A 57,671-nucleotide genomic window follows, 5' to 3' on the forward strand; every position below is an offset into this window, starting at 1 on the left:
CTTCTTGTCGGTCGTGCGGTCGGTCGCGGCGTCGGCCGGCCGGTCGGCCCCGGGGGCGTCCGGTCCGTCGTCCGGGACGGGCGCGTGGCCGGACGGGTTCTCCGCCGCGGCGGAGAACCCGTCCGACGAATGGTCGCTCATGCCCTCGGGCCGGTGGGTGGGCGGGGGGCCGCCGTGGCCGTCGGTCGGGTCGGTGGGCGAGGGCTCGCTTTCGTCATCGGGTCGGTCGGCGGCCGGGAGGCCGGTGGAGACGGACCCGCTCGGTGTCGCGTCCGGTGTACCCGGACGCGGGTCCTGCCGCGCTCCCGGGGTCCGCCCCGCCTCCGTCGCCTCCGCCGCGTCCGCCGCCTTCTCCGCGCTGTCGCCCGGCTCAGGCTCCCCGGCCTCCGCCCGGCCCCCGCGGTCCGGCTCCCGTGGTTCGTCCTCCGACGGGGGCCTGCGCAGGAGGGCTATGGACCCGGAGACGGTGGTGGCCCTGAGGCGGCCGTTGCCCGCGCCCAGGCGGCCGGTGATCTTGTGGGCGCCCCAGGGACCGCTGACGCGGAGGTCTTCGAAGGCGTTGGAGATGGTGCCGCTGGCGGTGTTGGCCTCGACCTCGGCGTCGGTACGGTGGGGGAGACGGATGGCGATCTCACCGGAGACACTGGTGAGGCCGACGTCGGTGGGGCCGCCCGTGGGATCGAGGTCGAGGATGATGGAGCCGCTCACCGAGTCGGCCTTCACGCTGGGGCAGGACCCCTCCATGACGGTCAGGTCGCCGGAGACGGAGCTGAGCCGGAGGGCGCCGCTGAGGAACTGCGCCTCCACGTTCCCCGACACCGTCGTGGCGCGCACCGGGCCCGCCAGACCGACCAGGGTGGCGTCGCCCGAGACGCCCTTCACCTCGGTGTGCCCCTCCAGCCCGGTCACGACCGCCGTCGCGCCGACCACGCCCACTTCCACATGGGTGGCCGCCGGGACGGCCAGCGACACCAGGACGTTGCGACGCCAACCCTTCCGGCCGAGCCACTTGAGGAAGCCCTTCCAGGGCAGGTCGTCGTAGGCGACGGTCAGGGTGCCGCCCTTCTGCGTCACCGTCAGGGGTGGGCCCTCGACTGCGGACACCTCCAGACGGGCGGAACTCTCGTCGGTGCCCACCACGTTGACCGTTCCGTTGACGACGCGCACATGCAGTGCCGTCACCGGTTCGTCGAACGTGAGCCTTTGCGGCTCGGCGACGGACCATTCGGACATGGTGCTGACCCCCTCGGCATGACAGACGGGCAGGACGAGAGGACGTAGACCATACACGCACTATCGCGTTCTCACTATTCACGATATATCGCGGTCACGGAAAGTCAAGACACCCGTTCTGGTGACCTCACTCGTACATAGGGGGCAAATCGGCCTAGCGTGGAGGGCATGTCGACGGAACGCTCCCCGGGGCCCCGTGCCCCCCGGCCCACCCCCGCCCCCGGCGCGCTCCTGCTCTGCCGGGCGGATCCCGACTCCGTCGCCCCCGTCGCCCAACTGCTCCGCGAGCGCATGCTGCTCACCCCCGCCGGAGCCGAGTGGACCGCGCTCGTGCCCGAGGGAAAGCCCTGGCTGCAGGGCGGAGAACCCGTCGACCGCGTGCTCACCGGCTGGGCGACCGCCCTGGCCGTCGGCGTTCCCTGGCCCGTGCTCGCGCTGTGGTGGGACGCGGACCGCAGCGGCTACACCCTCGCCGCCGGCTTCCGCCGCACCGTCGGCTACGTATGGCTCGCGAACGGCACCCCGGTCGGCGAGGACGAGGCGATGCGTACGTTCGCGGCTCGTCTGGGCCTGGACCCGGTGCTCGACGCGCAGGCCCTGGACGGCCTGACACGACCCGATCCGACGGCGGACGCCCGCTCCCGGCTGCTGGGCCTCCTCGCCGTCCTCGCCCGCGCGGGCGTGACGCTCCCCGCCGGCCTCGGCCCGGGCGAACCCGCCGACCGGCTCCGCGAGGTCGCCCGTGTCCAGCCCGGCGTCCAGCGCATCGAGTGGACCGGCTGGCGCGGGGCGGTCCGTACGGAACTCGACGCCCTCGAACGCGGCCGCCTAGGCCCCTGGCTCCCCTGGGCCGGCACCCCCAGAGCCCGCGCCCTGGCCGCCGCGCAACTCCTCGCGGGCCTACCGCTCACGGCCTGGGGCCTGCACCGCCGGAGCCTCGGCTGGCTGACCGCCGGCAGCCTCCTCATCACCCACGGCGCCGTGGGCCTGCTGTACGACCTGTCCCACCCGCGCGACTGAGTGCTCTCGCTCCTGACCCGAGTGCTCCCGTTTCTGCCGAAGGCGACGGCTACTCGTCCTCGTCCTCGTCGTCCAGCCGCGCCAGCCAGGTCGCCAGCCGCTCCACCGGCACCTCGAAGTCCGGATTCAGATCGACGAACGTCCGCAGCTGCTCGGCCAGCCACTCGAAGGTGACCTCCTCCTCGCCGCGCCGCTTCTCCAGTTCCTCGATGCCACGGTCCGTGAAGTACATGGGTCAAGGATAAGTGCGGGGAAACGGCCGGGCCGCACCCCTGGAGACGGGGTGCGGCCCGGTTGCGTACGGTCGTCGAGGGTTGTTACGCCTCGAACACCTCACGCACCAACTGCTCCTGCTCGGCCTGGTGCCGCTTGGCCGAACCCACCGCAGGCGACGAGCCGTGCGGGCGGGAGATGCGGCGGAGCCGCTCGCCGTGGGGGACGTCCGCGCCGACCGCGAGGTCGAGGTGGTCGATCAGGTTGAGCGCGATGAACGGCCAGGCACCCTGGTTCGCCGGCTCCTCCTGGGTCCACAGGTACTTCTCGGCGTTCGGGTACTTGTTGACCTCCGCCTGGACCTCGGCACCCGGCAGCGGGTAGAGGCGCTCGATGCGGATGATCGCCGTGTCCGTGATGCCGCGCTTCTGGCGCTCGGCCTCCAGGTCGTAGTAGACCTTGCCGGCGCAGAAGACGACCTTCTTGACCGCGTTCGGGTCGACCGAGCTGTCGCCGATGACCGGGCGGAACTCACCGCTCGTGAACTCCTCCGCCTTCGACGCGGCGGCCTTCAGGCGCAGCATCGACTTCGGGGTGAAGACGACCAGCGGCTTGTGGTGCGGGTTGTGCACCTGCCACCGCAGGAGGTGGAAGTAGTTCGACGGGGAGGTCGGCATGGCGACCGTCATGTTGTTCTGCGCGCACATCTGCAGGAAGCGCTCCGGGCGGGCGGACGAGTGGTCCGGACCCTGGCCCTCGTAGCCGTGGGGGAGCAGCAGGGTGACGCCGGACGTCTGGCCCCACTTCTGCTCCGCCGACGAGATGAACTCGTCCACGACCGTCTGGGCGCCGTTGACGAAGTCGCCGAACTGGGCCTCCCACATCACCAGGGACTCGGGACGGGCGAGCGAGTAGCCGTACTCGAAGCCCATCGCCGCGTACTCGGAGAGCAGGGAGTTGTAGACGTTCAGCCGCGCCTGGTCCTCGGAGAGGTACATCAGCGGCGTGAACTCCTCGCCCGTCTCACGGTCGATGATCACCGCGTGACGCTGGCCGAAGGTGCCGCGCTGCGAGTCCTGGCCGGCCAGGCGGACCGGGGTGCCCTCCAGGAGGAGGGAGCCGACCGCGAGGGTCTCGCCCATGCCCCAGTCGATCGTGCCGTCCTCGACCATGGCCGCCCGGCGCTGCAGCTGCGGCAGCAGACGCGGGTGGGCGGTGATGTGGTCGGGGACGTTGACCTGGGACGCGGCGATGCGCTTGACGGTCTCCGCGGTGATCGCGGTGTCCACCGCGACTGGGAAGCCGTCCTGCGGGTCGTGGACCTCGCCGGACACCGGCTGCGAGGTGGCCTCGCGGACCTCGGTGAAGACCTTCTCCAGCTGGCCCTGGTAGTCCTGCAGGGCCTGCTCGGCCTCTTCCAGGGTGATGTCGCCGCGACCGATGAGGGACTCGGTGTAGAGCTTGCGCACCGAGCGCTTCTTGTCGATCAGGTCGTACATCAGCGGCTGGGTGAAGGCCGGGTTGTCCGACTCGTTGTGACCGCGGCGGCGGTAGCAGATGAGGTCGATCACCACGTCCTTGTTGAACGCCTGGCGGAACTCGAAGGCCAGCCGCGCGACGCGGACCACGGCCTCCGGGTCGTCGCCGTTCACGTGGAAGATCGGGGCCTCGATCATGCGCGCCACGTCGGTGGCGTACATCGACGAGCGCGAGGACTCCGGGGCGGCCGTGAAGCCGACCTGGTTGTTGATGACGATGTGGACCGTGCCGCCGGTGCGGTAGCCGCGCAGCTGCGACATGTTCAGGGTCTCGGCCACCACGCCCTGGCCCGCGAAGGCCGCGTCGCCGTGGATCGCCACCGGCATGACCGTGAAGTCCGTGCCGCCCTTGTTGATGATGTCCTGCTTGGCACGGACGATGCCCTCCAGGACCGGGTCGACCGCCTCCAGGTGAGAGGGGTTGGCGGCCAAGGAGACCTTGATCTGCTCGCCGTCCAGGCCCGTGAAGGTGCCCTCGGCGCCCAGGTGGTACTTCACGTCGCCGGAGCCGTGCATCGACTTCGGGTCGAGGTTGCCCTCGAACTCGCGGAAGATCTGGGCGTACGACTTGCCGACGATGTTCGCCAGGACGTTCAGGCGGCCGCGGTGGGCCATGCCGATGACGACCTCGTCGAGACGGGACTCCGCCGCGCTGTCGATGACCGCGTCGAGCAGCGGGATGACCGACTCGCCGCCTTCGAGGCTGAAGCGCTTCTGGCCGACGTACTTCGTCTGCAGGAAGGTCTCGAAGGCCTCCGCCGCGTTCAGCCGGCGCAGGATGCGCAGCTGCTCCTCGCGCTCCGGCTTGCTGTGCGGGCGCTCGATGCGGTCCTGGATCCAGCGGCGCTGCTTCGGGTCCTGGATGTGCATGAACTCGACGCCGGTCGTACGGCAGTACGAGTCGCGCAGGACGCCGAGGATGTCGCGGAGCTTCATCAGGGACTTGCCCGAGAAGCCGCCGACCGCGAACTCCCGCTCCAGGTCCCACAGGGTGAGCCCGTGCTCGGTGATGTCCAGGTCGGGGTGCTTGCGCTGGCGGTACTCCAGCGGGTCGGTGTCGGCCATGACGTGGCCGCGGACCCGGTAGGAGTGGATCAGCTCGAAGACGCGGGCGGCCTTGGTGACGTCGTCGTCGTGCGAGGCGTCGATGTCCTTGAGCCAGCGGACCGGCTCGTAGGGGATACGCAGGGCCTCGAAGATGTCGTCGTAGAACCCGCCCTCGCCGAGCAGGTAGTTGGCGACGACCCGCAGGAACTCGCCCGAGGCGGCGCCCTGGATGACCCGGTGGTCGTACGTCGAGGTCAGGGTCATGACCTTCGAGATGCCCAGCTTGTTCAGGGTGTCCTGCGACGTGCCCTGGAACTCGGCCGGGTAGTCCATGGATCCTACGCCCATGATGACCGACTGACCGGGCATCAGACGCGGGACCGAGTGGACGGTGCCGAGGCCGCCGGGGTTGGTCAGGGAGACCGTGACACCGGTGAAGTCGTCCATCGTCAGCTTGCCGTCACGGGCGCGGCGGACGATGTCCTCGTAGGCCTGCCAGAACTCGAAGAAGTTCAGCGTCTCGGCCTTCTTGATGCCCGCGACGACCAGCTGGCGGTCGCCGTTGGGCTTCACCAGGTCGATGGCGAGGCCGAAGTTGACGTGCGGCGGCTTGACGAGGGTGGGCTTCCCGTCCTTCTCCGCGTAGTGCCAGTTCATCGACGGCATCGTCTTGATGGCCTGCACCATCGCGTAGCCGATCAGGTGCGTGAAGGAGATCTTCCCGCCCCGGGCGCGCTTCAGGTGGTTGTTGATGACGATGCGGTTGTCGAACAGCAGCTTCACCGGGACGGCGCGCACGGACGTGGCCGTGGGCAGCTCCAGGGAGGCGTTCATGTTCTTCGCGACCGCGGCGGCGGGGCCGCGCAGCGTGATGAACTCCGGGCCCTCGGTGGCGGCGGCCGGCGTGGCCTGCTTCGCGGGTGCGGCGGCCGCCGGCTTGGCGGGCGCGGCCGGAGCGGCGGCGGGCTTCGCGGCGGCCGGGGCCGGTGGCGCCGCGGCGGGCTTCGGGGCCGCCGGGGCGGGCGCGGCCGCCTTGGCGGGGGCCTGGGCCTGGGCCGGGGCGGCGGGTGCCGCGGGTGTGGTGGTCGCTGCGGCCCCCGCGGCCGCAGTGCTCGCCGGAGCCGAGGCGGCAGCGGCGCCCGGCTTGTAGTCGGCGAAGAAGTCCCACCAGGCTCGGTCTACCGAGTTCGGGTCCTGGAGGTACTGCTGATAGATCTCGTCGACGAGCCACTCGTTCGGTCCGAAGGCCGCGGCGGGGTTCTTACCCGCTTGGTCTGCGTCGGTCGAGATGCTCGAGTTACTGGGGGACTGTGGCGACACGGCGGCAACCGCCCTCTTCCGCTTCACAAGGTGATGGACAGCGGGAATCAAGGCTACGCCCCCGGGGCCGGGTAGGTCAGGCCGAGTCCGCTCTTCGTCGCGTAAGTCACATCGGAAAGCGTGTTTCGGGGGCGGAAATGGCGGGAAACAAGCGTGGTTCCGGTCCGGAATGGGGGTGGGGGGTGTGCGGCGGGCATGCGTCGGGTGGGGCCTGCGGGTATGTGTCCGCGGCCCTCTGCCTGAACGCACCTGATCACACGTGTCCGGCTGGGCGGAACGGGCGTGGATCTTGTGGCTCCGCTTCGAACTTTACGTCAACTTGGGGGAGATGTAAGCACCGGGAGGATGAGCGATATTCGGCAATGGTGAGGGGATTCAGCCATGTGGAATGTGGGTATCGGTGGATTTTTTCGCCCCCGCCGCCCCTACCCGTCCCATCCCGTTCCTGAGGGCTGCGCCCCCAGACCCCCGGGGGGTTCGTGCGCGGGGGGTGGGTGGTGGGGTGCGGGCCGGGTGGGGTTGCTCGCGCAGTTCCCCGCGCCCCTGAAAAGCCGACGCTCGGCCCGCTGCCCCAGGACCCGGTCAGCCTGCTGCCTACGCCGTCAGCCAGCCTGCTGCCGCAGCCCGAGCCAGCCTGCTGTCACCGGCCCCCGTCAGTCTGTTGCCGCAGCCGCCGGTCAGCCCGCTGCCGCAGACCGTCGGTCAGCCCGCCGTCACAGGCCCCGGCCAGCCGCTGCCGCGGACCGTCAGCCTGCTGCCACAGCGTCAGTCAGCCCGCTGCCGCAGCCCCCGGCCGGCACGCTGCGGAAGCGCGCGGTCGGTGTGCTGAGAGTTCGCAGGCTGCCTCTGCTTGCGACTGGGGAGTCGGCGTTCTGGAGTGGGGGCTCAGGTCTGCAGCTGGCGTTGCGTGGCCTGGGGCGGGACGCCTGGCAGGAGTACTCGGATGCGGCAGCCCTTCGGGGACTCGGCCACTCCGATGCGGCCGCCGTGCAGGTCCACGGCCCAGCGGGCGATGGCGAGGCCCAGGCCGGTGCCGCCGTCGCTGCCGGGGCCGTGGGGGGAGCTGACGGCGCCGCGGTTGAAGCGTTCGAAGACGCGGTGCCACTCGGATTCGGGGATGCCGGGGCCCTCGTCCAGGATTTCCAGGTCCAGGGACTCGGGGCTGGGGCCGCGGCGGGCCTTCACCGTGACGCGGCCGTGCGCCGGGCTGTGCTTGACCGCGTTGTCGATGAGGTTGGCGACGACCTGGTGGATGCGCTCCGGGTCGGCGTTGGCGGTGAGCTCCGGCGGGTGGACGTCCAGGTGCAGGTGGACGTCCGTACGGGTGTGGTTGCCGGAGCCCGAGGCGATGCCGCCCCGGGCCGAGGAGACCATCTGGGCCTCCTTGAGGACGCCCGAGAGGTACGGCCACACCTCGAAGCGGCGCCGGCGCAGCGGGACCACGCCGTTGTCCAGGCGCGAGAGGTCGAGCAGCGTCTCCACCAGGCGGCCCAGGCGCTCGGTCTGCTTCAGGGCCGTCCGCATCGTCTCGGGGTCGGCCTGGGTGACACCGTCGACGATGTTCTCCAGGACCGCGCGCAGACCGGCGATGGGCGTACGGAGCTCGTGGGAGACGTTCGCCACGAGCTCCTTGCGCTGACGGTCCTGCGCCTCCAGCTCGTCGGCCATGAGATTGATCGTGTGGGCGAGGTCGCCCAGCTCGTCGCGGCGGTTCTCGCTGACCCTGCGGGTGTAGTCGCCGCGGGAGATGGACCGGGCGACCGCGTTCATCTCGTCCAGGGGGGCGGTGAGCGAATGCGCGACGAACTGCGTGATCAGGAGTGTGGCGATCATCGAGAACACCGTGATGAAGCGCAGCTCCGTCTTGGTGTGCACGGCGATCATCGACAGACCGGTCGTGATCAGGACCGAGATGACGACGAGCGCGCCGAGCTTCGTCTTGATCGAGAAGGGACGCAGACCGCTGAGCGGTCCCGCGCCCTTCCGCGACCCCGGGTCACCGACTCCGCTCATGACGCCACCAGCCCTCTGTCCCTCTGTGCCTGCGTATGCCCCGCGCGCACGGTGCGGGCACGGGATCAGGGAGTCGGGGTCTCCAGGGCGTACCCCACGCCGTGCACCGTGCGGATCCGCTCCGCGCCGATCTTCCGCCGCAGCGCCTTGATGTGGCTGTCCACGGTCCGCGTCCCGGACGCGTCCGCCCAGTCCCACACCTCGGCGAGCAACTGTTCGCGCGAGAGTACGGCACGCGGGGTGTTCGCGAGACATACGAGGAGGTCGAACTCGGTGGGCGTGAGGTGCACGTCCTCGCTGCGCACCCGCACGCGGCGCTGCGCGTGGTCGATCTCCAGCTCGCCGAGGCGCAGGATGCCCGAGCGCGGTGTGGTCGCGGCCAGCGCGGCCCGCTCCACCCGGCGCAGCAGGACGTGCACGCGGGCGGCCAGCTCACGCATGGAGAACGGCTTGGTCATGTAGTCGTCGGCGCCGACGCCGAGCCCGACCAGCATGTCCGTCTCGTCGTCCCGGGCGGTGAGCATCAGCACGGGGACGGGCCGCTGGGCCTGGACGCGCCTGCACACCTCCAGGCCGTCGAAGCCGGGCAGCATGATGTCGAGGATCAGCAGGTCGGGCTGCCAGGCCTCCGCGGTGTCGACCGCGGCCGGCCCGTCGGTCGCGGTCTGCACGACGAAACCCTCGGCGCGCAGGCGGGCCGCGATGGCGTCGACGATCGTCGGGTCGTCCTCGACCACGAGGACCCGGCGCTGTGCGCCCGGGGTCGCCGTGGTGTTGCTGCTGTGGGTGGTGTGTGTCTGCTCCATCGCCCGCCCCTGTGTTGCTTTCCGGAATCAGTGGGGTGATCCCTTGACTACGCATGGCTGCGCATGACTGCGATTGACGCTTGAATGATCGGCGTCAGGCAAGCAGGGTACGGGCAGTCGCCGCACCACGGCTATCCAGGTCGGATCGCGAGGTGCACCACGTCCGGAACTCCCCGGGCAACCTCGATCTCTTCGGTACGCACCTGTTGGAACCCGGCATTCCGCAAGGTTTCCTCGAATTCCGCAGAAGGCTGCGCAGACCACACGGCGAGCACCCCACCCTGCCTCAACACCCGTGCGCAGTTTGCCAGTCCGGCAGGTGAGTACAGGTTTCCGTTGGCCTCGGAGACGGTCCAGCCGGGTCCGTTGTCGATGTCCAGGCAGAGTGCGTCGAACGTGGCGGATGTCTCATTGACGTACGCCACGAGATCGGCTTCCACGATCTCCGTACGAGGATCCGCGAGCGCTTCGGCGGACACCTCGGCCAACGGGCCCGCGCGGTGCCACTCGATCACGGAGGGTTCGCGTTCGACAACTGTGATCGTTCCCCAGCGCCGATCCGCGGCGGCGTGGGCGAGCGAGAAGCCGACGCCCAGGCCCCCGATCAGCACACTCGGCCGGGAACGCCCGCCCAGCGCGTCGAGGGCCGCGTCGACCAGCAGCCGTTCCGAGCGGCCGTCCGAAGTGTCCATCAGGAAGCAGCCGTTGGCGATGATCTGCAGCAACTCCCCGTGCCGTCGCAGCACGACCTCGCCGTAGGGGCCCTCGCGCCGGTCGATGACTTCGGGTTCGTCGGTGATGGGCATTCGCCCATCCTTACCCGACCGGGGCGCCGGCGGCCGCCGAATTACGTCGGCCCGGTGACGAACTGGCGTGATCGGAGCGGGGCGGGCGGGGGGTTCAGAGCGTCAGACCGTGGCCGTAGGGGAAGACCGGGTCCACGGTGTCGTTGGGCACGTCCGGGCGGGACGCCGCCACCGCCGCCATGGAGCGCGGCAGTTCGAAGGGCAGCCGCCCCTCGGCCCGCGCCCGTCCGAAGGCCACGTCGAGCAGGGCCTCGTCGTGGGCCCCGTAGTCGGCGACGAGCGCGGCCGCCTTCGCCGCGATCTCCGGGAGTACGGCGGGCCGCTCCAGATTGACGCAGACCAGCGTGGGGACGGCCGACAGCAGAGCCAGGATCTCCTTCAGCCGTTCCTCGCCGAACGCCAGTGACCCGGCGTGGAAGAAGGACTCGAACAGCCCGGGCCGCTCCTCGTACGGCGTGCGCAACCGCAGCACGGCCACGTCCGCGTGGGCGGGGTCGGCCACGACGTTGCCGTACAGGGACGCCGACTGCGCGCACACGCCCTCGACGTACAGGTTGGGGCGGTCGGTGAGCGGGAGGAGGGAGTGGTTGGTCAGGACGGTGAGGGAACGACGCTGGGCCGCTTCGCCGAGGGCCGTGAACTCGCTCGCGCCGACGGTCTCCTCGGCGCGGTCCGGGTCGACGTACCGCCGCTCGAAGAGGCCGAGGACGAACTTCTCGCGCAGGAGGCGGCGTACGGAGGCGTCGATCCGCTCCTCGGGGATCCGGCCGGAACGGACCAGTTCGACGATCACCTCGGGGCACTGCTCGCCCCCGAACTGGTCGGCGCCCGCGTCCAGGGCCTTGGCCGCGCGTTCGGCGACGGTGAGGTGTTCGACGCCCCAGGCGTGTGCCTCGTGCGGTTCGCCGCCGATGGACGCGTCGGTGAGCAGGCCCCAGTCGGTGCAGACGATGCCGTCGAAGGCGAGCCGTTCGCGCAGCAGGCCGGTGAGGACGTCCCGGTTGAAGCCGAAGCCGACCTCCTCCCAGTCCTCGACGCCGATCGGCTGACCGTAGTACGGCATCATCTGCGAGCAGCCCGCCTCGACGGCGGCCCGGAAGGGCGCGAGGTGGTAGTCGCGCATGCCGCCGGGATAGACCTGCTCCTTGCCGTACGGGAAGTGCGGGTCCTCGCCGTCCCGCTGCGGGCCGCCGCCGGGGAAGTGCTTGACCATGGCGGCGACCGAGCGCGGGCCGAGCCGGGGTCCCTGCAGACCGCGTACGTACGCCCGGACCAGCGCGCTCGTGACCTCGGCGGACGAGCCGAAGGTGCCGGACTGGCGCGACCAGCGGGGCTCGGTGGCGAGGTCGATCTGCGGGTGCAGGGCGACGCGGAAGCCGACGGCGAGGTACTCGCGGCGGACCGTGTCGGCGAACTGCTCGACCAGCTCCGGTTCGCCGATCGCGGCCAGCCCCAGGGGCTCGGGCCAGGCCGAGAAGGCGCCGTGGCCGGACGCCGTGCCCGGGTTGTCGGTGAACGAGTGGCGCGGGTCGGTGGAGAGGGTGACCGGGATGCCCAGCCGGGTGTCCGCCGCGAGCGCCTGGAGCCGGTTGACCCACTCGGCGGTCTCGCGGACCCCGTACCGGCCCAGGAGGTTGAAGTGGCTCAGATGCCCGTCCGTGACCAGTTCGGCGGTGCCGCGACGCGGGGGCGCTCCGTCGGCGGCCCCGGTGAGTGACCCGTCGGGGTTCATGGTCAGCATGGAGTGGAAGAGCTGGCCCGCCTTCTCCGCGAGGGTCATCCGGCTCAGGAGGTCCGCCACGCGCTCGTCGGCGGGGCGGCTGGGGTCGCGGTACGGGAGCATGCGAGGGGCTTCCTTGTACGGGGCTCTGGCGGCTACTTGACCGAACGGACGAACTGGACGGCGAGGGCGCCCGCGATCGAGGCGACGGCGCCGAAGAGGAACAGGGCGCTGTAGTTGGAGCCGCCGCCGCCGACGGCCAGCAGGCCCGGGGCGATGATCGGCACGAGGGACTGGGGCAGGGCGTTGCCGATGTTGAGGACGCCCATGTCCTTGGCGGACTCCTCCGGGTCCGGCAGCACCGCGGCGGCCAGCGCCATGTCCACGGAGAGATAGAGACCCTCGGCGAAGCCGAACACGACCATGGCGAGGAGATACGCCCCGAAGGTCTGGGCGGTCGCCACGAGCGCGAGACCGACGGCCATCCCGAGCGAGGAGCCGAGGACGTACGGCTTGCGGCGGCCCGACCGGTCGGAGAGCTGGCCGCCGACGATCGAGCCGACGACGGTCGCGGCGACCATGACGAGGGTGCCGACGAAGAACCGGTCGGCGACCTCGACCCCGTCGTAACCCATGCGGTCCATCAGGAAGTAGACGGAGTAGCTGGTCACGCAGGCGACGCCGGTGAAGACCAGGAAGCGGCCGACGAAGTTCCACATGAAGTCGGGGTGCCGGCGCGGATCGACCCAGAAGCTGCGCAGCAACTCCTTGACGCCGTACGGCTCGAACGTGCCGGCGCGCGCCGGGCGGTCGCGGTCCTTGATGACCACGGCCAGGAAGCCGACGGAGGCCAGCCCGATCAGCCCCGGCACCAGGAACGCCAGGAAGAGCGAGCCGCTGAACAGCCGGGCGAGGCCCGCGCCGGCGACCAGGGACAGCGACAGGGTCATGCCGACGATCCCGGAGACCCTGGCCCGCTGCCGGTCCGGGATCAGGTCCGGCACGCAGGAGGTGAGCGCGGCGAGGGTCGCGTTGATGCCGAGCTGCGCGAGCGCCCAGCCCAGCATCAGGGTGGTGAGGCCGGTGCCGAGGGCGACCACCAGCAGACCGGTGAGTCCGGCCGTCATACCGCCGAGCAGCCAGGGACGGCGCCGGCCGAAGCGGCTGGTCGTGCGGTCGGACAGCGCGCCGAACACTGGGTTGCCGAGCATGGCGAGCAGCGCGCCGACGGACAGCACCCGGCCGAGGGCCGCACCCCGGTCCGCCTCCGGCACGATCTGGTTCACGCGCAGGGCGAGGGTGACGACGACGGGGGTGAGGACCGCGAGATAGGTGCCGAACTGGGCCAGGGCGAGGCCGAGCACGAGTCGGGCGGGAGCCGTCTCGCTCCGGTCGGCGGGGCCGGGTGACGCGGGGGGCAGAGGTGACGCGGGGGTGTGAGCGGTCGCCTCGCCGAGCGGGACGGCGTCCGGGGTGACGGCCATGGGCTCTCCTGGGGGACGAGGGCGGCGGCGTCGCCGCGCAGGCCCGTTCAGGGAAGCAGCAAAACCGAGTGGGTACTAGGTTTTGGACAAGTGGCCACCATCACGCGGAAGATGGCTTGAAAGGACAGATTGATTACTCGTGTAACCGACGGTCAGTCAGAGACCTGGGGGCGGTCGGGCGGGGGCTAGGGTGACGGCCATGGTGCGGAACCGGAGGTCAGCGGGGTCCGGCGAGGGTGGGCCGGCGGAGGCCGGCGGGGGCGGGCCGGAGGGGTCCGGCGCGCGGGGCTCGTACGCGGTCGGGGACGAGCGGCGGCTGCGCATCCTGGACGCCGCCGTCGAGAATTTCGCCCGGCGGGGGTTCCACGCCGCCTCGCTCGCCCGCATCGCCAAGGATGTCGGGATCACCCAGGGCGGGCTGCTGCACCACTTCCGCAGCAAGGAGGATCTGCTCGTCCAGGTGCTGGAGCGCATAGACGACAGCGACCGGGAGCGGTTCTTCTCCCGACGGTTCGACTCGGCGGCCCAGATGTTCGCGGCGCTCGTGAAGCTCGCCGAGTACAACGGCACACGGTTGGGCCGCACCCGGATGTTCAACGTCCTTGCCGCAGAGGCGGGTGACCCCGAGCATCCCGCCCACGCGTACTTCGTCCGGCGGTATGCCGAGGTCGTGGACACCGTGGGCGGGGTGCTGCGGCGGGGGGTGGCCTCCGGTGAACTGCGGGCCGGCACAGATGTCGTGGCCGTGGCGCAGGAGTTGGCCGCCGTGATGGACGGGCTGCAGATCCAGTGGGTGCTGGATCCGCGGGGGTTCGACATGGCGGGGCGGTTCCGGGCGTACGTGGAGCGGGTGTCACGGGGGATCGGCGCGGAGGGTTGTTCGTAGGCGGGCGGGCACGTGCGCGGGGGGCCCGGGGTGCGGGGGCGTCGCTGCTGTCGAGCCGCTGTGAATCGGGTCGAGGGTGGCGGAGGTCACAGACAGGGGCGTGTCGGAGCGTCGAAGGTGGGGCGAAACGGAAGGAGCGCCTCGCTTTGGATGCCACCGAGGCCGTGAAGCCCGTGAACGCCGTGCAGCCGGTGGAGTTCCTGAAGTCCGCTGAGCCCTTGGAGCCCTTGGAGCCCTTGGAGCCCGTGCGGTCCGTGCCGTCCGTGGGGCCGGACGAGACCATGGCGACCGGGGCGGGAAGGGCATGGGCCGACGTGTCGCCGTCGGTGAACGGGCCCGCCCTCGACGGCATCCCGCGGCAGCCCGGCGCGGCAGCCGCCCGCGCCCGGGTGCCGGATCGGGACGCGGAGCCCCCGGCGCGCGAAGAACCCGCGCCCGCCCCGCTCCCGTGCACCCGGCTCCCGCGCACCCGGCTCCCGCGCCTGCCGCTCCCGCGCCTGCCGCTCCCGCGCACCCGGCTCCCGCGTCCCTGGCGTCTGCTCCCCACCCCCGTCGCCACGCCCTTCACCTTCTTCTACGCCTCCGTCCTGGTGGTCACCTCGATCGTCGCCGAGTACGCCGGCCCCGCCCTGGTGCACGCGCTCCACCAGGGCTCCAGCACGGATGTGGCCCACCTGGTGCGGGCCCCGGCGCTCGTGCTGTTCGCGAGCGCGTTGTGGGTGGCGGGCGGGGTCGCGTCCGTCTATGCCGTGGGGTTCCTGCTGGTGCTGACCGCGCTGGAACGCCGGATCGGCGGGTGGCGCACGGCCGGGGTCTTCCTGCTCGGCCACGCCCTCGCCACCCTGGCGACGGAGGTTCCGGTGGGCCTCGCCGTCCTGGCCGGCCGTCTTCCCGTCAGCTCCCTCCACCGCCTCGACTACGGCATCAGCTTCGGGGTGGCGGCGAGCGCGGGCGCTCTGGCGGGGCTGCTGTCACCGTGGCTGCGGTGGCCGATGCTGCTGATGCTCGGCGGGATGCTGGTGAACGACCTGCTCGCCTTCACGGACCCGATGACGAACTGGGGGCACCTGCTGGCCCTGGCGATCGGGGTGGCGACGTGGCCGGTCGTGCGGCGGTGGAGGCGGGCGGCGGACCGGGGCGACTGGGGACGCCGACGTCCGCCGCAGGCCGGTGCGGGGCGGTCCGGGGCCACGACGGTCGGCGGCGCGTAGCCGGGCCGGTCGCGTCGTGCGGGGCCCCGTCGGGCGCCGACGCGTTCCCGTGGCCCGACCGCCGCAGGCCCAGCGCTGATCGCCCACAGCGAACGCCCCGCCCCTCGGGGAACATTCCTCGGCTCATGTGCATTGAGTCGGCGTAGCTCAACTTGACTGCCGAGGGAGAGATCATGGCTTCGACGTCCACACCGCTCACCCTGCCCGTGTTGCCGCTCGACGGGGAGGTCGTGCTGCCGGGAATGGTGGTGCCGCTGGACCTCAATGACACGGATGTACGGGCCGCGGTGGAGGCCGCGCAGGCGGCGGCGCGGGCGGAGCCCGGGAAGCCGAAGGTGCTGCTGGTGCCGCGGATCGACGGGTCGTACGCGGCCACCGGTGTGCTCGGGACCGTCGAGCAGGTCGGACGGCTGGCCGACGGGGACCCCGGCGCGCTCATCCGCGCGGTCCGCCGGGTGCGGATCGGGGCCGGCACCACCGGGCCCGGCGCCGCGCTGTGGGTCGAGGGGACGAGCATCGACGAGAGCGTGCCGGAGCCGCTGCCCGGCCAGGTCGCCGAACTCGCCAAGGAGTACAAGGCACTTGCCACCAGCTGGCTGCGCAAGCGCGGCGCCTGGCAGGTCGTGGACCGGGTGCAGGCCATCGACGACGTCTCCGCGCTCGCCGACAACTCCGGTTACTCGCCCTTCCTCACCGTCGAGCAGAAGATCCAGCTCCTGGAGACCGGCGACCCCGTCGCCCGGCTGAAGCTCGCCACCCAGCAACTGCGGGACCACCTCGCCGAGCAGGACGTCGCCGAGACCATCGCGAAGGACGTCCAGGAGGGCGTCGAGAAGCAGCAGCGCGAGTTCCTGCTGCGGCGCCAGCTCGAAGCCGTGCGCAAGGAACTGCGCGAGCTGAACGGCGAGCAGGACGGCGAGGAGTCCGACGACTACCGCGCGCGTGTCGAGGCCGCCGACCTGCCGGAGTCGGTACGGGAGGCCGCGCTCAAGGAGGTCGACAAGCTGGAGCGGTCCAGCGACCAGTCGCCCGAGGGCGGCTGGATCCGGACCTGGCTCGACACCGTGCTCGAACTGCCCTGGAACGAGCGGACCGAGGACGCGTACGACATCCGGGGCGCCCAGCGGGTGCTCGACGCCGAGCACGCCGGTCTCGAGGACGTGAAGGAGCGCATCACCGAGTACCTCGCCGTGCGCAAGCGACGTGCGGACCGGGGGCTGGGCGTCGTCGGCGGGCGGCGCGGCGGTGCCGTGCTCGCGCTCGTCGGGCCGCCCGGTGTCGGCAAGACCAGCCTCGGCGAGTCCGTGGCCCACGCGATGGGGCGCAAGTTCGTCCGCGTCGCGCTCGGCGGCGTACGGGACGAGGCGGAGATCCGCGGACACCGGCGTACGTACGTCGGGGCGCTGCCGGGACGGATCGTGCGGGCCGTCAAGGAAGCCGGGTCCATGAACCCCGTCGTCCTGCTCGACGAGATCGACAAGGTGGGCTCCGACTTCCGGGGCGACCCGGCCGCGGCCCTGCTCGAAGTCCTCGACCCCGCGCAGAACCACACCTTCCGGGACCACTACCTGGAGGTCGAGCTGGACCTGAGCGACGTCGTCTTCCTGGCCACGGCCAACGTGCTGGAGTCGATCCCCGAGGCGCTGCTCGACCGCATGGAGCTGGTCCGGCTGGACGGGTACACGGAGGACGAGAAGGTCGTCATCGCCCGGGACCACCTGCTGCCCCGCCAGCTGGAGCGGGCCGGCCTCGGCTCCGACGAGGTCGTCCTCGACGAGAGCGCGCTGCGCAGGCTGGCCGGTGAGTACACGCGTGAGGCGGGCGTCCGCAACCTGGAGCGGTCCGTGGCGCGGCTGCTGCGCAAGGTCGCGGCCCAGCACGAACTGGGGCAGCGCGAGCTGCCGTTCACCGTCACCGACGAGGATCTGAGCGGACTCATCGGGCGCCCGCACCACGTGCCCGAGTCGGCCCAGGACCCGGCGGAGCGGCGTACGGCGGTGCCAGGTGTCGCGACCGGGCTCGCGGTCACCGGCGCGGGCGGCGACGTGCTCTACGTCGAGGCGTCCCTCGCCGACCCGGAGACGGGGGCGGCGGGGCTGACCCTCACCGGCCAGTTGGGCGACGTGATGAAGGAGTCGGCGCAGATCGCGCTCTCCTTCCTGCGCTCGCGCGGCGCGGAACTGGAGCTGCCCGTCGCCGACCTCAAGGACCGGGGCGTGCACATCCACTTCCCGGCGGGGGCGGTGCCCAAGGACGGGCCGAGCGCCGGCATCACCATGACGACCGCCCTCGCCTCGCTCCTGTCCGGGCGGCTGGTCCGCACGGACGTGGCGATGACCGGGGAGGTCTCGCTGACCGGGCGGGTGCTGCCCATCGGCGGCGTCAAGCAGAAGCTGCTCGCCGCGCACCGGGCGGGCGTGACGACCGTCATCATCCCGAAGCGGAACGAGGCCGACCTCGACGACGTGCCTGCCGAGGTGCTCGACAAGCTCGACGTCCACGCGGTCACCGACGTCCGTCAGGTGCTGGAACTGGCGCTCGCCCCGGCGGGTGTGGAGGTGCCGCTGGCGGCGTGACGGGTGGGGTGCGTTGTCGGGTACGGGGCCGGTGGGGACTGGTCGCGCAGTCCCCCCGCTCCTGAGGAGCAGGGGCCGCGCCCCTGCGTCTCGGCCCGAAGGGGCCGTAGGCCCTTCGGGGGCGCGGGGAACTGCGCGAGAAGCCGGCCCCACCGGCCCGCGGGCGACCTGGACGGTGTCCACTCCCTGCCTGCGAAATACTGACCGGTGCTGCCCGACGGCGGCCCTCGCAGGTACCCGGAATCGGAATCAGGAGCACCCACGTGCACGACGTAGGCGGAAACGGCGACGGCGGCGACGGCAGTGTCGGTGGCGACCTGCCGGCGGGCGGTATGGACCAGGCGTTCCTGGCGCTGGAACGGGAGCTGACGGTCCTGCTGCGGCGCGCCCGCGCCAAGTCCGGGGAGATGGCCCGTGCCGTCCACCCCGACCTGGAGTCCGCCGCCTACGGCCTCCTCGCCCGCCTCGACGAGGCCGGCCGCCTGCGTGCCACCGAACTCGCCGCCTACATCGGCGTGGGCAAGGCCACCATGTCCCGTCAGCTCCGTGCCCTGGAGCACCTCGGCCTCATCGCCCGCGAGCCCGACCCCGCCGACGGCCGCGCCTGGCTCGTCCACCTCACGGAGGAGGGCCGGGCCCGCTTCCGGGCGGTCCGGGACGCCCGCCGCGTCGCGTACGTACGACAGCTCGCGGGCTGGGACCGGGACGAGGTGGCCCAACTCGCGCATCTGCTGCACCAGTTGAACCGCGGAGTGGAGAGCTGAGCGGCGCGGCGCCCCTCACTCCCGCACGAAGACCACGCTCGCGTCGTCGTGCCGCTTGCCCCGGCCCAGGAACTCGCGTTCCACATCGGTGGTCTCCAGCTCCCGCACCCGCTGCACCAGGCCGTGCGCCCCGGTCTTGCGGACAAGGGTGAGGCAGGCCGTCCAGTCGCCCTCGCGGAACGTCTCCACCCACCGGCTCGCGCCGTCCGTCATCGCCAGGAGCGAACGGACCTCCTCGCGCGGCAGGGTTCCCGTCACCGCCCGTGCCGCCGCGGCCGGGTCGGCGGCCGCCGTCCAGAAGCCGCCCTCCCGGTTGCGCACGGTCGAGTCGACGATCGCGGCCGAGGCCAGGGCGGCCCGGGGCAGTCGGGACAGACGGTCGTCCAGGACGGCCGTCACCGTGCCGTCCGGCCGTTCGAGCAGCAGGGCGGAGTCCGACAGCACCAGGTACTCCACGGCCGTCGGCGACCAGCGGGCGAGGGCCACCGTGGCCTGTGGGGTTCGTGGGTGAGAAAGGTCACAGGTTTGGACGTGGGCCCGCGCGGTACGGGAAATGGCCTGTGAGAGCACGTCGGGCAAGGGCGAATCCCGTTCCGAAACGGACAGTTCGGTCAGGGTGCCGCCGAGGCGGGAAGTGAACCATGCGACCGAATGTCGACAGCCGTAGCCGTCGGGCGGCGGAGTCACGCCGTCGAGGACGACGAGGGCGCCGCCCTGTCCCCCCGCGGGCAGGGCCACCGACGCGAAGTCCTCGTTGGGGCGGAGCGGGTCGCCGGGCTCCGAGACCAGTTCGGTGCGCATTCGGCCAGTCTGCACGAGCCCGCCACAGGATCCGCGAAGGGCCGACAACGGCCGCCGTACGGTCCCGACCCTCCTGAAGGGCCGCCGGTTTGGCATGGAATGATCGTGAGCGGTGAAGCGCGGCGGCGAATACTGTCAAAGCGCGTCGCCGACGTCCAACCGGCCCGACGTGCGGGGCCTACCCGCGAGCCGGAGGAACTTGCCCGCCAACTCCCCGGGGATGTTCACTCCTTCGGGTGGCGGGACTGATGATGCGGGACCGCTGCCCACCGGCACTGGGAGGGTCGGGAGCCGTACCGGGGGGACGGCCGTATGCGACGAGTTGACGGATCGTCACCCGGGCCCATGGGTACACGAGTCAGGAATGCGAGCACCGGTGCAGAAGACGCGGCCTCGGCGCGCAGACAAGCAGGCAGCCTCGAAGGCCTCCGCGGCCTCCCCGAACCAGCAGGGGACGACGCAGGCCCCGGCCGTCGGCACCGGGCGGAAGGCGCACGTACGCAACCGGCTCATCGTCGCCGTGGCGGTCGTGGCCGCCGCCATAGCGGGTGCCGGGGCACCGTCGATCCTCGCCGCCTCGGAGCAACTGCGTGACACCCAGAGCCTGGTCACGCTCGCCGGGCAGACCCAGGAGACGCTCACCCTCGCGCACGCGCTCGCCGACGAGCGGGACGAGGTCACCGCCTACATCGCCGCCGGGCGGCCCGGTTCGGCCGCGCCCAGCAAGCAGCGCAGCGACCGCGTCGACACCCAGGTCGCGGAACTGAGCGCGGACTCCGGCACCTCCGCCGCGATGCGGAGGACCGTCGAGACCGCCGAGTCCATCGCCGGTGTACGGCAGTCGGCGCTCACCGGGAAGAGCAGCGCCCTCGAAGCGCACACGGCGTACACCGCCGTCGTCACCGAACTCCACGCCCTCGCCGAGGAGCTGGCCGAGCGGCTGCCGCCCCGCGCCGGCGGCGGCGCCCACGCGCTCGCCGAACTCGACACCGCCGTCCAGCAGGCCGCCGCCGCCCGCGGGCTGCTCGTCGCCGCGCTCAGCGTCCCGACGACCACACGGACCGTCGTCGACCCCGTCACCGGGCTGCCCACCACCACGACCGGCACCTCGGACGCCGACGCCAAACAGCGCGACGCCCTCACCGTCGCCGCCCAGCAGGCCCGCGTGCGCTCCGACGCCGCCCTCGCCGACTTCCGCGAGACCGCGCCCGCCACCGGCCGCTCCTCGTACGACGCCACGGTCACCGGCCCCGAGGCCGGTACCGCCGACACGTATCTGGCCGACCTCACCGACCAGCCCACGCTCTCCGACAGCGAGGCCGGCACCAGCGCCAAGAAGGTCGACGCGGCGCTCTCCGCCCGCGTGGACCTGATGCGCGGCGCCGAGTCCTCCCTGTACGACCGGCGCACCAAGGACCTCGCCCGGCTGCGTGACGAGGACGTCACCGCGCTGGAGATCCGGGTCGCCGTGCTCGGCGCCCTGATGCTCCTCGCCGTCGGCGTCGCCACCGGCATGGCCCGTTCCCTCACCCGCCCGCTCGCGGTGCTGCGCATCGGCTCCGCCCGCGTCGCCGGCGGCCCGGCCACCGAGGAACCGGTCAAGTTCACCGGCCGCAACGACGAGTTCGCCCAGGTCGTACGCTCGGTCAACACGCTCCACGCGCACGCCCTCGCCCTGCACGAGCGCCTCGCGCCCCTGGAGGGCGACCGCAAGCACCTCATCGGCCAGCGCCAGACGATGGCCGACGACCGGGACCGGCTGCGCGCCGAACTCGCCGACGCCACCGCGTATCTGTCGAAGGTTCAGCACAGCGTCCACGCGACCTTCGTGAACCTCGCGCTGCGCACCCTCGGCCTGGTCGAGCGGCAGCTGGCCGTCATCGAGTCGCTGGAGGAGCGCGAGCAGGACCCCGACCGGCTCGCCACACTGTTCCGGCTCGACCACTTCGCGACCGTCATGCGCCGCCACAGCGAGAACCTCCTCGTCCTGGCCGGCCACGAGCACATCCAGCACCACGCCGGAGCCGTCCCGCTCGTCGACGTCGTCCGGGCCGCGGTCAGCGAGATCGAGCGCTACGAACGCGTCCGCATCGCCGCGCTGCCGCCCGGCGCGCACGTCGCCGGGTTCGCCGCCGACGACCTCAGCCACCTCCTCGCCGAACTCCTGGAGAACGGCACCTCGTTCTCGCCGCCGGAGATGTCCGTCGAGGTCTCGGGCCGGCTGCTGGACAGCGGCGAGATCGCCCTCTCCGTCCAGGACGGCGGCATCGGCGTCGCCCCCGACCGGCTCGACCGGCTCAACGCCCGCCTCACCGACTTCGACCCCGAGGCGCCCTACGAGCAGGAGGACGGCCAGGGCCTCGGCCTCGGCCTGTACGTCGTCGCCCGCCTCGCCCACCGGCTCGGCACCCCCGTGCGGCTCCAGCCGCACGGCTCGGGCGGCACCGCCGCGGTCGTCGTCCTGCCCAAGGCGCTGCTGGCACCCACGCCCGCCGTGCCCGTGGGAAGCCCGGTCCCGATCACGCCCTCGCTCTCCCTGCCGGGCGCCGACGCCGAGGCCAACTCCAATGTCCTGCCCGGCCGTTCCGTCGCCGTCCGTGAACCGGAAGGCGCCGGAGACCCGCTCATCGAGGCGGCCGAGCGGGCACTGCTGGCGAGGGAGGCCGTGGGGACGGCCGCCGACGCCGCCGAGGTCACCGGGAACGTCGTACCGGAAGACGACGAACCCGGGGCCGACCCCGCGAGCGGGGCCGAGTCCGTGTCCGAGACGACGATGGAGCTCTTCGCTCCGGTGGCCCCGGGGAAGGGCACCGGCGAGGAGAGCGACGCGAGCGGCGCGAGCGGCGCCGCCGACGACACCGACGCCGACGATCCGGACACGATCGAACCCGACACCCACGAACGTGCCGCCGACGAAGGGAACACGGCGCGCACGGCGGAGGTGCCACGGGCCGGGACCAAGGGGCCACGGGGCGAGGAGACCCCGCGCCTCACCGACAAGGGGCTGCCCAAGCGCACGCCCCGGATCACCGCGCCCACCCCGACGGCGCCCCGGCCCCGCGCCGGGGGCGTGAACGCCGAGGAACTGCGCCGTCGGCTGGGCGGGTTCCACCAGGGGGCCAAGGAGGGGCGCCGCGACGTCGAGGCGGAGATCGCCGAGCAGTCGGGCGAGACGCGGATGCCCGTGGCGCACGAGTACCGGACAGAGGCAGTTGACACCACGGGGGGCACTTCCGAGGAGGAAAGCAGTTGACCGCGCCCATGACCTTCGGACTGAGCAGTGAAGCCCGCAACCTGCACTGGCTCCTGACCAACCTTGTCGAGGAGGTGCCGGGACTGCTGTCGGTCGCGGTGGTCTCCTCCGACGGCCTGCTGCTGCTCTCCTCCGACCCCGGCAGAAACGCCGAGGTCCGCCAGGTCCGGGAGGAACGGCCCCAGGGTCCCCGCGGCTCCGCCGCCGACCTGGCCACCATCGTCTCCGGCATCGGCAGCCTCACCATCGGCGCCGCCAAGCTGATGGAGTCGGGCGGGGTCAAGCAGACGATGGTCGCGATGGAGGCGGGCAGCCTCTTCGTGATGTCGATCAGCGACGGCTCGCTGCTCGGCGTGCACGGAGCCCCCGACTGCGACATGAGCGTGGTGGCGTACCACATGGCGCTCTTCGTCGGCCGCGCCGGACACGTCCTCACCCCGGAACTCCGCAGCGAACTCCGCAAGTCCCTGGAGGCCGAGGCGGCCGGGAGCCCCCGATGAACAGCGGCCAGAGCCAGAGCCCGGGGCACGGGCGGAAGCGGAAGAACAAGGCACGCGCCCATGAGCCCGGCCAGGCCAAGCGGCCGGTTCTGCCGAAGGCCGGCGCGACGAGGCAGTCCGTGAAGCTCCCGGTGCGCGGCGGTGACCGTAAACCCGCCCGCGTACGCCCCTACTCGCTCACCGGCGGCCGTACCCGCTTCGGGCACGTCCTGCTCGTGGAGACGTTCGTCGCGGTTCTCGAAGCCCCGGCCGAGCGACGGGAGTTGCCTGGGGGCACCGCCCACATGTTGAGTAGTGGGGGAGGTTCACTCAACTCCAAGGTGATGCCCGAGATGCGGGCCATCGTCGAACTCTGCCGCCGTATGCGGACGGTGGCGGAGATCTCCGCGCTGCTGAAGATGCCGCTCGGTGTGGTCCGCGTCCTCCTCAGCGATCTCGCGGACCAGGGAAAGATCCGTGTGTACGGAACAGGTCACGGACCGGGACAGCCGGACCGCGCTCTGCTGGAAAGGGTGCTGAGTGGACTCCGCCGTCTCTGACGCCGCCTCGGCCGGCGTCACCTCCGACGCCTCGGCCGGCGTCACCCCGGGCGTCGACGACGACGCCCCCCGCGTCGAGGTCGACGCGAACGCTCCCCGCCTCGACGCGGACACCGTGCGCGCCGGGCTCGGCGCACCCGGCGTCGACGTGGACGTGCCCCCGCCCGGGGGCTACTCCCGAGCCGCCTCCCGCGGACCCGACCGGCTCGCCGACACCGCGGCGGCCGTGCCCGGGGCGGAGCCCGAGGAGGAGCTGAAACCCTGGCAGTCCGACCTCAGCCGGGCCCCCATCGCCACGAAGATCGTGGTGGCGGGCGGCTTCGGCGTCGGCAAGACCACCTTCGTCGGCGCGGTCTCCGAGATCACCCCGCTGCGGACCGAGGCGCTCATGACCGAGGCCAGCGCCGGTACGGACGACCTCTCCGCGACCCCGGACAAGCTCACCACCACGGTGGCCATGGACTACGGCCGCATCACCCTCGACGACGACCTCGTCCTGTACCTGTTCGGCACGCCCGGCCAGGAGCGGTTCTGGTTCATGTGGGACGACATGGTGCGTGGCGCGATCGGCGCCGTCGTCCTCGCCGACACCCGCCGCCTCGACGACTGCTTCCCCGCGCTCGACTACTTCGAGAGCTGCGGACTGCCGTACGTCGTCGCGGTCAACGCGTTCGACGGCAGCGTGCGCTACGAACCCGAGGACGTCCGGGACGCGTTGACCGTACCCGCGCACGTACCTGTCATGATCATGGACGCACGCAAGCGGGCCTCGGCGATGGAGACCCTGCTGGCGCTGTGCGGGCACGCGATATCCCTCAGCCCCGAGTAGTCCCTCCCCCGCGGGAGGCACACGGGACGCCACGGACGAACCAGGAGACCTGTCCGGATGCGGAAGATTCTCGTCGTCGGAGCCGGCCAGTCCGGGCTGCACCTGGCACTCGGACTCCAGTCGCACGGGTACGGGGTCACACTGATGTCCAATCGGACCCCCGACGAGATACGCGCCGGCCGGATCATGTCCACCCAGTGCATGTTCGACTCGGCACTCCGCCACGAGCGTGACCTCGACCTGAACTTCTGGGAGACGCAGGCGCCGAGGATCGAGGGCGTCGGCGTCTCCGTCGCCGGACCGGACGGGGAGCGCGCCGTCGACTGGGTCGGCCGGCTGCGCGGATACGCGCAGGCCGTCGACCAGCGGGTCAAGATGGCCGGCTGGCTGGAGACGTTCGCCCGGCGCGGCGGTCAGCTGGTCGTCCACGGCGCCGCGGTCTCCGACCTCGACTGGTTCTCCCGCGCCTACGACCTCGTGCTCGTCACCGCGGGCAAGGGCGAACTGGTGCGGATGTTCCCCCGCGACTCCGCCCGCTCGCCCCACACCGAGCCGCAGCGCGCGCTCGCCGCCGTCTACGTGCACGGCCTCGGCCCCCGCCCCGAGCACCCGGAGTTCGACGCGGCCCGCTGCAACCTGGTGCCCGGCCTCGGTGAACTCATCGTCCAGCCGGTCCTCACCACCTCCGGCCGCGCCGACGCCCTGTTCTGGCTGGGCCTGCCCGGCGGCCCGCTCGACGTCTTCGACGGCGTCCGCGGCGCCGAGGAGCAGCTCGCCCTGACCCTGGACCTCATGAAGCGGTACGTCCCCTGGGAGTACGCGCGCGCCGCCGGGGCCGAGGTGACCGACGCGGGAGCGGCGCTGACCGGCCGCTACACCCCCGTCGTCCGGCACCCCGTCGCGCAACTCCCCGGCGGCGGTCTGGTCCTGGGCGCCGGGGACGTCGTCGTGGCCAACGATCCGCTGACCGGGCAGGGGGCGAACTCGGCGACCAAGTGCGCGGCCGTCTACCTCGCGGCGATCCTCGACCACGGGGACGGGGAGTTCGACGAGGCGTGGATGCGACGGACGTTCGCACGGTTCTGGCAGGTCGCGGAGCCCGTCACCAAGTGGACCACCACGATGCTGGCACCGCCGGCCGAGCATGTGCTCGGGCTGGTGGGGGCGGCCGAGGAGCTGCCGGCCGTGGCGGATCGTTTTGCCAACGGGTTCGACGATCCTGCGGATTTCGAGGGGTACTTCTACGAGGCGGAGAAGACGCGGGCCTACCTCGCGGAGGTCGCCGGTTCGTAGGCGGGGTTCCCCTCCGACTTCCTGATGCCCGCCAGCTGGTCCGGGGTCAACGAGGCGAGGAGTCGCTCGATCTCGGACAGGCGGTCCCGGGCGGTGTCGTGTTCGCGCCGACGGCGCTCGGCGAGCGTGAGCTGACGGTCCAGGGCCACCCGGGCCCTGCGGGCGAGGGCGTCGGTGTCCTGTTCGTCGCCGACCAGCCGCTCGACCGTGTCGGCGCGGTCCCGGGCGACCTGTCCGATGACATGGCCCTGCTCCAGGGCCCGGTGCGGGTCATCGGTCATCAGCAGCCGTACGTACGGGGAGAGCGCGGTGCTGCTGTTCTGGTACTGCTGCCGGGCCAGCCGGCCGGCCGCGCCCCGGCTGTCGTGCAGGGAGAGGCGGGCCGTCACGAGCCGCCGGTCGAGGTCCGCCACCACGGCCCGCTGCTTCGTCAGCTCGCGGTCGGTCGTGGTGTACGCCTCGGTGGCCCTTACGGTCTCGCGGTGCAGACGCCGGAGATCGGTGAGGAGGTCGGCGACCGGGCGCTCGCCGGGGGGTTCCGCCGCCGCCACGAGCGGTGCGGAGGCCGTGGTGAGGAGGGCGCCGGTCGTGAGCGCCGTCACCGTCGCCGTACCGAACAGGCGCAGCAGCCTTCCTGACATGTCATCACCTCCCGTGCGCAGGTGGGCCGTCCACCTCGCACCGGCAGCATGGGAGGAGCCGGGGGAGGGTGCGCGCCGGGTGGACCGTTCGGCGCGAGGGTGTCACTCGTCGGTGGGGCGCGGCCGCGCGGGCGGCGTGGCGGATTGCCCGGCGGCCGAGGAGCCCGGCTTGGACCAGGGCCACCTCGGGCGGCGGCTCGGGTCCGCGTCCGGGGCGTACTCGTACGTCCACAGCTGGTGCATGAAGCCGCCCCGGCCCGCGCCGACCCGGCGGTAGACGAGCACGGTCGGCGGACCGCCCGCCGCGCCGGGGACCGGGATCCGGTACGTCTTCGGGGGGTGCCCGGTGATGCCGAGCAGCACGGGCAGGACGCGCCCGTCGAGGGGGCCGCCCACGAAGGGGGTGTCTTGGCTCTTCACCGGACCAGTGTCACAGCAGGTGCCCGGCGTCGGCGACGACGGGCAGGACGCGGCGGGCCAGCGTGCCGACGGCGCCGGCGGAGGTCTCGACGGTCAGGGCCTGCCGTACGGCGGCGGCGGTCTGGGGGTCGCGGCCGGCGGTCGCGGCCAGACAGGCGACGAACTGCTCGACGAGCCAGTCGCGGAGTTCGCCGACGTCCGGCTGCTTGCCCTCGTCGAGCCAGATGAGGGAGGCGGCCTCCACGGAGGTGATCCACATCCGGACGGTCATCCGCAGCCGCAGGCCCGGTTCGGCCACGTCCAGGTGCCGCAGGATGTGGTCGGCGGCGGCCCGCCGGACCCCGTCCACGATGGCCGTGGCCCGGGAGGTCTCCACGACGCTGCCGCCCTGGAGGAGGGCGCTGAAACCGGTGTCGTGCTCGTCCACGAAGGTCAGGTAGCGGTCGAGGGCGCGGGCCAGGCGGCTGGTGAGGGGGCCCTCGGCGGGCTCGTCGAAGCAGTGCTCCAGTTCCTCGGCGGCCGAGCGCAGGGCCGCCTCGTAGAGCTGCTGCTTGCCGCCGGGGAAGTAGCGGTAGACGAGGGGACGGGAGACGCCGGCCGCCTCCGCCACGTCGTCGAGGGAGACGTCCTCCGGCGCGTTGTGCGCGAACAGCTCCAGCGCGGCGTCCAGCAGCTGACTGCGCCGCTCTTCCACGCTGAGCCGGCGGTACGCGCGGGTGGGGGCCTCGGACGTCATACCTCGCAGAGTAGTCGGGCCCGGGGGCACGCCGCCCTCTTCGCGTCAGGGGGTGCGACCTCGGGTGCGCCGACGGGTGCGGGCCGGGTGGGGCTTCTCGCGCCGTTCCCCGCGGCCCTGAAGACCAGGCCCTGCGGGCCTGGAGGCCGAGGTGCCCGGAGGCGACGGGATCACGGGTTCGGCCGAAAAGCACGGGGCGCAGCCCCGGCTTCTCAGGGGCGCGGGGAACTGCGCGAGAAGCCCCTCCGGACCCGCACACGCCCACGCACCGAACCCCCGCCGCCCCGTCGCGACCGGAGCCGCACCGCTACGCCAGCAGTCCCGACGACCTCCACATCCGCCGCCCCACCCCCTGCAGAACCCCGATGTCGTCCAGGAAGTCCGTCAACCGCTTCGCGCCGGTCTGCATGATGTCCCGCCGATGCGCACTCGCCCGCACCTGCGCGACGGCCACCCGCCGGTCGAGGCCGACGTTCGTGTAGACCTCGGGATTGATGAACGCCACCGCGAAGACGCGGGCGAACTCCCCGGAGGTGACCCGCGTGAAGCTCCGGGACAGCCGCGGAGCGGTCACCATCTGGCGCCGCAGCTCCTCGCGGGCGTACCGCACGTGCCGGGCCTCCTCGACGACATGGATCCGGGTGACGCCCCGGACGAGCGGCTGGACCCGCTCGTCCGGGAAGGTCAGCCGCTGCATCCAGTCGAGGATCTCCTCACCGAGGAGGGTGGAGGTGAAGGACCCGGGGGTCGTCGAGATCGTCTTGAAGAGGCGGCCCAGATTGTGGTGCAGCCGGCTCACCGGGTAGTACGGGGTGTCCCCCTTGCTGATCAGCCGGGCGAACATCTTCGAGTGCCGGCACTCGTCCTCGATCTCCGTCAGCGCGTAGCGGACGTGCGCACTCGTCGCGGCCTTGTCGTAGATGTGCCGCACGAGCAGCTGCATGAGGATGATCTCGAACCAGATGCCGAGGGAGGCCAGCGCCGCAGCCTCGTGCTGGGACAGCGCGATCCGCTGCTCCTGCGACATCTTCCGCCACATCGGCGTCCCGTACAGGGACACCAGCTCCGGCGGCCAGAACCACTTCCCCTCCTCGAAGGGGGCGTCCCAGTCCAGCTCCTTGTCCGGGTCGAAGGAGTGCTTCGCGGAGGACACGAGCAGCCGCTCGGCCACCTGTTCCCGGTCCTTGAGCAGCCCGAGCGCGTCGCGCAGCACCTCCGCCTCCGACACCGGGTCCGTCGTGTTCACCGGGGGCACCGTGGTCATGGCTGTCGCAGCTCCTCGTCGGGAAGTTCGTACCGTTACCGGCGGTCATCGCTTATGAGACTACTTGTCAGCAAGGCCGTCAATCCTTTGCGCGCCACTTGTCGAGGACCGACGGACCGATCGGCCGGTGCCCCGCCGTGACGGCCCGTGCAGTAGCGTGCTGGCGTGTCCATGCCTCCACCGCAGCACCAGCCCCAGCCTTACGGCCAGCAGCCCCAGCCCTACGGCCAGCAGCCCCAGCCAGGCCCGTACGGTCAGCAGCCGTACCCGCCGCAGCCGCAGCCGTACGGCCAGCAGCCGTACCCCCCGCAGCAGCCCGGCCCGCCGCCCCCCGGCGGCTGGCAGCCCCCGCCGCCGCCCAAGAGCCGCGTGGGGCTGATCCTCGGGATCGTCGGCGGGGTCGTCGCGCTCGTGGTGGTCGCCGCGGTGGGGCTGTGGGTCGTCGGGACGCAGAGCACGAGCGGATTCCCGGAGGCCGAGTACAGGCTGACGCTGCCCGACACCGTGCTGGACGACGAGTACAAGCTGGCCCAGGATCTCTCCGACACCTCGGGGCAGCAGGTGGCCGAGGAGGCGGAGGGTGCCTGGGACGCCCGGGACGTCAAGGCCGCCGTCGGGCAGTACACCTCGGCGGACGGGGCCCAGGGCGCCCTGATCGTCTCGGGCATGTACGGCAGGTTCAAGAACACCGACGCCGCCCGCGACAACATGCTGAAGGGCGCGGCCGAGGTCGACTCGATCACGGTCGTCGTACCGCCGAAGGACTACACCCCCGGTGACGGGGATCTCACCATCAGCTGCCAGGTCGTCACCCAGAAGCAGGCCGGCAGCGAGATCACGTACCCGATGTGCGCCTGGGCCGACGGCAACACCGGGGCGTCCATCGCGGAACTCGGCGCGTCGAGCGTCGGGCAGGACCCCTCGAAGGTGGACGTGAAGGCCTTCGCGGAGCGCACCCTGGAGGTCCGCTCCGAGATCCGGCAGCGGATCAGCTGACGGCGGCGTCCGGCATGTCCGCCACGTCGGGTACCTCCGCCACGTCCGCCATGACCGGTCGCGCCGGTGCCGCCGGCCCCGCCGGGAACGACGTGCGCAGCGTGAAGGCGTAGGGCGTCGGACCGTGGGCGCGCAGATGGAGGAGCCGTTCCTCCGCCTCGGCCACGCTGGGGCGGTGACCGGCCGGCACCCACCACAGGGTGGCCATCGCCTCGGCCACCTGCTCGAAGAACTCCCGCCTGCGGGCGAGCAGTTCCCGGTGCTGCCCCTGGTACATGAAGGCGGTCAGGGCGTCGGTGTCCCGCCACACCGACATGTTGATGATCAGCCACTCGTCGCCGAGGACGGGCACGTCCGTGGCGTTGCCTGAGTCGCTCTGCAGACGCCAGACGAAGCCGGCGGAGGAGTCGGCGACCGCGTTCACGGGATCGAGCCCGTCCACGAAGTCCTTCAACCGCGGTGAGTCCAGCGGGGCTTTGAGACGGGCGATGTTGACCTGGGCGAGTTCGTACGGGGCGGTCGTCATGGCCGCACGATAGGTCGGGGCCGCTCGGGGATCACACTCCTTATCTCACCTGGTGGTCGCGCGGGGAGGCCACCGTGAGCCCCCGTCAGCCGGAGGCACCGAGCACCGCCCGCATCACCTCCCGCGCGATCGGCGCCGCGTCCCCGCCCCCGCTGATCTCCCCCCGTACCGCCTCCGCGTCCTCCACCACCACCGCCACGGCCACCTCGGGTTCGAGCGCGTCGTCGGACTGGGCCCAGCCGATGAACCAGGCGAAGGGAGTGCCGGAGTTGCCGATGCCGTGCTGGGCGGTTCCGGTCTTGCCCCCGACGATGGCGTGGCGCAGGGCGGCGTTGGCGCCGGTGCCGTCCTCGACGACGCCCCGCATGAGGTCACGCAGCTGCCGCGCGGTGGCCGGGTCCATGGCTCGGCGGAGGGTGCGCGTGTTCGAGCCGGCGACCGTGCGGCCGTCGGCCGTGGTGGTGCGTTCGACGAGGTACGGCGCCCGCACCGAACCCCCGTTGGCCACGGCCGCCGTGACGAGCGCCATCTGCAGGGGCGTGGCCCGGGTGTCGTACTGACCGATGGACGAGAGCGCGAGCTGCGCCCGGTCCATCTCGGTGTCGAAGGTGCTGGGCGCCACCCGGAACGGGATGCGCAGGCCCGCGCCGTCGAAGCCGAAGGCGCGCGCCGTGTCCGTCATGGCGCCGAGGCCGACGTCCACGCCCAGCTTCGCGAAGACCGTGTTGCAGGACCACTCGAAGGCATGGCGCAGGGAGGCGTTCTCGCACCCCTCGACCTCGTTGGACAGGGACGTCGTGGTGCCCGGCAGGGTGTACGGGGCGGGGGAGCGGGTGGGGGCGTCCACGTCCCCGACCACCCCGGCGTCCAGCGCGGCGGCGGCCGTCACCACCTTGAACGTCGAACCCGGCGGATAGGTCTGCCGCACCGCCCGGTTGAGCATCGGTCTGCTCGCGTCCGCGTTCAGCCGGGCCCACGCCTCGGTCACCTCGGGACCGTTGCCGGAGAGCACCCCGGGGTCGTACGACGGGCGTGAGACCAGCGCCAGGACGCGCCCGGTGGCCGGTTCGAGCGCGGCGACCGCGCCCCGGCGGGCGCCGAGCCCGAGGTAGGCCGCCCGCTGGGCGCCGTCCTGGAGGGTGGTGACGACCTGGCCGCCGGCGTTCCGGTCGCGGGTGAGGTCGTTCCACAGGGGGAGGAAGGACAGCAGCGGGTCGCTGCCGTCGAGGAGGGAGTCCTCCGCGTTCTCCAGGAAGGTCGTGCCGTACACCTGGGAGGCGAAGCCCGTGACCGGCGCGTACAACGGGCCGTCCCTGTACGTCCGTTCGAAGCGGAGCTGTTCACCGGTGTCCGTCGAGCCGGTGACCGGGCGCCCCTCGACCACGATGTCCCCGCGCGGCTGGCCCCAACGGGCGATCACCGGGCGGCGGTTGGCGGGACTGTCGTCGTAGGCCCGGGACTGCAGGACCTGGACACGGGTGGCGTTGACGAGGAGCGCGACCAGCAGCAGGGCGCAGAGGGCGGCGGCGCGGCGGATGTACTTGGTCATGTGCCCCGGACCTCCGGGCCGGCGCAGGGGTTCTGGGGGAGTGTCCCGGGCTCGTCCTGCCTCCGGGCCGAGTCGCTCAGCCGGATCAGCAGGGCCACGATGATCCAGTTGGTGACGACGGAGGAGCCGCCCTGGGCGAGGAAGGGCATCGGCATACCGGTCAGGGGGATGAGGCCGGTGACACCGCCCGCGATCACGAAGACCTGGAGGGCGATGATCGAGGCGAGGCCGGTGGCCAGGAGGCGGCCGAAGGGGTCGCGCAGGGCGAGGCCGGTGCGGAAGCCGCGCTCCACCAGCAGGGCGTAGAGCAGGAAGATCGCGGCGAGGCCGGCCAGGCCCAGCTCCTCGCCCGCCGTGGCCAGGATGAAGTCCGACTTGACGGCGAAGCCGATCAGGACGGAGTGGCCGAGTCCGAGGCCGGTGCCGAGCAGGCCGCCGGCGGCGAACGAGAAGAGGGACTGGGCGAGTTGGTTGGGGCCCCGGCCCGCCTCGATCGAGGCGAAGGGGTGCAGCCAGTCCTCGACGCGGCTGTGCACGTGCGGTTCGAGCCAGCCGACGGCCACCGCGCCCACACACGCCAGCAGCAGCCCCACCGCGATCCAGCCGGTGCGGCCCGTGGCGACGTAGAGCATGATCACGAACAGCCCGAAGAACAGCAGTGAGGTGCCCAGGTCCCGTTCGAGGACCAGCACGCCGACGCTCAGCAGCCAGATGGTGACGATCGGGCCGAGCACGCGCCCGGTGGGCAGCTGGAGGCGCTTGAACCGCCAGATCTGGCGCCCGGCGTACGCCAGCGCGTTGCGGTTCGCCGCGAGATAGCTGGCGAAGAACAGCGCGAGCAGCACCTTCGCGAACTCGCCCGGCTGGAGGGAGAACCCGGCGATCCGCACCCAGATCCGGGCCCCGTTGACCGGCGGGAACAGGATCGGCAGCGCCAGCAGGGCCAGCGCGGCCACCACCGAGACGTAGGCGTACCGCTGCAGCACCCGGTGGTCGCGCAGCAGGGTCACCACCGTGATGAACAGCGCCACCCCGAGCGTCGACCAGTTCAGCTGCGCGGGCGCCGCGTGGTCGGCCGGGGTCTCCAGGTCGAGCCGGTGGATCAGCACCAGGCCCAGGCCGTTCAGGAGCACCGCGATCGGCAGCAGCAGCGGATCGGCGTACGGCGCCCGCAGCCGGACCACCAGATGGGTCAGCAGCGCGAGCACGCCGAGCCCGGCGCCGTAGTCGGTGGCGCCGGGCGGGACGGTGCCGTTCTTCGCCAGACCGACAGCGCAGTAGCCGTACACGGAGAGCAGGACGGCCACGACGGTGAGGGTGAACTCGACGCCTCGGCGCCGGAGCGGGCGTACGGCGGGCGGGGACGGGTCCGAGGGGCCCGCCGCCAGGGTCGTTCCGGCATTGGTGGTCATGCCCGGAATTTACCCAAACGGTACGCCTTGCGGGTCTTGTCGCTCAGGCGCACGTGCGTGGCGTTTTGAAGGCGTCGATGTACCGGGCCGAACCCCAGGCCCAGGTGCCGTCGACGAGCAGGTACCACTGCCTGTCGCCGTCGACGGTCTGCCCGTCGGCCCGGCAGTAGATGCTGACGATCTCCCCGTAGGGCGCGACCCGGACGACCGCGCCGCCGCGGGTCGGCGCGCTGCGCAGGATCAGACCGGTACGGGTGACGACCTCGCCCTTGACGGTCTGCTTGCTCTTCCGGGGGTCCTCCTGTCCGGCGCCCACGGCGGGGGTCGTGGCCGCGAAGGCCACGAGGGCGCCACCGGCAGCCGCTATACCGAACCGCATGAGCAGAATCCGCAGGGACATCTGACGCTCCTCCAGGAAAACGGGGGTGAAGCTGACTATTCGCCACGTTAGGAGGAGGGAGGGTGGGGCGCCTTCCGCGATGGTCCATCAGGGCGGGCCCGGCTTTCGGGGCGCGGCCCCGCCTTCAGGGGCGCGGGGGAACCGCTCGACCAGCCTCCATCGACCTGCAGCCGACACCGCACCCCCTTGGCGGCCGACACCGCGACATCGCGCGCTCTTGCCGGCCGACGACGAGCGCCCCGCGTGCGGACCCGCGGTGGCCTCGTCGCGCGGGCGCGATCAGTCCCCGCCGGCCGGCAGCCGAAGAACGGCCGACGCGCCCCCGTCCTCCGCGTTCTCGAACGCCAGCCGCGCCCCCAGCACCTCCGCCTGCCCCACCGCGATCGTCAGCCCCAGCCCATGTCCCTTGAGGGAACCCTCCGTACGGAACCGCTGCGGCCCCTCCGCCCTCAGGTACTCCGGAAACCCGTCGCCGTGGTCCCGCACGGTCACCACCGCTCCCTCGGCCGTCGCCTCCACGCTCAGCACCACCGGAGGCCGCCCGTGCTTGTGCGCGTTGGCCACCAGGTTCCCGAGCACCCGCTCCAGGCGCCGCCGGTCCGTCTCCACGCACGCGTCCTCGACGACCCGCACCACCGTCTCGCCGCCCGCGTGCGCGGCCACCCGTTCCGCCAGCACCCCGAGCCGGATCGCGTCGGGGTCCAGCCGCTCGCCGCCCGCGTCCAGCCGTGAGATCTCCAGCAGATCCTCGGTCAGCGTCCGCAACGCGGCGACCCGGTCCCGCACCAGTTCCGTCGGCCGCCCCGGTGGGAGCAGTTCGGCCGCCGCGTGCAGCCCGGTCAGCGGTGTCCGCAGCTCGTGCGCGACGTCCGCGGTGAACCGCTGCTCGCCGATCAGCTTGCGCTGCAGCGTGGACGCCATCGTGTCGAGCGCGGCGGCCAGCGCGGCCACCTCGTCGCGGTACCGCGCCGGGTCCGTCGTGCGGGGGTCGCCGACCCGCGCGTCGAGGTCGCCCGCGCTGATCCGCCGGGCCACCTGCGAGGTCGTCCGCAGCCGCCGGGTCACCCCGGTGACGCCGAACGCGCCCACGATCAGCGTCACCCCGATCGCCAGCGCCGAGGAGCCCAGGATGGCCCGGTCGAGGTTCTCGATCGTGGTCGCGCTCTGCGCGTAGTCGATCCGCACGGCGAGGGCGCGGCCGTCGGCGGGGGCGGCCGCCCACATGGCGGGGTATCCGCCCGCGACCCCGACCATCGTGCCGCGCCGCCCGCTCATCGCCAGTTCGCGCAGCGACCCCGGCAGCTCCGGCGTGTCGATGCCGGCCTCCGGCGGCAGCCGGTTCCCGGCCTCGTACGCCCGCGCCGCCTCGTCGAGCCGGTCCAGCGCCCGGGAGCGGGCGTCGCTCACGGTCCGGTCGGTGACGGAGACATGCACGAGGGCGCCGAGCAGCGCGGCCAGCCCGCAGCACATGACGGTGATGAAGGCCAGCGCCTTCCAGGTGAGCGAGGACGTCCAGCGCGGCAGGCCGAACCGTTTCCGCACGGTCTTCGCCGCGGGCCTCGCCGCGCTCTCGCGCCGCACCGTGCTCATCGCGGGCCGCCGGACGGCGAGGGCCGGGGCGTGGCGGCCGGCGTCGTCCCGCCGCCGGGGGACGGGCGCGCCGATGTGCCCACGCGCAGGATCTCGTCGCGGGTGAGGAGCATCGCCAGCTGGTCCTCGTCCCAGGTCCACTGGGTGCGGTACTCGTAGCCGACGATCGCCGCGGGCGAGCGGATGATCACGGTCCGCCCCGCCAGCTCGACCGCGAGCACCGCGTCGTCGCTGGCCAGCACCTGCACCAGCCGGTCCGCCCGGACGGTGTACATCCGCACCGCCGTCTGATTGCCGGGCAGCAGCCGGAAGCCGAGCACCATGTCCTCGCGCCCGTCGCCGGTGAGGTCCCGGTAGTAGGCGTCGAGCACCGGGCACCGGGAGCGCTCCGCGCCCCCGCCGCAGTCCGCCATGCGCGCGGTCGTGCCGGCGTAGACCGCGTCGGACCCGGAGTACATCTCGGGATGCGCGGCGATCTCGGCGCGTACGACCGCCACCGGGTCCACCTCACGGATGTTCCCCCGGGCCTCGACACCCTTGACGATCTCCGTCTCGGCCTCGCCGTAGTCGTAGGCGGGGGAGGAGGCGGGCGGTTCCCCGGGCCACAGCCGGGTCGGCCCGCTCGCGGTGGCCGTCGCGCCAGCGCTCACCAGGCCACCCAAGTCGCCACAGGCACCCAGCAGCAGGCCGGCGGCCAGGGCGAGCGAGGCGCCGGCGACCGCACGCACGGGGCGGCTGGGGAACACGGGACTCCTGAGGGCGTCGATTCGGTCCAGTACACCCTATTCGTGCGCAAGAACCGCACCCGCCCGCCCCGCTACTCGGCCAGCTCCTCCAGGAACCGGACGGTCGCCAGCCCCGTGCGCAGGTATTCCACGAACAGCTCGTTGTGCAGCGCCCACGGTGAACGGCGGGTGCGGATCAGCCGGATCGCCTCCTCGGCGGAGTGTCCGTCGCGGATCAGCGCGTGCGCCACCACCAGACCCGACCGGTTGTACCCGCTGTAGCAGCGGACGAGGACCCGTTTGCCGTCCTCCAGCGCGTCGCACGCCGCCTGCCCCAGCCGCATCACGCCCGCCAGCTGCGTACCGTCCAGCGGCCCGTCCGGGATCGGCCACACATGGTGTTCGACGCCGTCGTCCGGCCCGTACCCCGGTAGCCGCAGCAGGGTCAGCACCAGATCGAACTCGTCGCGTACGACCGCGAACTCGATGTCCCCGGTGCCGGTCCGTCCCGCGAACTCGTGCCCGCCCATCCACAGACCGGGCACGATCTCGCTCCACGGTTCGCCCGGAGCCGGCACGTCGGGTTGCTTCCTGCGCGTCCGCAACGGCGCCTCCCCAAGCCCCTGACGACAGGTCGTCACCCCAAAGGTAACCGGGTTCTTGCCGATGGAGCACCCCGCCTGTTCCCATGGTCGTGGGGTGATGGTGCATGAGCGGACTGCGCGTCGTACCGACCTGGCGGCACGGACAGCGACGCCTGTACGTGTGCCGGACCGACGGGAGGAACGTCGCCTGGTACGACCGTGAGACGGGCCGGGTGAACCTTCTCAGCGAGGAGCTGAGGCAGGACGTGCTGGCCGTGCTCGCCCCCTTGGTCACCGGCCCGGTCGCCGTGGGCCCGCCGCCCGTCCCCACCCCCGCCGAACTGGCCCGGCTGAGCCTCCATCCGGACGACGACCTCGCCCCCAACCGCCCCGGCGAGGCGCTGCTGATCGCCCTCGACCGTGCCCCCGGACCACCACGTCGGCTGCGCCCGGACCCGCGCCGCCGCGCCTTGGCCGCCGAGCGGACGGTCGGTGACGCCCTGGACCGGCTGGAGGGTGCGGGCTGGCGCACCCTGCACTCCGTGCCGCTGCCCGGCGGCGACCGCATCCACCATCTGCTGATCGGCCCCGGGGGCCTGTTCTGCGTCAGATCCCTGCCCGCCCGCAGGCAGCGCGTCGTCGTCACCGATCCGATGGTCGCCGTCGGCCGCCACGAGCCCCGCGCGCTGCTGCGCGCGCTCCGCGCCGACGCCGACCGCGCCTCCTACGCCCTCACCGCCGAGGTCCGTCCCGTCCTGGCCCTCGCCGAACCCGCCCGTCTCGACATCACCACGCCCCCGCGTGAGGTCCGTGTCCTGCGCGACACGGACCTCGCCGAACTCGCGCGCACGGGCGCGCTGCTCAAGCCGGCCGACGTGGAGGGCCTGCACGCGATGGCCCGGGACCGGCGGACGTGGACCCGCGTGTAGACCGTCACGGTGCGGACCGTCACGGCGCGGACCGCCACGATGCGGACGGTCACGGCAGGGAGTGCGCGGCCTCCGGGTCGAGGAGCGGCGCCAGCAGGTCGCCGTGGTCCCGGAGGCGGGGGGCGATGTCCGGGGCGCGGAACACCAGTTGTGCGGGCGAGGCGCACTCCTCGACCTCGGCCCAGGTCACCGGGGCGGAGACGGTCGGCTCGGCGCGGGCGCGCAGCGTGTAGGGCGCGGCCGTGGTCTTGCGGGCGGCGTTCTGGCTCCAGTCGACGAAGACCTTGCCGGGGCGCAGGCTGCGGTTCATCCGGTGGACGACCTGACGGGGCAGCGCCGTCTCGGCCTCGACGGCGAGTTCCTTCGCGTACTCCGACACGCGCTCCGAGGACGCCCCGCGCACCGCCGCCAGCAGATGCAGCCCCTTCGACCCGGACGTCTTCGCGTACGCCTCGATCCCGTCCGCCGCGAGCCGCTCCCGCAGCCAGCGGGCGACCTCGCAGCACTCGACGATCGTCGCGGGCGCCCCCGGGTCCAGGTCGAAGACCAGCCGGTCCGCCTCGTCGGCGGAGTCGACGGTCCACTGCGGTGTGTGGAACTCGGCGACCTGGTTCGACGCCCACATCAGGCTCGCCAGGTCCTGCACCAGCACCATCCGGGCCGGGCCCTCCATCCGTCGTACCTCGGCGGTGGTGACCCAGTCGGGCGTGCCCGGCGGCACGTTCTTGGTGAAGAAGACCTGTCCCCCCGGCCCGTCCGGGTAACGGAGGAACGAGACCGGCCGGTCACGCAGATGCGGCAGGAGGGCGTCCGCGGTCGTGGCGTAGTAGTGCAGCAACTCACCCTTGGTGAACCCCGTCGCCGGGTGGAGCACCTTCTCCAGATTGGAGAGGACGACCCTGCGGCCCTCCACCTCGGTGATCGGTGTCATGGCAACAAGAATCCCATGATTCGCGGGCAAAACGGTCGCGGCGCCTGGGGGTGGGCCACGAGGGGCACGCCGGGCGCCCGTGCGGGGGTCGTGGGGCCCGTTCGGCTGTCCGCCTGCGGGGTCTGTCGGGTGTCCGGTGCGTGTGCGGGGTGATCGCGTACGCGGTGATGTCCGCCCCCGTCGGCGTACGCGAGCGCCCGTGTACGTCTGGCAACGACAGGCGCCGCCCGCGCGACCCGGCACCGGGCGCCCGCCCGCGTGCGCGGCCGGGCGCCTCCATGCGCGGGCAGCCCCGCGTCCGTGCGCTCACGCCCCCACGTACGCCGCCAGGTGTTCGCCGGTGACGGTCGAGCGGGCCGCGACGAGGTCCGCCGGCGTGCCCTCGAAGACGACGCGACCGCCGTCGTGGCCGGCGCCCGGGCCGAGGTCGACGATCCAGTCGGCGTGGGCCATGACCGCCTGGTGGTGCTCGATGACGATCACCGACTTGCCCGCGTCGACCAGCCGGTCGAGCAGCCCCAGCAGCTGCTCCACGTCGGCGAGGTGCAGACCCGTGGTCGGCTCGTCGAGAACGTAGACCCCGCCCTTCTCGCCCATGTGCGTGGCCAGCTTCAGCCGCTGCCGCTCGCCGCCGGAGAGCGTGGTGAGCGGCTGGCCGAGGGTGAGATAGCCGAGCCCCACGTCCGCCATCCGCTCGATGATCCGGTGGGCCGCCGGCGTACGCGCCTCACCGGCGCCGAAGAACTCCTCCGCCTCGGCCACCGACATCGCGAGCACCTCGCTGATGTCCCGCCCGCCGAAGCGGTACTCCAGCACCGACGCCTCGAACCGCTTCCCCTCGCACTCCTCGCACGTGGTGGCGACGCTCTGCATGATCGCCAGGTCGGTGTAGATGACGCCGGCGCCGTTGCAGGTCGGGCAGGCCCCCTCGGAGTTGGCGCTGAACAGCGCCGGCTTCACCCCGTTGGCCTTGGCGAAGGCCTTGCGGATCGGGTCGGCCAGCCCCGTGTACGTCGCCGGGTTGCTGCGCCGGGATCCGCGGATCGCGGTCTGGTCGATCGAGACCACACCCTCGGCCCCTGCCTGGCGGGCCATCGAGCCGTGCACGAGCGAGCTCTTGCCGGAGCCGGCCACCCCGGTGATGACGGTGAGCACGCCGAGCGGGATGTCCACGTCGACGTCCTGGAGGTTGTTCGCGTTCGCCCCCCGGATCTCCAGCGCACCGGTGGGCCTGCGCACCGACTCCTTCAGGGCGGCCCGGTCCCCGAGATGACGGCCGGTGACGGTGTCGCTCGCCCGCAGCCCCTCCAGCGTCCCCTCGAAGCAGACGGTGCCGCCCGCCGTGCCGGCGCCGGGGCCGAGGTCCACCACATGGTCGGCGATCGCGATCGTCTCCGGCTTGTGCTCCACGACGAGCACGGTGTTGCCCTTGTCGCGCAGCCGCAGCAGCAGGTTGTTCATCCGCTCGATGTCATGCGGGTGCAGCCCGATGGTCGGCTCGTCGAAGACGTAGGTGACATCGGTGAGCGAGGAGCCGAGGTGACGGATCATCTTGGTCCGCTGCGCCTCGCCGCCGGAGAGCGTGCCCGAGGCCCGGTCGAGGGAGAGATAGCCGAGGCCGATCTCCACGAACGAGTCGAGGGTGTAGTGGAGCTTCGCGAGCAGCGGCGCCACCGACGCGTCCTCGATCCCGCGGGCCCATTCCGCCAGGTCCCGGATCTCCATCGCACAGGCGTCGGCGATGTTGACCTTGCCGATCCGCGAGGAACGGGCCAGCTCGCTGAGCCGGGTGCCGTCGCAGTCGGGGCACTCGGTGAAGGTGACCGCCCGGTCCACGAAGGCCCGGATGTGCGGCTGCATCGACTCGCGGTCCTTGGCGAGGAAGGACTTCTGCAGCTTCGGGATCAGCCCCTCATAGGTGAGGTTGACGCCGTTGATCTTCACCTTGGTCGGCTCGCGGTACAGGAAGTCGTGCCGCTCCTTCTTGGTGTACTGGCGGATCGGCTTCTCCTTGTCGAAGAAGCCCGACTCCGCGATGACCCGCACCACCCAGCCGTCCCCGGTGTACGTGGGGATGGTGAACGGGTCCTCGGAGAGCGACTTGGAGTCGTCGAACAGCTGGGTGAGGTCGATGTCGGAGACCTTGCCCCGGCCCTCGCAGTGCGTGCACATACCGCCGGTGCGGCTGAAGCTCACCTTCTCGGTCTTGGTCTTGTCGGCGCCGCGGTCGACCGTGAACCCGCCGCTCGCCGAGACCGAGGCCACATTGAAGGAGAACGCGCCGGGCGGCCCGATGTGCGGCTTGCCCAGCCGGCTGAACAGGATGCGCAGCATCGCGTTGGCGTCGGTGGCGGTGCCCACGGTGGAGCGCGGGTCGGACCCCATCCGCTGCTGGTCGACGGTGATCGCGGTGGTCAGCCCGTCGAGCACGTCCACCTCGGGCCGCGCCAGGTTCGCCATGAAGCCCTGCAGGAAGGCGCTGTACGTCTCGTTGATCAGTCGCTGCGACTCCGCGGCGATCGTGTCGAACACCAGCGAGCTCTTCCCCGAGCCGGAGACCCCCGTGAACACCGTCAGCCGGCGCTTCGGGATCTCGATGCTGACGTCCTTGAGATTGTTCTCCCGCGCCCCGTGCACCCGGATCAGATCATGGCTGTCGGCGGCGTGCGGCCCGGGAGACTGCGCCTGCGTCCCCGCCCTCGTGGCCTTGGTCATCGTTCCTCCATCTGTCGTGCGGAGCCGCGCCCGCGGCCCCGCCGGCGTCGCCCGACCGGGTCCGATCCGCTGGGAAGGGTACGTGCGGTGGTGTGGGTTCCGGATGTGTTTCCGCGTGGCCATGACGAAGCGGGCGCTCACCCCGCCGGGGGTCACGGCTCACCCGGCCGGGTGTCATCGGGCCAGGGCCCACGCTAGGCGCGCCCCACCCACCCGCGCTTCTCGAATCCTGACCGACCCGCCGACGGGCGCGCACGGGCTCACCGGCAAGGCTCCCGGCAGCCGACGCGCAGCCCATATCGGTCCGCGTTACGGTGTGGACAAACCGGAAGCAGGGACCCGAAAGGTGCGTGCTGCCCGTGCGATCCATCTGGAACGGCGCCATCTCCTTCGGCCTGGTCAGCATCCCCATCAAGCTGGTGAACGCGACCGAGAGCCACTCCGTCTCCTTCCGCCAGGTCCACCTGGAGGACGGCGGCCGCATCCGTTACCGCAAGGTCTGCGAGCTGGAGGACCGGGAGGTGACGCAGGGGGAGATCGGCAAGGCGTACGAGGACGCGGACGGCACGATGATCCCGATCACGGACGAGGACCTCGCGTCGCTGCCCATCCCGACGGCCAAGACCATCGAGATCGAGGGCTTCGTCCCGGCCGAGAGCGTCGACCCGCTCCAGGTGGACGCCGCGTACTACCTCGCGGCGAACGGTGTCCCCGCCGCCAAGCCGTACACCCTCCTCCGCGAGGCGCTCAAGCGCAGCGGAAAGGTCGCCATCTGCAAGTACGCACTGCGCGGGCGCGAGCGGCTGGGCATGCTGCGGGTCGTGGACGACGTCCTCGCCATGCACGGGCTGCTCTGGCCCGACGAGATCCGTACCACGGACGGGGTGGCCCCCGACGCGAGTGTCACCGTGCGCGACAAGGAACTCGACCTCGCGGACGCCCTCATGGACACCCTCGGCGAGGTCGACTTCGAGTCCCTGCACGACGACTACCGCGAGGCCGTCGAGGAACTCATCGCCGCGAAGGCCTCCGGCGAGGAACGGCCCACCGCTCCCGCCCCGGCCCCGGGCGGCAAGGTCCTCGACCTCATGGCCGCGCTGGAGAAGAGCGTCCGCGAGGCCAAGGAGTCCCGGGGCGAGGACGTCGCCGACATCACCCACCTCGCGTCCCGCCCCACCCCGAAGCAGCCCACGGGCAAGAAGTCCACCACGACGACCCGCAAGGCGGCAGCCTCGCCGAAGAAGTCCACGACCGGGTCCGCCGAGCCCGCGAAGAAGACGGCCGCGAAGAAATCGACGGCCAAGAAGGCGACGACGGCGGCGACCAGGACGGCGGCGACGAAGTCCACCTCGGCGAAGTCCACCCCGGCCAGGTCCACCCAGGCCAAGGCCACGACGGCGAAGAGCACCGCGAAGAAGACCCCGGCGAAGAAGACGACGCCCCGCAAACGCTCCGCCTGACGGGAGCCGTTCCGCCTGACCGGCCCGCACACCGTTCGAGCACGGGCACGACTCCCCGACCCGGACGCCCCAGGCGGGCGCGCCCCTGCTTTTCAGGGGCGCGGGGAGCTGGCGGCAAGCCCCCACCGGACCGGCGGCCGGGACCCGCGGCGACGGCCGGGGTTCACAGGGGCGCTCCTAGGGCTGCCGGCGGCCCACGCTCAGAGCACCTGCGCGCGCACCAGTGCAGACAGGACGAGCGTGCCCGGGAGGAGGGGGATCCAGACGGTGAGGACCCGGTAGCCGATGACGGTGGTGGTGGCGAGGCTCGCCGGCGCCCCGAAGGCGACGAGGGCGAAGACGAGCGCCGCGTCCATGGGGCCGAGGCCGCCCGGCGCGGGCACCGCCCCGGCGGCGGTGCTGGCGACGAGGTACGCGAAGAGCATCTGCGTCCAGGACACGGGCAGCCCGAGCGAGGTGCCGACCGAGGCGACCACGGCCCCCTGACACAGGGGGAAGGCGGCGGCCCCGCCCCACAGGGAGAGCGCGCGGACGGGGCGGCTGTGCACCCGCCGTGTGTCGGTGAGGGCGGACCGCAACCCTCCGATGAGGGGACGCCGCAACGGCCGTACGGTCGTGATCAGCGTGACCACGGCGGCGAGGCTGACGCCGGTGATCGCACCGGCCAGGGCCAGGGTCTCGCCCTCGGGGAGGAGTTCGGTCAGGCGGAGCGTGCCCGGGAACGCGACGACGAAGGCGACGATCACCAGCGTCTTGGCCACCGGCTTGACCGCCGAGTACAGGGCGAGCGAGGAGGTCGCCCTGGACAGGGGGATGCCCCGGCGCCGCAGGAAGCGCAGAACGACCGCGTGGGCGCCGATGTTGCCCGGCAGGGCGTGTCCGGCGGCACCGGCGGCGAACTGCGTCGCCAGCAACTGCCCCGGTGGCAGCCGCTCCGGCACGGCCCCCTGCCGTACGCAGGCGGAGGCCACCGAGCACAGGGCCGTGAAGAACGCGCCGGCCAGCAGCCACCAGGGGTTGGCCGAGGCCAGTCGTACGGCCCCTTCATGGACCGTCCGCCAGTCGAAGGCCGCCCAGCCCGCGAGTAGCACGAGCGGCAGCAGCGTCAGCGCGAACCGCAGCCGCCGGGCGTTGACGGCCGACCGGGCGGGGAGCAGCGCCCGCAGCCTGGGGGGCAGGAACCCCCCGGGACCGGCGGCGCAGTCAGGCTCCGCGAGCGGCTCGGGCTCGGTGTCAGGGCCGCCGGCCGCGGGGCGGGCCGGGACGTGGGTGAGGTCCGGGGGCCGGGCCGGGCTCGGTATCAGGGGGAGGGGGTCGGTGACCGGGGACGGGGTGGGCCGCGAGGGGGGCGGCGCGTCGAGCGGGAGCGGGAACAAAGGGCACGTCGTCCTTCCGCGTCGCGTCGGTACGGCGGGGGACCGCTCCGACGGAGGCAGGGCAAGTCAAGAACGAAGGGAACCCCAGGACCGTTCCCACCCCAAATGACTCCCCGGTATGCACCACCCGAACTCCTGCCACCGCCAGAACGACGACACCGCTTCCCAGCAGCGACTCTGCCCTCGGCGCCGCCCCGGACCCCGCCGCCCCTCGTGAGACACAAGTCACTTCCCTGCCACCCCCGGCGCCCGATTTCCACCAAGATCACACGTTGCCCTCACCGCTTGGCCCCCGAACCGCTCACTCCCGCGCGCCCCAGCGGGCACCCCTGCCACACTGTTGTGATGTGCGTCACCCCGGGTCTACGGTTGTAGCGCCTGGCAGGAGACCCCGGGAGTGCGCGCGGACGGCGGTGCGCGGCGGGGCCGTCCGCAGGCGAGGGAAGTGATCCCGTTGCCCGTCTCCTGGGACGACATCGGCGGTCTCGTCGATGCCCACGAGCGCTTTCTCGCCGGCGCGTGGGTCGACTCGGATGTCCGGCACCCGGTGCTCGACTCCTGGAAGCGCTGCCGTTCCGCCGGGCTGGAACCCCACCGGCTGGTGAGCCCCTACGCTCCCGACCTCGCCCTGGAGGAACCCTTCCTGCGCGCCGCCGACCCCGTGCTCGCACGGCTCACCGCCTCCCTCGCGAACGTGAGCATGAGCGTCGTGCTCTGCGACGGACAGGCCCGCGTGGTCCAACGGCACGGCGGCGACCGGCACCTCCTCACCCGCCTCGACGAGGTCAACTTCGCCCCCGGCTTCTGCGCCTCCGAGGCCGCCGCGGGCACCAACGGCGTCGGCACCGCCCTCGCCGAGCGCCGGCCCGTCCACGTCCTCGGCCGCGAACACTTCGCCGACTGTCTCTCCCCGTTCGCCTGCGCCGGCGCCCCCGTCCGCAACCCGCTCAGCGGCCGCGTCGAGGCCGTACTCGACCTGACCTGCCTGCGCGACGACGCCGACCCCACGATGCTGCGACTGGTCCGCGACGCCGCCCACGACATCGAGGCGGGCCTTCTGGAACAGGCCACGGAACGGGAACGGGCCCTCCTCGCCGCGTACCGCCGAGCCGCCGCCCTCACCGCCGACACAGCCGCCGACACCCGGCCCCGGCAGCCCGGACGACAGCCCGAGCGACAGCCCGAGCGACAGTCCGAACGGCAGCCCGAGCGGCAGGCGTGGGCACGGGGCGACGACGGCCGGTACGGCGCCGACCTCGGCCGCGTCGACCTGGCCGTCCTCCGCGAGAAGGCCGAGGAACTCATCGCCTCGCCCCACCGCACCCTCGACGAGGTCACCCTCTCCGCCGGGCGCGTCGCCACCCTGCTCCGCCGCCCGATCATGGGGGAGTCCGGCGAGACCGGGGTGGTCATCGAGGCCCGTCTTCTCGGCGGCCCCCGTCTCCACCACACCCGGCCGACGGCCCACCCCACGCCCCGGACCACGCGGCAGCCGACGACCGCACCGCCTCCGCCCGGCCCCCCGTCGCGACCCGCACCACCCCCGACCGTCGTCCTCCGCACGGTCCTACCCGCGTCCCCGCCCCAGCCGAGAAGCAAGGGGCCGCTCGAAACGGACGAGCCGCCCGACTCGGCCGCCGACGCGTGGCTGCTCCTCGTCGGCGAACCAGGCGTCGGCCGGCTCGCCGTGCTCGCCCGCCGTCGCCTGGAACTGCTGCACGACGCCGGAACCCGCATCGGCACCACCCTGGACGTCACCCGCACCGCCGAGGAACTGACGGACGTGGCCGTCCCCGGCTTCGCCGACTTCGCGGCCGTCGACCTGCCGGTCCCCGTCCTCCTCGGCGAGGAACCGGAACCCCTCGGCCCCGGCATGGCACTGAGCCGCGTCGCACTGGGCGCCGTACACGAGCAGTCGCGTATCTACGAGGTGGGGGACCCGGTGTGCTACGTCTCCTCCACGCCCCAGGCGCGCAGCTGGGAGAGCGGGCGTCCGGTGCTCGAACCGGTGCTGGCGGAGGCCGGCGGCCGGCTCGCTCAGGACCCGGCCCGGCTGCGCCGCGCCCTCGCCGCGGGCATCCACTCCCTGATCACCGTGCCCCTGCGGGCACGCGGCGCGACCCTCGGCGTCGTCAGCTTCTACCGAGCCGAACGCCCCGAACCGTTCGAGGACGACGACCTCGCGCTCGCCCAGGAACTGGTCGGCCGCGCGGCGATCTGCATCGACAACGCCCGCCGCTACACCCGCGAGCACAACACCGCCCTCGCCCTGCAGCGCAGCCTGCTGCCGCGCGGCCGGTCCGAACAGGGCGCGGTCGAGGTCGCCTACCGCTACCTCCCCGCGCAGGCGGGCGTCGGCGGCGACTGGTTCGACGTCATCCCGCTCTCCGGCGCGCGTGTCGCACTGGTCGTCGGCGACGTGGTCGGTCACGGCCTGCACGCCGCCGTGACCATGGGACGCCTGCGCACCGCCGTGCACAACTTCTGCGCCCTCGACCTGCCCCCGGACGAGCTGCTCACCCAGCTCGACGACCTGGTCGGCCGCCTCGACCGGGGCGAGGGCTGGGCGGTGGAGAACACCCACCAGGACTCCGGCATCGTCGGCGCGACCTGTCTGTACGCCGTCTACGACCCGGTGTCCCGGCGCTGCGTCCTCACCCGCGCCGGACACCCGCTGCCGGCGGTCGTCTCCCCCGACGGAACGGTGGACTACGTCGACCTGCCCTCGGGACCCCCGCTGGGCCTGGGCGGTATGCCCTTCGAGACCGCCGAACTCGAACTGGCCGAGGGCAGCCAACTGGTCCTTTACACCGACGGCCTCGTCGAGGACCGGCACCGCGACATCGACACCGGCCTCGACAAGCTCCGTAGCGTCCTGGCCCGCACCGACCGCGCCCCCGAGGCCACCTGCGAGGCGGTCCTCGCCGCCCTGCTCCCGGCCCGGCCGGCCGACGACGTGGCACTCCTCGTAGCCCGTACCCACGCCCTGGGCCCGGACCGGGTCGCCCAGTGGGACCTGCCCGGCGACCCGGCCGTCGTCTCCCTCGCCCGGCGCGCCGTCACCGGCCAACTGGCCGACTGGGGCCTGGACGACCTGGCCGTCACCACGGAACTGGTGGCCAGCGAACTGGTCACCAACGCCATCCGCCACGCCACCGGCCCCGTCCGGCTCCGCCTCCTGCGCGACCGCGCCCTGACCTGCGAGGTCCACGACGGCAGCAACACCTCACCCCACCTGCGCCGCGCCCACACCGAGGACGAGGACGGCCGCGGCCTCTACCTGGTGGCCCGCCTCACCGAACGCTGGGGCACCCGCTACACCCCCCACGGCAAAACGATCTGGACGGAACAGCCGCTGCCCCGGCCCCATGCTCGATGAGCTGCGCCTACACCGATATCCGGCGAGGTGCGGTTGTGCAGCAGGCGATGCTGAGCAGGGTCATGGCGATGGCGGGCACTGTCGCTTCCAGCCCTGCGTACAGGCGAAGGCGTGCCAGACGGGGACGCGGCCCTTCCGATGGGACGTGTTGTGTTCGCCTTCCCGTACAGGGAGTTCGGCCAGGCCACGTGCGCGGCGCCATGGCCACGACCAGGCCGACCGGGCAGCACCGGCCGCCGACGGGCAGGCCGGGGAGGTATCGCCGACGCCGGAAGCGGCGAAGACGAAATCGCAGGTGCCGGTGTGGCGTGACGGGCTTGCGCGGTCGGCGTTGTCGGTGGACTGCCAGCGCATCCTCGCCGCGCTCGCGGACCGGGCCCGGCTCGGGCAGGGGCCGATGACCTGCCAGGAGATGGCCGCTTCGTCGGCATGGACGTGGTTCCGGCGCGGGTGGAGGCGCTGAGGTCGAAGGCGAAACGCCTGGTCGCGCGCGGCTGGCCGAGCCGGCGCCGGGCCGGTTCACGCCCGCCTGTGGCGTGATCGGGCCAGGCGGCGGGTCATGAGCAGGGTCATCGACCAGTAGATCATCGCCTCGGCGCTGGCGGTACGGCGCTCGAAGTCGCGGTCCGGGCGGCGAGTGCGCATGAGGTGCGCGAGGAGACGCTCGACGATCCACCGCTCGGGCAGCACCACCGCCACCCCTCCGTGCCCATCGGCTTCCCAGCCGACTTCAACCTGTGCCGCCACCGCTGTGCGCCCGCCGACGTGCCGACCGCGCATGCCGGCTGGCGCGCGTCGATACCTGGCCGCCGGTCCTGCCTGTGCCGCGAACGACAGGTTGCGAGCTCGCAGAAAACTGGCCATGGTCGCTGAAGGTGATCAATTGATCACGCACTGCGATCTGGAGAAGAAATGCTCAGACGTCAACTAAGCGCCGTGGTCCTGGCTGTGCCGATTGTTGCTGTGCTCGGCATGGGAAGCGTGGCAAGCGCGGAACCCCAGGTGTCCATCCCGTGTGATGTGACTGCGCTCAACAATGCGATCGTCGCCGCGAACAACAACACCGGGCCGCACACCATCCGGCTCGCGCCCAAATGCGTCTACAACGTCACGACTCCGGCGTCGACCGGCGGGCTCGGCGCCAACGCTCTGCCGCAGATCACGGGCACTGTCACCCTGCTGGGTCACCACACCACCATCCGACGGGACCCCGACGCTGCCGATGCCTTCCGCATCGCGGAGATCGACGGTCCCAACGGGCGCCTGACCGTGGACGGTGTCACGGCGACCGGTGGCGGCTACCTCGATTACGCCGGCACCTACCTGCCCACCGACGGAGGGACGCTCATCCTCCGGCACAGCACGGTGACCAACAGCACGGCGAACCAGGGGGGTGCCATTTTCGTCAACCAGGGCAGCACCCTCGAAGTCCATGACAGCGTTCTGCGGGACAGCGCGGCACAGCGGGGAGGCGCCATCTACAACGGGCCGCGCAGCACCACCCTGCTCGACAACACCAAAGTGGAGCGGAACCAGGCTACGCAATTGGGTGGTGGCATCTTCACCGCCGGGGCCTCACTGACCATCAAGAAGTCGCACATCGGCGCCAATCGCGCCTTCGAGCAGGGCGGCGGAATCTACAACGACCGCGCCCCGATGACCGTCTCCTCGACGACCATCGCCGGCAATCGCGCAGGCCAGATGGGCGGCGGTATCGCCAACTACGGCACCAGCACGCTGACGAAAACAGTGGTGCGGCACAACAGTGCGCTCAACGGCGGCGGCATCTGGCAAGCGCCGTCCCCCAGCGTCCTGAACCTCGTCAACAGCCGGATCGTCGACAACACCCCCAACAACTGCCGGCCTGTCGGCTCGGTCCCCGGCTGTACGTCCTGACCGCGGAGCGGGCCCATCAACGGTGCGGCCCTGGGTGATCAGTGACCCGGACCCGGGGGGAGGGGATGGAGGGGGCGGAGCTGTGGGCCCCGCCCCTTGCACCCGATGACCTGGGACGATGCCTCAAGCTCCCGTCCACACCTCGTCCACAGCCCTCGACATAGAGCCGCTTCGGGCTGCATCCGCCTGCACATACGCGAAGACCCCGTTCTCAGCGAAAGCGCTGATGGCGGGGTCTTTGGGCACCTCATACAAGGTGCCCCCGGCAGGATTCGAACCTGCGCACACGGCTCCGGAGGCCGCTTGGGTCCTGGGTAACGCGGCAGGTCACGGCCCTACAATGGACAGACCGGGCAGGACGAGTCCACGGATAGTCCACGGCCGACTGAGCATCGTTTCAGGAGAGTCGGTTGGCTGCGCTGTTCGAGGAGGCGCGCCGGGGTGTCGGGGTCGCGTTCTCTCACTTCTCTCCAGCTCCGATGGCGGCCGAGGTGGAGCAGTCTTTCAATTTTTCGTCTGGGGCCTCCCCATGAGATCGAGCAACTGGCGGGCTCTCTCCAAGTCCTCTTCGAATACGTCGGGTCGTTGCTCGGCCAGGACCTCGCGGATGTCGACGGTGCGGGTGATGGCGGTCAGCGCCTCTTCCCGCCGCCCCAGGCCTGCCAGATGGATCGATTGGTTGTTCAGTGCGGTGGCGAGGTCGGGCAGGAAGGCGTCGGGTCGTTGCTCGGTCAGGACCTGGTAGGTGTCGACGGTGCGGGTGATGGCGGTCAGCGCCTCTTCCCGCCGCCCCAGGCCTGCCAGACGGATCGATTGGTTGTTCAGTGCGGTGGCGAGGTCGGGCAGGAAGGCGTCGGGTCGTTGCTCGGCCAGGACCTCGCGGATGTCGACGGCGCGGGTGATGGCGGTCAGCGCCTGCTCCCGCCACCCCAGGCCCGCCAGACGGATCGATTGGTTGTTCAGTGCGGTGGCGAGGTCGGGCAGGAAGGCGTCGGGTCGTTGCTCGGCCAGGACCTCACGGATGTCGACGGCGCGGGTGATGGCGGTCAGCGCCTCTTCCCACCGCCCCAGGCCCGCCAGACGGACCGACTGGTTGTTCAGCGCGGAGGCGAGGGCGGGCAGATCGGGATTGTGTCTGTCGTGGTGCTCGACCAGGGCTGTGCTGAGGAAGGCAGCCCATTCGCTGAGGGCAAGCGTGGAGTTCGGCAGCTGGTCGCTGAGGCGGTACAGCAGGGTGATGTCGTGTGTGGTGCGGGTCAGATATGTCAGGGCGGCAATCAGGGGCCTGGGGTGGGGCGTACGTGTTGCGGTGGTCAGGGCGGCCTCTCCCAGCACATGCGGGGCGGTGGTGATGGCCTCGCGCATGATGGCGCTGATGCTGTCATGGTGATGGGGGTGCTGGGCGGTGCGGGCCAGCACGGTCAGGGCCTGGGTGGCTTGTGGCTCGGTGAGGGCTGTCAGGATGCGGGTGAACAGGGCGGGTTCACGGCTGGTCTGTGTCCCGATGTGGTACTCGGCGATGCGGTCGGGCTGGAGGCTGCCCCAGACGGAGTCTGCCGGGGTCGGGTAGAGGTCGGCGAGCCAGGTGGCCAGCGCTCCGCGGACGGCTGCCGAGCTGTCGTCGGCCAGGCCGGGAAGCTGGGCCAGGAGCGTTCGGGCGTGATCGCGGTCGGACGCGGGGATCAGGCAGGCCAGGGCGACGGCGAGGGCACGGGTTTCGGTTCCACTACCCTGCCCGGTCAGCCCGCGTTCCGGGCTGTTGGCGGTGGCGTCCCAGTACTCGCGCTCGTGTCCCAGAAGCCGGCCTTCCAGCGCGGTGGCACGGCTGACGGTCTGGTGCGGGATGGTGGCGGTGTCCAGCAGCGCGAGGAGAGCGGCCATCTGGACCGACAAGGGAGTGTCGAACTCCGCGCCGGTGAGTGCGGGCAGTACGGCCGGGGTGGTCAGGGCAGGCAGGAGGGCTGCCCAGTCAGTGCGGGGGAAGATCCGGCGCAGCCGCTCGCTGAAGTCGTCCAGGGCCTGCCGGTAAGCGGTCGTGCGTTGGTGGGGTGTCTGGTGTAGGGCTGGGACTGGTGTGACGGTGGCGGTTGCCAGGGCCTGACTGCGGGGGTGTTCGGTGGCTCTGGTCCACCAGTCTCCGGCCGCGCGGGCCAGGGCCAGAATGCGCACAGGGGCGGCGGCCTGGTCGTGGTCGACTGCCTGAAGCAGGGTGTGCAGCTGCGGGGTGCGTGTTTCGGCGTAGTCGACGACGACCAGCAGCGGCCGGCACACCTGGGACAGGACATCCAGCGGCGTATGCGTATCCGTGGTCAGCCGGATCGCGGTCCAGCCGTGGCCGGACATACGCGAGGCAAGTTTGGCGGCCAGTCGCGTCTTGCCCGCGCCGCCCGCCCCGGTCAGCAGCCGCGCCTGCACCAGGCTTTCGTCCCACCCCCAGATCCCGGCCGCCGCCCCGCTGGCGGTGCCGGGCTGCGTCTCGGTGGGTGGCTGGCACCAGTGGGTCAGATCCGTCAGCAGGTCCTCGCGCCCCATGAAGGACACCACCGCCTGCTCGGGGCGCAGCAGATCGGCCGGGGAACGCGGAGCCCGGGGAATCGTGGCGCGGTCGGTGACATGCTGCAGATCGGCCGGTTCCAGGAGCATCGCCCGTCCGGTGTGCTCCTCGACCAGAGCACGCACCACCGGATCGGAAGCCAGGACATAGGCGGGGACAGCCTCCAACTGGGTGTGGCTCGAGCCGGGCGGATCGCCGGCCACCACCCCTGTCAGCAGCGGCGGCATCCCTGACGTGCTGCCGCACCACAGCGCAGCTCCGGACATGCCACCCCACGGTGAGGCGCCGTCGTGCGGTTCTGCCCCGGCGCCTCCGGTCAGGACGTAGCGGTCCCGGTCGCGGCCGCTGGCGGGCAGGATCCGCCCGTCCCGCTGCACACACGACACGGCGTCCCCGCCTGCCTGGCCCACCACCGGATAGCCGAGAGCCTGGGCCGGGCACGCCTGCATCGTCACCAGCCGCCCCCACCGCACCGCAGCCAACGGACGGTCCGACAGATCCTCCGCTGCCAGCAGCAGCGCCGCATCCCACCCCTTGGGCCCATCCTCAAGCCGGTCCCACACCACTCGACACGGCACCCGCCCGGACCGCCCGGGCAGCTGTACCGAGACCTGCGCACGGTCCTTGAGTACGTGCGCCGCAGTCAGCACCAGCCGCCCACTCAGCACATACCCCGACCCCCGGGCACCGCCGGAACGCACCACAGCAACCCGCGCCGTATCCACCCCCACGGCCCCCTTTCACGAATTCAGGCTTCAGGCAAGCGGCCCACCTGCCTGCACGGCGCCGCGCGATGCTGCGGCGATCACTCGCCGAAGCGGGACCCGAGCCTCTCGCCCGTCGCATCCGGCTGGTCGGTGTTCACGTGATACGAGCCGTTGGTCACGGTGTCCTTCGGCGTCAACACGAGCTTCACCCGGTGCACCGACGCCTTCGACACCGAAGCCTCCGCACCGGCCGACACCACCCACGCCTTCACCCCGGCCTTGCCCTTGCCCTCCTTGCGCATTTCCACCGAGAACTCCAGCTCCACCGGCCCCACCTCAAACCTCGGACCGGCACCGCTGCCAGCCGCCGCAGCCACCAACTCCGCCCGCAGATGCTCCACAGCCTCCGCGATCCCGATCTCCTCAGCCACCCCGACCCACCCCTTCAAACCGGACAAACCCCTGTGCGCACAGGACAGTGCAACAGCGCTGACGCCCACCACCCCCAAGAGAGTTCCCAACCTGCCCCAACGGCCAACAAATGAGCGATAGTTGTCAGAATTTGCACCACACTCGATCGCATGTGATCGCCAGGTAAGTGGGGCGAACACCTCGAAGGTGGGCGGAGTCTCATGGGCGAGGCAAGAGGCGTCTTCTTGCCCTGGGTCTTGTAGGGGATCTTGGTGAGCCGGGTTTTTGCTGGTCAGGGACGGCGGGCTCGTGCGCCTGGTGGTCGTCGTTGGTCGTCATTGGCCATTGTTGAGCGGCCTCGGACGGCCCAGGGACGGCCCAGCCATGGGGCTCGTGAACGTCGTCAGCCAGCGGATGCGGCCCGCCATTCGGCGGTGATGCAGCCCTCTTCCATGTCCCACCACTCCTTGGCCACGCCGTGCTTGAGGAGTCGCTGCACCTTGGCGAGATCGGCGGTGGGTGGGACGTCCAGGGCGACCATGCGGAACCGTTCTATGCCCTCGCCGCAGACGCCGAGTTCGTGAAACGCGTTGATCACGCTCTGCCGTGCGGCTCCCGAGCCGCTGTCACGGAGCACGATGAGGCGGATGGTGCAGTTCGCCGAACGACGAACGACCTCGCCGGCCCACCGCACGCCCTCCTCGTCGGGCTCCGTGGCCACGATGTCCCCGCAGGCAATACCTCGGACGAACCAGGGGATGTTGTCGAGCCGTGCGGTGCCGTCGCCTTGGTCGACCGCCCACAGGCTCTCCACCGAGGCCGGGGGCCAGTCGTCTTCGATCTCAAGACGGAAGTGCACCTTCACGTACGGGCCCTCGGGGTTCGTCATGGTGCCCAGGATGCACAGCCCTGTCGCGCCGGCCGTGGGCGGGTGACGATGACGTCTGCTCAAGCTGAATACGAGTTCGTCTGTGCCTAAGCCGACGACAGCCAGCCACGGCGTCGGGTGCGCCGATCGATCACGCACGCGTATGTCTCGCTGCACCCCCACCGGCCTCCGCCACGCTGCCGGTGCCGTCGACCAGAGCAAGCCACGACGGCCGACCCGCAATGACGCTGCCTGAGCCCTCAGCTTGGGAAGCTGCGAGCATTCGAGGCGGGTTCGGGCGATGACCTGGGCAAACGGCCGAGCTGTGGCCTCGTAGGGCTTGGCTGCTTCACCGTGGTTCCCCGCTGTTCCCCGCCTGATCTGGTGCGCTAGTGGTGCGCCTCGTCTCCACCTTGCCCGGTTCGCCTATGGCCGCTGGGCCGGGCTTACAGGTCCAGGCGAGACTCGCCGTCGCCTCGCCTGAGAACGACGTGCGCCGGCCGGAACGGTAGACCGCGCAGAGTCGGCTCCATGACCTTGAAAAGAGGATCGGCATCCGGTCCGTAGGCGTACACGACTGCTTCGCCCCCACCGAACTCGTTGCCGTCGACCTCCCCAACGTCGGCTGCCTCGGCCGCGGCCGCCATCGCCTGCTCGGCTTCGTAGACCAGCTCCCGCTGGTCGGCCTCGCCGAAACCGCCACTGGCGAGCCGGAAGTGTGCGATGACGGCGTGCTCCTCATTCCCGCTCTCAGGGGCAATCGGTGTCTCCATGGCCGACACACACACTCATCGGCGTCTGACATCGGCACGAACCAGCTTCCTGCTCGGCGCACACCACCCAACACGCTTTCCAACTGTGGTGGTGCCTCGCGGGGCCGCGTACAGGGCCGTTCACCTGCGTTCATAGGCGGTCGGTCGCGGGAGTGACTACGGGCTTCGGTACCGTCTGAGCGGCCATGAACAGTGCTGAATGAGACGGAAACTGAGACGGCGGACGGGGCCGGACTCGCTAGCATCCTCGCTGTCGAAGAGGGAGTCATGGCGTTGGTACGCAAGGGATCACGACGGATCGCTGTCGACGGTACGGTCTACCGCTGGCGGCTGCGAGGCAGGCCGACGTACTTCCAAGGGCTGGCCTGGTCGCCGTGCACGTTCGCGAGCATGCGGACACCCCGGGCATGACGCTCGTGGTCACGATCGACCAGCCGCATCCGAGTAACTGGATCGGTCGTGAGGCTGATCCTGTACTGCCGTCAGGTGTTGTTGCGGCTGTTCGGCTTGCTCTGCGTGAGGGTTGGGCTCCGACGGCTCTGGGCTCTGCGTTCCATCGCGATCACTCCGCCGGCTTCACACCTTCGAACTGATCGGATCCGGGGAGTAGTTGGTGCCCGTACCTCGGCCGACGACAGTCAGCCACGATGGTGGGTGCGTCAACGGATCAGGCGCGCGTGTGCCTCGCTGCACCCCCACCGGCCTCAACCACGCTGTCCGTGTGTGTCGTCGCCTAGAGCAAGCTGCGACGGCCGGTCCGCGATCACGGAGCCAGAGCCCTCAGCTTGGGAAGTTTGGGTTCCTTGGGGACGGTTGCTTCGCTGATCTGCGGTGGAGTGGTGTGGAGCCTTGGTCGGACCGGGGCCATGTATCCGCTGTTCCCCTTGGTTCCCCGCTGGATCTGGCACGCACATGGCACGGCCTGTTGTCGGGCACTTCTCAATCACTGTCGAACAGGGCGACCGTCAGGCGACAGGCCGGTACTGTGATTGATCGGGCGCTGTGGGGGCGTGGCGGCCTGTCGGGGAGGGGGACCATGCAGTCCAGCGCGCGTATGACGAACCCGAGCGCCGACCCTGCGCTGGTCGAGGCTCAAACTGCGGTCCCCTGGAAAGATCTTCAAACGCTACGTCAGGGCCTTGCGAGGGGGCTCAGTGAGCTGTTGGCGCGCTCGGACTCTCTCATTAGCATCGCAAACAGGCCAAGGAAAGGGCATGCGAGTTGATCAATTTCATGATCGGCGTCCTGTCGTCACTGGTCGCCACCTGGGCTGGCCTCGCCGCCGCTTTTTTGTGGTCAGGACGCTTCCGATGGTTTCTGGTAACAGCTCTTTCCCGCCTCAGTGGAGGTGATTTTGGACAGTCATGGGAAAACAAGGCCGAAGCAGAAGCCGACTTCAATAGAGAGATCCGCCGAGCTCGCAGGGTCGACCTGTTCACCGGGCGGGGAAATGAACTCCAGCGCGCGACTTTTGCTTCATTGTTGACGCAGCGTTCAGGCTCTGCCCCTCGACCTCACTTCCGTGTCCTCCTTCCTCATACAGGAGTTGGCGCAGAAGCTCAGTGGACAAGAGATCGCGAAGCTGAGATCGCCTCGTTTGATAGGAGCTTCGGTACCGGGCAATTGCATCGCCAGATCGAAACGAATGTAGCCCACCTTGCCCCGCACAACGACGACGGAACAGTCGAGACTCGACGGTACGATTTCCCGCATTTGGGGCGAATCTGCATCACCGACCAGGCTGCCTATTTCACACCATATCTGCCAGATGAACATGGAAGGGATTCGAAAGTTCTAAAATACACCGCCTCGTCGCCGATGTATCACGCGCTTGCTCGCCTTTTTCAAAAATTGTGGGACGGACCTAGTTAGATATTCTTGCAGCTCGCGTTCGGGGCGGCTACTGGAAGCCGGGGAAGGGGCCTGTATGTCGAGGCGCATTGTTAGGGTAAATTGGGGTGATGCGAGTCACCTGCTCGAAGTTTTCGGTGCACTACCGAAATCTGTGACCTATGGAAGGTATCGCTTTCCCTCAATCCATCAATATCTCGACACTATCAATAAGCTCCAGGAGGACGGCACGAATCACCTCCCTTCTGTGCTTGCTTGTGCTCAGCTGGACTGGCATCGTCGAGGTCAAAGCGGATGCCTGTTCGCGCGGCTCGCTTCCGGAAATGCCATCTCATTTGGATGGGAGCATCTCGTCGTAGCCTCAGACAATGCGCCGGAAGTACTGAGCCAGCTAGACGACCATATGCGTGCACGTATGAGTGATTCACAAAGCCAAATTATGAGCCTAGTTTGGCCTAGAGTCCAGACAGCCCATCAGGCTGTAAGGTTACTTCGAGAGCTTCCGAAGTGGACTCACTTCTGGCTGGAGCGCGATGTCGAAAGAGGAGGCCTGCTATGCCTGCAGGCTCGCTATCCAATAGGGGGAGGTGCCCAAGCATGGGTGATGGCATTTGGTCCTTTCGATTTCCTTCCCAACACACGTCGCGCGCCGCTATTTGAGCTCGTCGTTAGGATCAAAAGGAAGCCCGAAAAGATTTTCCATAGACTCAATCAAGACTATGCAGTCGCCCACTTGGCTGATCTTCCATTAAGGATGAGTGAAGGGCATTGGGAACATCGATGGCAAAGCACAATGAGACGGACTCGCGCGATTCTCGGTGATGAACCTGATGAGGTGTCCGCCGCGAAATCTACCATTTCCGTGCCCATGCCCTTGAGTGTCGATCATGGTTAACATGAGAACTGAGGTCGGTGAGAATGTCTTTCGCGCCAGCTCTCTATACGTAAAGCCAGAACCAGGCCAACCGATGAGCTTCACGGAGCAGTTGAATCTAACGCGCAAGGGAGTTAATCCTAGACAGATTACTATCATTCATGCAGAGAGTCTCAGGGAAGTCGGGCTCCATGCGGAAGCTGTCCGAGTTAATGTTACCCTCGATGGAGGGTCGGCCAACCTTTTAGGTTC

The 57,671-nt window shown here is 71.2% G+C and carries 44 protein-coding genes and 1 pseudogene (1 of these 45 only partly in view); 17 read left to right on the top strand and 28 right to left on the bottom strand.

Going from position 1 to position 57,671, the window contains the following annotated elements; genetic code table 11:
• Positions 1-1,233: the 5' portion of a DUF4097 family beta strand repeat-containing protein gene (locus STRBO_RS0107330; protein ID WP_020114002.1), read on the bottom strand. The gene continues 9 nt to the left of window position 1, outside the view; only the first 1,233 of its 1,242 coding nucleotides appear in the window; the start codon lies at positions 1,231-1,233; its stop codon lies off the left edge, out of view.
• Between the two features lie 168 nt (positions 1,234-1,401).
• Here STRBO_RS0107330 and STRBO_RS0107335 point away from each other — a divergent pair, with 168 nt between their 5' ends.
• The gene (locus tag STRBO_RS0107335) at positions 1,402-2,253 is read left to right on the top strand and encodes a hypothetical protein (protein WP_020114003.1); all 852 of its coding nucleotides are present in this window, start codon (positions 1,402-1,404) and stop codon (positions 2,251-2,253) included.
• A 49-nt stretch (positions 2,254-2,302) separates the two neighbouring features.
• Here the strand turns inward: STRBO_RS0107335 and STRBO_RS0107340 are convergent, their stop codons facing one another.
• The 7 genes from STRBO_RS0107340 to STRBO_RS0107370 all read right to left on the bottom strand — a co-directional run bounded on the left by STRBO_RS0107340 (position 2,303) and on the right by STRBO_RS0107370 (position 13,200).
• On the bottom strand, positions 2,303-2,485 hold the full coding sequence (locus STRBO_RS0107340) for a DUF6104 family protein (protein ID WP_003961784.1): 183 nt from the start codon (positions 2,483-2,485) through the stop codon (positions 2,303-2,305).
• 85 nt (positions 2,486-2,570) lie between these two features.
• Entirely contained in the window at positions 2,571-6,371 is a 3,801-nt protein-coding gene (locus STRBO_RS0107345; RefSeq protein WP_020114004.1) for a multifunctional oxoglutarate decarboxylase/oxoglutarate dehydrogenase thiamine pyrophosphate-binding subunit/dihydrolipoyllysine-residue succinyltransferase subunit, read from the bottom strand.
• Between the two features lie 885 nt (positions 6,372-7,256).
• On the bottom strand, positions 7,257-8,384 hold the full coding sequence (locus STRBO_RS0107350; RefSeq protein WP_005480360.1) for a sensor histidine kinase: 1,128 nt from the start codon (positions 8,382-8,384) through the stop codon (positions 7,257-7,259).
• 65 nt (positions 8,385-8,449) lie between these two features.
• Entirely contained in the window at positions 8,450-9,190 is a 741-nt protein-coding gene (locus tag STRBO_RS0107355; protein ID WP_005480359.1) for a response regulator transcription factor, read from the bottom strand.
• Positions 9,191-9,321: 131 nt separating this feature from the next.
• Entirely contained in the window at positions 9,322-9,996 is a 675-nt protein-coding gene (locus tag STRBO_RS0107360; RefSeq protein WP_005480357.1) for a spermine/spermidine synthase domain-containing protein, read from the bottom strand.
• A 94-nt stretch (positions 9,997-10,090) separates the two neighbouring features.
• Positions 10,091-11,839: a glycoside hydrolase family 3 protein gene (locus tag STRBO_RS0107365; protein WP_005480355.1), complete on the bottom strand. Its 1,749-nt coding sequence runs from the start codon at positions 11,837-11,839 to the stop codon at positions 10,091-10,093.
• Between the two features lie 32 nt (positions 11,840-11,871).
• Entirely contained in the window at positions 11,872-13,200 is a 1,329-nt protein-coding gene (locus STRBO_RS0107370) for an MFS transporter (RefSeq protein WP_005480354.1), read from the bottom strand.
• Between the two features lie 199 nt (positions 13,201-13,399).
• On the opposite strand from STRBO_RS0107370, the gene STRBO_RS0107375 reads away from it, so the two are divergent.
• From STRBO_RS0107375 to STRBO_RS0107390, 4 genes are all read left to right on the top strand, one after another.
• Positions 13,400-14,086 (top strand): TetR/AcrR family transcriptional regulator, encoded by a 687-nt coding sequence (locus tag STRBO_RS0107375; protein WP_020114005.1) that lies wholly within the window; start codon positions 13,400-13,402, stop codon positions 14,084-14,086.
• Between the two features lie 146 nt (positions 14,087-14,232).
• Positions 14,233-15,297 carry a rhomboid-like protein gene (locus STRBO_RS0107380; RefSeq protein ID WP_005480351.1) on the top strand — a complete coding sequence of 355 codons (1,065 nt, stop codon included), beginning with the start codon at positions 14,233-14,235 and terminating at the stop codon, positions 15,295-15,297.
• 173 nt (positions 15,298-15,470) lie between these two features.
• Complete coding sequence (gene lon / locus STRBO_RS0107385; protein ID WP_020114006.1) at positions 15,471-17,873, top strand: endopeptidase La; 2,403 nt, start codon at positions 15,471-15,473, stop codon at positions 17,871-17,873.
• A gap of 263 nt (positions 17,874-18,136) precedes the next feature.
• A complete protein-coding gene (locus tag STRBO_RS0107390; RefSeq protein WP_005480349.1) occupies positions 18,137-18,637 on the top strand; it encodes a MarR family winged helix-turn-helix transcriptional regulator in 501 nt (166 codons plus the stop codon).
• A gap of 15 nt (positions 18,638-18,652) precedes the next feature.
• Here STRBO_RS0107390 and STRBO_RS0107395 read toward each other — a convergent pair whose 3' ends face one another.
• The gene (locus STRBO_RS0107395) at positions 18,653-19,438 is read right to left on the bottom strand and encodes a protein phosphatase 2C domain-containing protein (RefSeq protein WP_005480348.1); all 786 of its coding nucleotides are present in this window, start codon (positions 19,436-19,438) and stop codon (positions 18,653-18,655) included.
• A 376-nt stretch (positions 19,439-19,814) separates the two neighbouring features.
• Between STRBO_RS0107395 and STRBO_RS0107400 the strand changes: the two genes are divergently transcribed.
• The 5 genes from STRBO_RS0107400 to STRBO_RS0107420 all read left to right on the top strand — a co-directional run bounded on the left by STRBO_RS0107400 (position 19,815) and on the right by STRBO_RS0107420 (position 25,852).
• A complete protein-coding gene (locus STRBO_RS0107400; RefSeq protein WP_005480346.1) occupies positions 19,815-22,691 on the top strand; it encodes a sensor histidine kinase in 2,877 nt (958 codons plus the stop codon).
• Entirely contained in the window at positions 22,688-23,191 is a 504-nt protein-coding gene (locus STRBO_RS0107405; RefSeq protein ID WP_028796523.1) for a roadblock/LC7 domain-containing protein, read from the top strand. The genes STRBO_RS0107400 and STRBO_RS0107405 overlap by 4 nt, the downstream gene beginning before the upstream one ends.
• Entirely contained in the window at positions 23,188-23,730 is a 543-nt protein-coding gene (locus STRBO_RS0107410) for a DUF742 domain-containing protein (RefSeq protein ID WP_005480343.1), read from the top strand. Before STRBO_RS0107405 ends, STRBO_RS0107410 begins: the two co-directional genes overlap by 4 nt.
• A 226-nt stretch (positions 23,731-23,956) precedes the next feature.
• Positions 23,957-24,559 (top strand): GTP-binding protein, encoded by a 603-nt coding sequence (locus tag STRBO_RS0107415; protein WP_245170653.1) that lies wholly within the window; start codon positions 23,957-23,959, stop codon positions 24,557-24,559.
• A 57-nt stretch (positions 24,560-24,616) separates the two neighbouring features.
• A complete protein-coding gene (locus STRBO_RS0107420) occupies positions 24,617-25,852 on the top strand; it encodes a styrene monooxygenase/indole monooxygenase family protein (RefSeq protein WP_005480341.1) in 1,236 nt (411 codons plus the stop codon).
• Here the strand turns inward: STRBO_RS0107420 and STRBO_RS0107425 are convergent.
• The 4 genes from STRBO_RS0107425 to STRBO_RS0107440 all read right to left on the bottom strand — a co-directional run bounded on the left by STRBO_RS0107425 (position 25,825) and on the right by STRBO_RS0107440 (position 28,913).
• Complete coding sequence (locus STRBO_RS0107425; protein ID WP_005480340.1) at positions 25,825-26,493, bottom strand: coiled-coil domain-containing protein; 669 nt, start codon at positions 26,491-26,493, stop codon at positions 25,825-25,827. The genes STRBO_RS0107420 and STRBO_RS0107425 overlap by 28 nt on opposite strands.
• Positions 26,494-26,595: 102 nt before the next feature.
• Positions 26,596-26,913 carry a hypothetical protein gene (locus tag STRBO_RS0107430; protein WP_005480339.1) on the bottom strand — a complete coding sequence of 106 codons (318 nt, stop codon included), beginning with the start codon at positions 26,911-26,913 and terminating at the stop codon, positions 26,596-26,598.
• A gap of 10 nt (positions 26,914-26,923) precedes the next feature.
• The gene (locus STRBO_RS0107435) at positions 26,924-27,649 is read right to left on the bottom strand and encodes a TetR/AcrR family transcriptional regulator (protein ID WP_005480338.1); all 726 of its coding nucleotides are present in this window, start codon (positions 27,647-27,649) and stop codon (positions 26,924-26,926) included.
• Positions 27,650-27,956: 307 nt separating this feature from the next.
• The gene (locus tag STRBO_RS0107440; protein WP_005480337.1) at positions 27,957-28,913 is read right to left on the bottom strand and encodes an AurF N-oxygenase family protein; all 957 of its coding nucleotides are present in this window, start codon (positions 28,911-28,913) and stop codon (positions 27,957-27,959) included.
• Between the two features lie 171 nt (positions 28,914-29,084).
• Between STRBO_RS0107440 and STRBO_RS39960 the strand changes: the two genes are divergently transcribed.
• A complete protein-coding gene (locus STRBO_RS39960) occupies positions 29,085-29,909 on the top strand; it encodes a hypothetical protein (protein ID WP_237547608.1) in 825 nt (274 codons plus the stop codon).
• Here the strand turns inward: STRBO_RS39960 and STRBO_RS0107450 are convergent.
• The 7 genes from STRBO_RS0107450 to STRBO_RS0107480 all read right to left on the bottom strand — a co-directional run bounded on the left by STRBO_RS0107450 (position 29,902) and on the right by STRBO_RS0107480 (position 36,716).
• Positions 29,902-30,435: a DUF3291 domain-containing protein gene (locus tag STRBO_RS0107450; protein ID WP_005480335.1), complete on the bottom strand. Its 534-nt coding sequence runs from the start codon at positions 30,433-30,435 to the stop codon at positions 29,902-29,904. The genes STRBO_RS39960 and STRBO_RS0107450 overlap by 8 nt on opposite strands.
• An 85-nt stretch (positions 30,436-30,520) precedes the next feature.
• On the bottom strand, positions 30,521-31,984 hold the full coding sequence (locus STRBO_RS0107455) for a penicillin-binding transpeptidase domain-containing protein (protein WP_005480334.1): 1,464 nt from the start codon (positions 31,982-31,984) through the stop codon (positions 30,521-30,523).
• Entirely contained in the window at positions 31,981-33,396 is a 1,416-nt protein-coding gene (locus STRBO_RS0107460) for an FtsW/RodA/SpoVE family cell cycle protein (protein ID WP_005480333.1), read from the bottom strand. Before STRBO_RS0107460 ends, STRBO_RS0107455 begins: the two co-directional genes overlap by 4 nt.
• Before the next feature lie 43 nt (positions 33,397-33,439).
• A complete protein-coding gene (locus tag STRBO_RS0107465; RefSeq protein ID WP_005480332.1) occupies positions 33,440-33,796 on the bottom strand; it encodes an SH3 domain-containing protein in 357 nt (118 codons plus the stop codon).
• A gap of 279 nt (positions 33,797-34,075) precedes the next feature.
• Entirely contained in the window at positions 34,076-35,386 is a 1,311-nt protein-coding gene (locus STRBO_RS0107470; RefSeq protein WP_005480331.1) for a sensor histidine kinase, read from the bottom strand.
• Positions 35,383-36,132 (bottom strand): hypothetical protein, encoded by a 750-nt coding sequence (locus tag STRBO_RS0107475; RefSeq protein ID WP_020114009.1) that lies wholly within the window; start codon positions 36,130-36,132, stop codon positions 35,383-35,385. The genes STRBO_RS0107470 and STRBO_RS0107475 overlap by 4 nt, the downstream gene beginning before the upstream one ends.
• A gap of 71 nt (positions 36,133-36,203) precedes the next feature.
• Complete coding sequence (locus tag STRBO_RS0107480) at positions 36,204-36,716, bottom strand: protein-tyrosine phosphatase family protein (RefSeq protein ID WP_202499691.1); 513 nt, start codon at positions 36,714-36,716, stop codon at positions 36,204-36,206.
• Positions 36,717-36,820: 104 nt separating this feature from the next.
• Between STRBO_RS0107480 and STRBO_RS0107485 the strand changes: the two genes are divergently transcribed.
• On the top strand, positions 36,821-37,624 hold the full coding sequence (locus STRBO_RS0107485) for a nuclease-related domain-containing protein (RefSeq protein ID WP_005480325.1): 804 nt from the start codon (positions 36,821-36,823) through the stop codon (positions 37,622-37,624).
• A gap of 49 nt (positions 37,625-37,673) precedes the next feature.
• On the opposite strand, the gene ligD is transcribed toward STRBO_RS0107485, so the two are convergent.
• A complete protein-coding gene (gene ligD, locus STRBO_RS0107490; RefSeq protein WP_020114010.1) occupies positions 37,674-38,555 on the bottom strand; it encodes a non-homologous end-joining DNA ligase in 882 nt (293 codons plus the stop codon).
• Positions 38,556-38,861: 306 nt separating this feature from the next.
• Complete coding sequence (locus tag STRBO_RS0107495; RefSeq protein WP_020114011.1) at positions 38,862-41,270, bottom strand: ATP-binding cassette domain-containing protein; 2,409 nt, start codon at positions 41,268-41,270, stop codon at positions 38,862-38,864.
• A gap of 359 nt (positions 41,271-41,629) precedes the next feature.
• On the opposite strand from STRBO_RS0107495, the gene ku reads away from it, so the two are divergent.
• Positions 41,630-42,730: a non-homologous end joining protein Ku gene (ku, locus tag STRBO_RS0107500; protein ID WP_449657990.1), complete on the top strand. Its 1,101-nt coding sequence runs from the start codon at positions 41,630-41,632 to the stop codon at positions 42,728-42,730.
• Between the two features lie 200 nt (positions 42,731-42,930).
• On the opposite strand, the gene STRBO_RS0107505 is transcribed toward ku, so the two are convergent.
• Positions 42,931-44,106 (bottom strand): lysylphosphatidylglycerol synthase transmembrane domain-containing protein, encoded by a 1,176-nt coding sequence (locus STRBO_RS0107505; protein WP_005480317.1) that lies wholly within the window; start codon positions 44,104-44,106, stop codon positions 42,931-42,933.
• A 445-nt stretch (positions 44,107-44,551) separates the two neighbouring features.
• Here STRBO_RS0107505 and STRBO_RS0107510 point away from each other — a divergent pair, with 445 nt between their 5' ends.
• Positions 44,552-47,485, top strand: a complete 2,934-nt coding sequence (locus STRBO_RS0107510; RefSeq protein WP_425336016.1) for an ATP-binding SpoIIE family protein phosphatase — start codon at positions 44,552-44,554, stop codon at positions 47,483-47,485.
• A 202-nt stretch (positions 47,486-47,687) separates the two neighbouring features.
• A pseudogene (locus tag STRBO_RS44465) lies at positions 47,688-48,048 on the top strand (hypothetical protein); the annotation flags it as partial.
• Here STRBO_RS44465 and STRBO_RS42720 read toward each other — a convergent pair.
• Positions 48,005-48,349 (bottom strand): transposase, encoded by a 345-nt coding sequence (locus STRBO_RS42720; protein ID WP_106438208.1) that lies wholly within the window; start codon positions 48,347-48,349, stop codon positions 48,005-48,007. The pseudogene STRBO_RS44465 and the gene STRBO_RS42720 overlap by 44 nt on opposite strands.
• Before the next feature lie 72 nt (positions 48,350-48,421).
• Here STRBO_RS42720 and STRBO_RS0107525 point away from each other — a divergent pair, with 72 nt between their 5' ends.
• Positions 48,422-49,381, top strand: a complete 960-nt coding sequence (locus STRBO_RS0107525; RefSeq protein WP_158690966.1) for a hypothetical protein — start codon at positions 48,422-48,424, stop codon at positions 49,379-49,381.
• A gap of 504 nt (positions 49,382-49,885) precedes the next feature.
• Here the strand turns inward: STRBO_RS0107525 and STRBO_RS0107530 are convergent.
• The 4 genes from STRBO_RS0107530 to STRBO_RS0107545 all read right to left on the bottom strand — a co-directional run bounded on the left by STRBO_RS0107530 (position 49,886) and on the right by STRBO_RS0107545 (position 54,694).
• Positions 49,886-52,666, bottom strand: a complete 2,781-nt coding sequence (locus STRBO_RS0107530) for a trypsin-like peptidase domain-containing protein (protein ID WP_342364952.1) — start codon at positions 52,664-52,666, stop codon at positions 49,886-49,888.
• 74 nt (positions 52,667-52,740) lie between these two features.
• Positions 52,741-53,073: a trypco2 family protein gene (locus STRBO_RS0107535; RefSeq protein WP_005480310.1), complete on the bottom strand. Its 333-nt coding sequence runs from the start codon at positions 53,071-53,073 to the stop codon at positions 52,741-52,743.
• A 383-nt stretch (positions 53,074-53,456) separates the two neighbouring features.
• Positions 53,457-53,942 carry a DUF4265 domain-containing protein gene (locus STRBO_RS0107540; protein WP_020114015.1) on the bottom strand — a complete coding sequence of 162 codons (486 nt, stop codon included), beginning with the start codon at positions 53,940-53,942 and terminating at the stop codon, positions 53,457-53,459.
• Between the two features lie 425 nt (positions 53,943-54,367).
• Positions 54,368-54,694, bottom strand: a complete 327-nt coding sequence (locus STRBO_RS0107545) for a hypothetical protein (RefSeq protein ID WP_202499800.1) — start codon at positions 54,692-54,694, stop codon at positions 54,368-54,370.
• Positions 54,695-55,915: 1,221 nt separating this feature from the next.
• Between STRBO_RS0107545 and STRBO_RS43420 the strand changes: the two genes are divergently transcribed.
• Positions 55,916-56,566 (top strand): hypothetical protein, encoded by a 651-nt coding sequence (locus STRBO_RS43420; RefSeq protein ID WP_158690965.1) that lies wholly within the window; start codon positions 55,916-55,918, stop codon positions 56,564-56,566.
• Positions 56,567-57,671: the final 1,105 nt, after the last annotated feature.

This window comes from Streptomyces bottropensis ATCC 25435 (assembly GCF_000383595.1).
GTDB lineage: Bacteria > Actinomycetota > Actinomycetes > Streptomycetales > Streptomycetaceae > Streptomyces > Streptomyces bottropensis.

Bases quoted from the DNA above. Each gene is read 5' to 3' on its own strand.
- STRBO_RS0107335 (WP_020114003.1), top strand. From the start codon at position 1,402: ATGTCGACGGAACGCTCCCCGGGGCCCCGTGCCCCCCGGCCCACCCCC.
- STRBO_RS0107340 (WP_003961784.1), bottom strand. From the start codon at position 2,485: ATGTACTTCACGGACCGTGGCATCGAGGAACTGGAGAAGCGGCGCGGC.
- STRBO_RS0107350 (WP_005480360.1), bottom strand. From the start codon at position 8,384: ATGAGCGGAGTCGGTGACCCGGGGTCGCGGAAGGGCGCGGGACCGCTC.
- STRBO_RS0107355 (WP_005480359.1), bottom strand. From the start codon at position 9,190: ATGGAGCAGACACACACCACCCACAGCAGCAACACCACGGCGACCCCG.
- STRBO_RS0107360 (WP_005480357.1), bottom strand. From the start codon at position 9,996: ATGCCCATCACCGACGAACCCGAAGTCATCGACCGGCGCGAGGGCCCC.
- STRBO_RS0107365 (WP_005480355.1), bottom strand. From the start codon at position 11,839: ATGCTCCCGTACCGCGACCCCAGCCGCCCCGCCGACGAGCGCGTGGCG.
- STRBO_RS0107370 (WP_005480354.1), bottom strand. From the start codon at position 13,200: ATGGCCGTCACCCCGGACGCCGTCCCGCTCGGCGAGGCGACCGCTCAC.
- STRBO_RS0107375 (WP_020114005.1), top strand. From the start codon at position 13,400: ATGGTGCGGAACCGGAGGTCAGCGGGGTCCGGCGAGGGTGGGCCGGCG.
- lon (WP_020114006.1), top strand. From the start codon at position 15,471: ATGGCTTCGACGTCCACACCGCTCACCCTGCCCGTGTTGCCGCTCGAC.
- STRBO_RS0107395 (WP_005480348.1), bottom strand. From the start codon at position 19,438: ATGCGCACCGAACTGGTCTCGGAGCCCGGCGACCCGCTCCGCCCCAAC.
- STRBO_RS0107410 (WP_005480343.1), top strand. From the start codon at position 23,188: ATGAACAGCGGCCAGAGCCAGAGCCCGGGGCACGGGCGGAAGCGGAAG.
- STRBO_RS0107420 (WP_005480341.1), top strand. From the start codon at position 24,617: ATGCGGAAGATTCTCGTCGTCGGAGCCGGCCAGTCCGGGCTGCACCTG.
- STRBO_RS0107425 (WP_005480340.1), bottom strand. From the start codon at position 26,493: ATGTCAGGAAGGCTGCTGCGCCTGTTCGGTACGGCGACGGTGACGGCG.
- STRBO_RS0107435 (WP_005480338.1), bottom strand. From the start codon at position 27,649: ATGACGTCCGAGGCCCCCACCCGCGCGTACCGCCGGCTCAGCGTGGAA.
- STRBO_RS0107440 (WP_005480337.1), bottom strand. From the start codon at position 28,913: ATGACCACGGTGCCCCCGGTGAACACGACGGACCCGGTGTCGGAGGCG.
- STRBO_RS39960 (WP_237547608.1), top strand. From the start codon at position 29,085: ATGCCTCCACCGCAGCACCAGCCCCAGCCTTACGGCCAGCAGCCCCAG.
- STRBO_RS0107450 (WP_005480335.1), bottom strand. From the start codon at position 30,435: ATGACGACCGCCCCGTACGAACTCGCCCAGGTCAACATCGCCCGTCTC.
- STRBO_RS0107455 (WP_005480334.1), bottom strand. From the start codon at position 31,984: ATGACCAAGTACATCCGCCGCGCCGCCGCCCTCTGCGCCCTGCTGCTG.
- STRBO_RS0107460 (WP_005480333.1), bottom strand. From the start codon at position 33,396: ATGACCACCAATGCCGGAACGACCCTGGCGGCGGGCCCCTCGGACCCG.
- STRBO_RS0107465 (WP_005480332.1), bottom strand. From the start codon at position 33,796: ATGTCCCTGCGGATTCTGCTCATGCGGTTCGGTATAGCGGCTGCCGGT.
- STRBO_RS0107470 (WP_005480331.1), bottom strand. From the start codon at position 35,386: ATGAGCACGGTGCGGCGCGAGAGCGCGGCGAGGCCCGCGGCGAAGACC.
- STRBO_RS0107485 (WP_005480325.1), top strand. From the start codon at position 36,821: ATGAGCGGACTGCGCGTCGTACCGACCTGGCGGCACGGACAGCGACGC.
- ligD (WP_020114010.1), bottom strand. From the start codon at position 38,555: ATGACACCGATCACCGAGGTGGAGGGCCGCAGGGTCGTCCTCTCCAAT.
- STRBO_RS0107495 (WP_020114011.1), bottom strand. From the start codon at position 41,270: ATGACCAAGGCCACGAGGGCGGGGACGCAGGCGCAGTCTCCCGGGCCG.
- STRBO_RS42720 (WP_106438208.1), bottom strand. From the start codon at position 48,349: ATGGCCAGTTTTCTGCGAGCTCGCAACCTGTCGTTCGCGGCACAGGCA.
- STRBO_RS0107540 (WP_020114015.1), bottom strand. From the start codon at position 53,942: ATGACGAACCCCGAGGGCCCGTACGTGAAGGTGCACTTCCGTCTTGAG.
- STRBO_RS0107545 (WP_202499800.1), bottom strand. From the start codon at position 54,694: ATGGAGACACCGATTGCCCCTGAGAGCGGGAATGAGGAGCACGCCGTC.